Annotated in this window: 42 protein-coding genes and 2 pseudogenes (1 of these 44 cut by a window edge); 24 read left to right on the top strand and 20 right to left on the bottom strand. The window is 62.4% G+C overall.

The genetic code is table 11. The annotated features are described in order from the left end of the window. A protein-coding gene (locus F3H96_RS24920; RefSeq protein ID WP_244620140.1) for a transporter substrate-binding domain-containing protein crosses the window boundary here: on the bottom strand, positions 1-104 show its 5' portion. 670 nt of this gene lie to the left of the window's left edge; only the first 104 of its 774 coding nucleotides appear in the window; the start codon lies at positions 102-104; its stop codon lies beyond the left edge, outside the window. Between the two features lie 89 nt (positions 105-193). Then, positions 194-1,003: an amino acid ABC transporter ATP-binding protein gene (locus F3H96_RS24915; RefSeq protein WP_149804352.1), complete on the bottom strand. Its 810-nt coding sequence runs from the start codon at positions 1,001-1,003 to the stop codon at positions 194-196. Positions 1,004-1,475: 472 nt separating this feature from the next. Between F3H96_RS24915 and F3H96_RS24910 the strand changes: the two genes are divergently transcribed. Both F3H96_RS24910 and F3H96_RS24905 read left to right on the top strand, forming a co-directional pair. Further along, positions 1,476-1,820, top strand: a complete 345-nt coding sequence (locus tag F3H96_RS24910; RefSeq protein ID WP_149804337.1) for a hypothetical protein — start codon at positions 1,476-1,478, stop codon at positions 1,818-1,820. A 403-nt stretch (positions 1,821-2,223) separates the two neighbouring features. Continuing rightward, positions 2,224-3,987: an adenylate/guanylate cyclase domain-containing protein gene (locus F3H96_RS24905; RefSeq protein WP_149804336.1), complete on the top strand. Its 1,764-nt coding sequence runs from the start codon at positions 2,224-2,226 to the stop codon at positions 3,985-3,987. Between the two features lie 327 nt (positions 3,988-4,314). Here the strand turns inward: F3H96_RS24905 and F3H96_RS24900 are convergent, their stop codons facing one another. Both F3H96_RS24900 and F3H96_RS24895 read right to left on the bottom strand, forming a co-directional pair. After that, positions 4,315-7,683, bottom strand: coding sequence for an adenylate/guanylate cyclase domain-containing protein (locus tag F3H96_RS24900; RefSeq protein WP_280177792.1), 3,369 nt, complete (start codon positions 7,681-7,683; stop codon positions 4,315-4,317). A 771-nt stretch (positions 7,684-8,454) separates the two neighbouring features. Continuing rightward, positions 8,455-9,312 carry a GNAT family N-acetyltransferase gene (locus F3H96_RS24895; RefSeq protein ID WP_149804334.1) on the bottom strand — a complete coding sequence of 286 codons (858 nt, stop codon included), beginning with the start codon at positions 9,310-9,312 and terminating at the stop codon, positions 8,455-8,457. 275 nt (positions 9,313-9,587) lie between these two features. Between F3H96_RS24895 and argE the strand changes: the two genes are divergently transcribed. From argE to F3H96_RS24865, 6 genes are all read left to right on the top strand, one after another. Continuing rightward, positions 9,588-10,712 (top strand): acetylornithine deacetylase, encoded by a 1,125-nt coding sequence (argE, locus tag F3H96_RS24890; protein WP_149804333.1) that lies wholly within the window; start codon positions 9,588-9,590, stop codon positions 10,710-10,712. Positions 10,713-10,725: 13 nt separating this feature from the next. Then, positions 10,726-11,649 (top strand): glyoxylate/hydroxypyruvate reductase A, encoded by a 924-nt coding sequence (locus tag F3H96_RS24885; RefSeq protein ID WP_149804332.1) that lies wholly within the window; start codon positions 10,726-10,728, stop codon positions 11,647-11,649. A gap of 23 nt (positions 11,650-11,672) precedes the next feature. After that, positions 11,673-12,026 carry a cupin domain-containing protein gene (locus F3H96_RS24880; protein ID WP_149804331.1) on the top strand — a complete coding sequence of 118 codons (354 nt, stop codon included), beginning with the start codon at positions 11,673-11,675 and terminating at the stop codon, positions 12,024-12,026. Positions 12,027-12,175: 149 nt separating this feature from the next. Further along, on the top strand, positions 12,176-13,639 hold the full coding sequence (locus tag F3H96_RS24875) for an aldehyde dehydrogenase (RefSeq protein WP_149804330.1): 1,464 nt from the start codon (positions 12,176-12,178) through the stop codon (positions 13,637-13,639). Between the two features lie 10 nt (positions 13,640-13,649). After that, positions 13,650-14,693 (top strand): tartrate dehydrogenase, encoded by a 1,044-nt coding sequence (locus tag F3H96_RS24870; RefSeq protein WP_149804329.1) that lies wholly within the window; start codon positions 13,650-13,652, stop codon positions 14,691-14,693. A 17-nt stretch (positions 14,694-14,710) separates the two neighbouring features. Beyond that, positions 14,711-16,168: an NAD-dependent succinate-semialdehyde dehydrogenase gene (locus F3H96_RS24865; RefSeq protein WP_149804328.1), complete on the top strand. Its 1,458-nt coding sequence runs from the start codon at positions 14,711-14,713 to the stop codon at positions 16,166-16,168. Between the two features lie 21 nt (positions 16,169-16,189). On the opposite strand, the gene F3H96_RS24860 is transcribed toward F3H96_RS24865, so the two are convergent. Both F3H96_RS24860 and F3H96_RS24855 read right to left on the bottom strand, forming a co-directional pair. After that, entirely contained in the window at positions 16,190-17,464 is a 1,275-nt protein-coding gene (locus F3H96_RS24860) for an FAD-binding oxidoreductase (RefSeq protein ID WP_149804327.1), read from the bottom strand. Positions 17,465-17,479: 15 nt separating this feature from the next. Next, on the bottom strand, positions 17,480-18,148 hold the full coding sequence (locus F3H96_RS24855; RefSeq protein WP_149804326.1) for a haloacid dehalogenase type II: 669 nt from the start codon (positions 18,146-18,148) through the stop codon (positions 17,480-17,482). 319 nt (positions 18,149-18,467) lie between these two features. Between F3H96_RS24855 and F3H96_RS24850 the strand changes: the two genes are divergently transcribed. The 7 genes from F3H96_RS24850 to F3H96_RS24820 all read left to right on the top strand — a co-directional run bounded on the left by F3H96_RS24850 (position 18,468) and on the right by F3H96_RS24820 (position 26,856). Beyond that, complete coding sequence (locus F3H96_RS24850; RefSeq protein WP_149804325.1) at positions 18,468-19,307, top strand: GNAT family N-acetyltransferase; 840 nt, start codon at positions 18,468-18,470, stop codon at positions 19,305-19,307. A gap of 14 nt (positions 19,308-19,321) precedes the next feature. Then, positions 19,322-20,695, top strand: a complete 1,374-nt coding sequence (locus F3H96_RS24845; protein WP_149804324.1) for an aspartate aminotransferase family protein — start codon at positions 19,322-19,324, stop codon at positions 20,693-20,695. 230 nt (positions 20,696-20,925) lie between these two features. Further along, positions 20,926-21,648 carry an HAD-IA family hydrolase gene (locus tag F3H96_RS24840; protein ID WP_149804323.1) on the top strand — a complete coding sequence of 241 codons (723 nt, stop codon included), beginning with the start codon at positions 20,926-20,928 and terminating at the stop codon, positions 21,646-21,648. Between the two features lie 63 nt (positions 21,649-21,711). Beyond that, the gene (locus F3H96_RS24835; RefSeq protein ID WP_149804322.1) at positions 21,712-23,322 is read left to right on the top strand and encodes an ABC transporter substrate-binding protein; all 1,611 of its coding nucleotides are present in this window, start codon (positions 21,712-21,714) and stop codon (positions 23,320-23,322) included. 86 nt (positions 23,323-23,408) lie between these two features. Beyond that, positions 23,409-24,359, top strand: a complete 951-nt coding sequence (locus F3H96_RS24830) for an ABC transporter permease (protein ID WP_149804321.1) — start codon at positions 23,409-23,411, stop codon at positions 24,357-24,359. Next, a complete protein-coding gene (locus F3H96_RS24825) occupies positions 24,356-25,207 on the top strand; it encodes an ABC transporter permease (protein WP_149804320.1) in 852 nt (283 codons plus the stop codon). Before F3H96_RS24830 ends, F3H96_RS24825 begins: the two co-directional genes overlap by 4 nt. Beyond that, positions 25,204-26,856 (top strand): ABC transporter ATP-binding protein, encoded by a 1,653-nt coding sequence (locus F3H96_RS24820; RefSeq protein ID WP_149804319.1) that lies wholly within the window; start codon positions 25,204-25,206, stop codon positions 26,854-26,856. Before F3H96_RS24825 ends, F3H96_RS24820 begins: the two co-directional genes overlap by 4 nt. 82 nt (positions 26,857-26,938) lie before the next feature. Here the strand turns inward: F3H96_RS24820 and F3H96_RS24815 are convergent, their stop codons facing one another. Further along, the gene (locus F3H96_RS24815; RefSeq protein ID WP_126058824.1) at positions 26,939-27,415 is read right to left on the bottom strand and encodes an Lrp/AsnC family transcriptional regulator; all 477 of its coding nucleotides are present in this window, start codon (positions 27,413-27,415) and stop codon (positions 26,939-26,941) included. 221 nt (positions 27,416-27,636) lie between these two features. On the opposite strand from F3H96_RS24815, the gene F3H96_RS24810 reads away from it, so the two are divergent. Further along, complete coding sequence (locus tag F3H96_RS24810; RefSeq protein ID WP_149804318.1) at positions 27,637-28,962, top strand: FAD-binding oxidoreductase; 1,326 nt, start codon at positions 27,637-27,639, stop codon at positions 28,960-28,962. Positions 28,963-29,006: 44 nt separating this feature from the next. Here F3H96_RS24810 and F3H96_RS24805 read toward each other — a convergent pair whose 3' ends face one another. The 5 genes from F3H96_RS24805 to F3H96_RS24785 all read right to left on the bottom strand — a co-directional run bounded on the left by F3H96_RS24805 (position 29,007) and on the right by F3H96_RS24785 (position 35,737). Further along, complete coding sequence (locus tag F3H96_RS24805) at positions 29,007-30,374, bottom strand: FAD/NAD(P)-binding oxidoreductase (protein ID WP_149804317.1); 1,368 nt, start codon at positions 30,372-30,374, stop codon at positions 29,007-29,009. After that, positions 30,371-30,673, bottom strand: a complete 303-nt coding sequence (locus tag F3H96_RS24800; RefSeq protein ID WP_149804316.1) for a (2Fe-2S)-binding protein — start codon at positions 30,671-30,673, stop codon at positions 30,371-30,373. Before F3H96_RS24800 ends, F3H96_RS24805 begins: the two co-directional genes overlap by 4 nt. Continuing rightward, on the bottom strand, positions 30,670-32,655 hold the full coding sequence (locus F3H96_RS24795) for a hydantoinase B/oxoprolinase family protein (RefSeq protein WP_149804315.1): 1,986 nt from the start codon (positions 32,653-32,655) through the stop codon (positions 30,670-30,672). The genes F3H96_RS24800 and F3H96_RS24795 overlap by 4 nt, the downstream gene beginning before the upstream one ends. 5 nt (positions 32,656-32,660) lie before the next feature. Continuing rightward, a complete protein-coding gene (locus tag F3H96_RS24790; RefSeq protein ID WP_149804314.1) occupies positions 32,661-34,742 on the bottom strand; it encodes a hydantoinase/oxoprolinase family protein in 2,082 nt (693 codons plus the stop codon). Between the two features lie 89 nt (positions 34,743-34,831). Continuing rightward, on the bottom strand, positions 34,832-35,737 hold the full coding sequence (locus tag F3H96_RS24785; protein ID WP_149804313.1) for a LysR family transcriptional regulator: 906 nt from the start codon (positions 35,735-35,737) through the stop codon (positions 34,832-34,834). A gap of 115 nt (positions 35,738-35,852) precedes the next feature. On the opposite strand from F3H96_RS24785, the gene F3H96_RS24780 reads away from it, so the two are divergent. Further along, positions 35,853-36,971 carry an FAD-binding oxidoreductase gene (locus tag F3H96_RS24780; RefSeq protein WP_149804312.1) on the top strand — a complete coding sequence of 373 codons (1,119 nt, stop codon included), beginning with the start codon at positions 35,853-35,855 and terminating at the stop codon, positions 36,969-36,971. 1,188 nt (positions 36,972-38,159) lie between these two features. Here F3H96_RS24780 and F3H96_RS24775 read toward each other — a convergent pair. Together F3H96_RS24775 and F3H96_RS24770 are read right to left on the bottom strand one after the other, a co-directional pair. After that, positions 38,160-39,416, bottom strand: a complete 1,257-nt coding sequence (locus tag F3H96_RS24775) for an MFS transporter (RefSeq protein ID WP_149804311.1) — start codon at positions 39,414-39,416, stop codon at positions 38,160-38,162. Positions 39,417-39,609: 193 nt separating this feature from the next. Then, positions 39,610-40,413 carry a hypothetical protein gene (locus tag F3H96_RS24770; protein ID WP_149804310.1) on the bottom strand — a complete coding sequence of 268 codons (804 nt, stop codon included), beginning with the start codon at positions 40,411-40,413 and terminating at the stop codon, positions 39,610-39,612. Between the two features lie 798 nt (positions 40,414-41,211). Between F3H96_RS24770 and F3H96_RS24765 the strand changes: the two genes are divergently transcribed. Next, positions 41,212-44,208 (top strand): winged helix-turn-helix domain-containing protein, encoded by a 2,997-nt coding sequence (locus F3H96_RS24765; protein WP_149804309.1) that lies wholly within the window; start codon positions 41,212-41,214, stop codon positions 44,206-44,208. 59 nt (positions 44,209-44,267) lie between these two features. Continuing rightward, positions 44,268-45,503, top strand: a complete 1,236-nt coding sequence (locus tag F3H96_RS24760) for an MFS transporter (protein WP_149804308.1) — start codon at positions 44,268-44,270, stop codon at positions 45,501-45,503. 112 nt (positions 45,504-45,615) lie between these two features. On the opposite strand, the gene F3H96_RS24755 is transcribed toward F3H96_RS24760, so the two are convergent. Continuing rightward, the gene (locus tag F3H96_RS24755; protein ID WP_149804307.1) at positions 45,616-46,077 is read right to left on the bottom strand and encodes a DUF1348 family protein; all 462 of its coding nucleotides are present in this window, start codon (positions 46,075-46,077) and stop codon (positions 45,616-45,618) included. Positions 46,078-46,592: 515 nt separating this feature from the next. Here F3H96_RS24755 and F3H96_RS24750 point away from each other — a divergent pair. Together F3H96_RS24750 and F3H96_RS24745 are read left to right on the top strand one after the other, a co-directional pair. After that, positions 46,593-46,820: a DUF680 domain-containing protein gene (locus F3H96_RS24750; protein ID WP_149804306.1), complete on the top strand. Its 228-nt coding sequence runs from the start codon at positions 46,593-46,595 to the stop codon at positions 46,818-46,820. A 147-nt stretch (positions 46,821-46,967) separates the two neighbouring features. Further along, positions 46,968-48,263, top strand: a pseudogene (locus F3H96_RS24745) (epoxide hydrolase). 642 nt (positions 48,264-48,905) lie between these two features. On the opposite strand, the pseudogene poxB reads toward F3H96_RS24745, so the two are convergent. The 5 genes and pseudogenes from poxB to F3H96_RS24720 all read right to left on the bottom strand — a co-directional run bounded on the left by poxB (position 48,906) and on the right by F3H96_RS24720 (position 53,936). Beyond that, positions 48,906-50,657, bottom strand: a pseudogene (gene poxB / locus F3H96_RS24740) (ubiquinone-dependent pyruvate dehydrogenase). A 238-nt stretch (positions 50,658-50,895) separates the two neighbouring features. Next, positions 50,896-51,654: an alpha/beta hydrolase gene (locus F3H96_RS24735; protein ID WP_244620141.1), complete on the bottom strand. Its 759-nt coding sequence runs from the start codon at positions 51,652-51,654 to the stop codon at positions 50,896-50,898. Between the two features lie 193 nt (positions 51,655-51,847). After that, positions 51,848-52,360, bottom strand: coding sequence for a cytochrome P460 family protein (locus tag F3H96_RS24730; protein ID WP_149804304.1), 513 nt, complete (start codon positions 52,358-52,360; stop codon positions 51,848-51,850). A 23-nt stretch (positions 52,361-52,383) separates the two neighbouring features. Then, entirely contained in the window at positions 52,384-53,430 is a 1,047-nt protein-coding gene (locus F3H96_RS24725) for an alpha/beta hydrolase (protein ID WP_149804351.1), read from the bottom strand. 89 nt (positions 53,431-53,519) lie between these two features. Beyond that, entirely contained in the window at positions 53,520-53,936 is a 417-nt protein-coding gene (locus F3H96_RS24720) for an organic hydroperoxide resistance protein (protein ID WP_149804303.1), read from the bottom strand. A 522-nt stretch (positions 53,937-54,458) separates the two neighbouring features. Between F3H96_RS24720 and F3H96_RS31650 the strand changes: the two genes are divergently transcribed. From F3H96_RS31650 to F3H96_RS30670, 3 genes are all read left to right on the top strand, one after another. Next, positions 54,459-54,617 carry a hypothetical protein gene (locus tag F3H96_RS31650; RefSeq protein WP_348530085.1) on the top strand — a complete coding sequence of 53 codons (159 nt, stop codon included), beginning with the start codon at positions 54,459-54,461 and terminating at the stop codon, positions 54,615-54,617. A 97-nt stretch (positions 54,618-54,714) separates the two neighbouring features. Beyond that, positions 54,715-55,017 (top strand): gamma-glutamyltransferase, encoded by a 303-nt coding sequence (locus tag F3H96_RS24710; RefSeq protein WP_244620139.1) that lies wholly within the window; start codon positions 54,715-54,717, stop codon positions 55,015-55,017. Positions 55,018-56,131: 1,114 nt separating this feature from the next. Beyond that, a partial coding sequence (locus F3H96_RS30670; RefSeq protein WP_244620138.1) for a DUF5801 repeats-in-toxin domain-containing protein occupies positions 56,132-57,671 on the top strand: 1,540 nt, incomplete at its 3' end.

The raw sequence follows: 57,671 nt of genomic DNA, 5'->3' as shown, positions 1-57,671 counted from the left end.
TTTCCGTTTGCGTCGGCCATGCTGAACAACGGCGCGTCGCCTTCCGTGCCGACGCGTAGGACGCCTTCCTCGGCGCGCACGGCACCGGCTGCGGCGGCGAGCATGAAACCTGATACGAGAATCGAACGAAACATTTGAACTGAAAGCACGAGTGTTACCCCTTTTTTCTTTGTTCTAGTGAAGATAACCGCGTTCACGCGGCGGCTGGCATGACACTGGAGAGAAACCGTTTCACCGCCTCCGAGGCGGGGTTGCGAAACAACTCTTCCGGCGCATCGTCCTGCTCAAGGATACCTTCGCGCAGGAATATCATTCGGTTCGACACGTCGCGCGCAAACCGCATTTCATGGGTGACGAGAAGGATGGTCGCACCCTCCTCAGCAAGCGTGCGGATCACCTTCAGCACCTCGCCTACGAGTTCCGGATCGAGCGCGGAGGTGGGCTCGTCAAAAAGCATGATCTTTGGTCGCATCGCCAGCACCCGCGCGATCGCCACGCGCTGCTGTTGACCGCCTGAAAGCTGACTGGGATAGCGATCGCGAAACTCGGCCATCCCCACCTTGGAAAGCGCCAAAAGCGCCATATCTTCGGCCTCCCGCTTTGCCTTCCCGAGCACGTAGGCGAGCGCCTCCGTCACGTTGCCGATCACAGTGCGGTGCGGCCAGAGATTGAAGTTCTGGAACACCATGCCAGTTCGCTTGCGAAAGAGAGGGATCTTCGCGGCGTTGGTGATTTCGCTCTTGCCCGGTCGATTGGAGGTGATGGAGATCGCGTCGCCCATCACCTCGATCCTCCCTGAGGTCGGTGTCTCCAGAAAGTTTATGCAGCGCAAGAGCGTGCTCTTTCCCGAGCCGGACGCGCCAACAAGGGAGACGACCTCGCCCTCCGCCATCTGGAAAGTGACGTCGTTGAGGATCCTGACTGCGCCGAAAGCCTTGCTGAGTTCATGGACCTCGAGAACCGGGGGCGTGTCATGGCGTGCTCGGTCCCATTCAGCTTGCATCTTCTCAACGCCGGGCTGGGCCCTGTTGTCCGACGTTTGCGCGAGTTCGTTAATTGCTGCTTGGCGGATGTGACTATCGCTGCCGCTGCCGTCGGTGACGCCGCCGTCCGCAACGCATCTCCTCGAAACGATTCTATATCCCTTGCTGTCAGTCACACTCATTGGCTCGCTGCCTCCAGCAATTACGCGCAACCAATCTCTGCGTTGCTAAAACCAATATGAAATTGGTATTGCAACCGGTGTCAAGGCAGATCAAATTGGTTGCGGAAAAATCTGCTCACTTTTGCGCAACTGGCCGTATGAGCGACCGGCTGCCCCTTGAGCGCGATCTCATGGTCGAGATCGGTTTGCCTCGCACCGACCCGCGGCCACATGTTCGCCGAGACGGAGCAAGAGAACCTTCTTCGTCATGCGGGGGCGACACTTTCGTCGCCGAGTGCGGCGCGACCGCACGCTCTCCGCATCTGAAGGAATGTGGACTTATCGTGTTCAGGTCTTCGAAGCGCGATTGATCATCGGGCCGAAGGTGGCCGCGCTGCGAAAGCCAACTTTAAGTGGTGCACAAGCTGACTTCAACAGCCGACGGCGGCGCAAAACTGCCATTCCGCAGAAGACAAAAGGGATGGACGAGTGGCTGGATCGGCTTCTCGAATCGACTTCGGCGAACTGCTTCGTAACCTATTGGCGAATAAGGATTATGTTAGTCGTCGAGGGACAGATTTTAGCACAGAAAATCAATGCGTTAGTTGCTGGTTCGCCAAACCCATATCCTTCGTATGATCTCGTATGGTCTGGCGAACCTAAAGACAATGAGTGAAGCGATCATCGGTTCAGAGACTTATCTAGCACTGCCGTCTCGAGCGCGCGCCGCAGGCTCGTGGAATGACCAAAATGGGCTGAGAGCAGACCGGTAGCTTCGGTTTGCGAATCTTCAGGAGCGGACATTCAGGGCTAGGCGTGGGCAGCGTCCTGACGTGACCTTAGCCGGTCATTCGGTGCGGCACTCTCCATCGGCTCGAGCAGGCGCCTTCTGGGCAAGTTTCCGATGACAAAGGCGAAGGTTGGCTACCGGTTGCATGAAGCCCGAACAGTGAACAGTAAGCAACGTCTTTGATTGCCGTGACCTCCGCGGGCCAGCGAATCTGGCGTCCCGCTGCCAGACGGGCTAGATGGAATGTACGAGTTGACGAATTGCTGATCGTGACTCGAAAGGAAGTTGAATGGCCGAAGGCCGTGCACATCGTCGCCTCGCCGCTATCCTCGCGGCGGACGTGGTCGGCTATTCGCGCCTCATGGAGACCGACGAGGCAGGAACGCTCGCGCGGCTGAAGACGCTGCGCCAGAACATCATTGACCCCTCTATCGCCTCGCATTCAGGCCGGATCGTCAAGCTGATGGGCGACGGCGCCCTCGTCGAGTTCGCCAGCGCGGTCGAGGCGGTGACCAGCGCGGTCGAAATCCAGAACAAGATGCGCGAGCACAACGCCGACGCTGGAGACAACGCGATCTGGTTCCGCATCGGCATCAATGTCGGCGACATCATTGTCGAGGGTGACGACATCTATGGCGACGGCGTCAACATCGCCGCCCGGCTGGAAGCGTTAGCCGAGCCCGGCGGTGTGTTCATCTCCCGCACCGCTGCGGACCAGGTGCGCGATAAGGTGCCAATCAATATCGAGGACCGCGGCGACTTCGCGGTCAAGAACATTGCGCGCCCCATCCAGGTGTTCTGTGTCGTGGTCGACGACCGGCTCGCCAAGGCTGCCCAACGGGGCGAAGCGGCATCTTCCAAGCCGCCCAGAACTCCGTCGATTGCGGTTCTTCCGTTCGTCAATATCAGCGGCGATGCTGAGCAGGAGTACTTTGCCGACGGCATCAGCGAGGACATCATCACGGATCTGTCGAAGGTCGCCGGGCTGCTCGTCATCGCCCGCAATTCGAGCTTCACTTACAAGGGCAAGAGCATCGATATCCGCATCGTGGGGCGCGAGCTCGGCGTGACCTCGGTGCTGGAAGGCTCGATCCGGCGAGCCGGCAACCGGGTGCGGATCACCGCGCAGCTCATCGACGCCACGGCCGGTACACACCTTTGGGCGGACCGCTACGACCGTGACCTCACCGACATCTTCATGGTTCAGGACGAGGTAACGCGCCAGATCGTCGAGGCGCTGAAAGTCACGCTTACGCCAGCGGAGTCGGCGCGTATCTCGCGTACGCCAACGAGAAACATCGAGGCGCACGATCTCTTCCTGCGCGGGCGGGAGGCGTTGTTCGGTCCTGAAAAGACAAAGGAGTCTTTCGAGCGCGAAGTCGCGCTGTTCACCCAGGCGATCGAGCTCGACCCCGACTATGCCGAACCATATGTTGGTCTGGCCCACGCTTACAACCACGACTTCCAGAACCACTGGAGCGGGCGCACCGACAGCCAACAACTATCGGGCCACTACAGCAGGCTGGCGCTCGAGAAGGACCCCACCCTGCCCTATGCGCACTCTGTAGCCGCGATCGTGAAGTTCTGGGAGAAGGATCTGGCCGGACATCGCGAAGAAGTGGAGAAGGCGCTGGCGCTCAACCCCAACTTCGCGTTGGCCCTCCGCATGCGCGGGGTGGGCAACATCTACAACGGCGCGCCGCTCGAGGCGATTCCGGATCTGGAGCACGCGCTGCGCCTCGATCCGCTGGTGGGGCACTTGACCTGGCAGTTCATCGGCTCCGCCTATCTCATCGCCGGCCAATACCAGAAGGCAGTCGAGGCCTTCCGTGAGCGGATTCGCCTCTCGCCCAAGACCGACCTGTCGCGCGGGTTTCTCATTGCCGCCCTTGGTCACCTCGGCGAAGTCGACGAGGCGCGGCGTGTTTGGGCGGAACTGAAAGAGATAAATCCGAACTATCGCATCTCGGAGCATGTCGGGCGGCTACCATTCCGGGATCCCGCTGATGCCGAACGCATCCGGGTCGGCTTCGCCATGGCGGTATCCGAATAAGCGGTTGCGCTGCCCTCTTTTGCGGGCGCGACCGCGACCTCCAGCGTGGTCGCCGGTAATGTCTGGTTTCGGGCAAGGGAACGCTGACCTTTTCGGCCGATAAGCGGCACGAGAACAGACCGGCAGCTTCGGTCTGCGAATCTTCAGGAGCGGACATTCAGGTTGGGCGTGGGCATCGTCGTGACGTGACCAGAAGCGCACCCTGCTAGGCCGATTTCGTTGCTCGAAATGCGGACCTTCGCTGCAAGACCTTTTTGACCCAGACCGATCCAAGCAATCGTAAATCACCCGCCTGAGCCGCCCTTCATGGGCAGCATAACGACTGCTTCAAGATGGGCAGCCGGCCTTCTCCAAATCCTCCAAAAGCAGTTTCGCCTCCATCAGATCGGGCGTTTCGAAACCTTCGCTGAACCAGTGGTAGACCGGCGCCAAGAGATCCCGGGCTGCATGGCAGCGACCCTGCTCCAGCCAGAAGCGGGCTAGGCTGCTTGCCGCTCGTAGTTCGAAGGACTTGGCGCTCTGGCTGCGTGCAATTGAAAGAGTTCGCTCGAAACATGCCTCGGTTTCAGCCGGCGAGGCACCTTGTAGCCTCCGTAACTCCCCCTCAAGCCGCTGAAGTTCTGCGGCCCACATGTGTTCGCTGTTTTGTGCGATCAGGTCATGCGCTCGGGCAATGACATGCAATCCTTCTTCAGCCTGTCCTAGCTGTGCATGGGCTGCCGCCAGCATGCAGAGATAGCGGGCCTGATACCAGTTCACCCCAAAAGCTGCGCGGTCGGCAATGCTTTGGCGCATAAGCGCAATCCCGGCTTCTGCGGCACCCTCTTGCACCCTCGCCCAGCCCTGAAGGATCAGGGCGTTTAACCGCCAATAATGCAGGCTGTGGCGCTCGGCCAGCTCAACTATGGCCTCGGCATGCGCACGGACACCGGCGACATTGCCGAGGAGTTCATCGAGTCCTGCGCCCGCGTAATTGTGGACATAGGCTGTGAGGTTCGCCTGGTTCAACTCCGCAGCGCAGGCGAACGCCGCGTTGCTGAAGCGGCGTGCCTGGTCGGGAAAGCCCAGGATCCAGAGCACCAGTGTAAGATAGGTGAGAGCGTAGACCATGGGGTCGTGCACATAGTGGACCGGCTGTCCTCGATGCTGGCTGGGGTCGAACAGCGCGAGGATTGCTTCGAACTCCAAGCGAGCGTCAGCAAAGGCACCATCGTGCGTGGCGGTAATCCCGGCGAGACGATAACTGGCGAGCCGAACCAACGGGTTCGGCGAGCGCTCAGAGATCTGCCGCGCCTCCTGCACCAGCCGTTGCATCATAGGATGGTCGCCACGTAGCAAGTGAAAGGCAAATTCCCCACTGAGCGTCGCGACGAGCGGCTCCGGCTCGCCCAGCCGTTCGCAAAGTATCCGGGCGCGGCTGTACGCAGCGCCTGTTTGCGGAGCGGAATAACCGTAGACTGCGGTCAAGGGCGTGCCGATCGCGACTTGAAACGCCAGTTCCCGCCTATCTCGCTCGACGCTTTCGGGGAGTGTCTGAAGCGCCTCCAGCCCGCGCGTCAAGTGCCGGATTGCCTCGACATTGGCTGAACGCTCGACCGCCCGCGCGCCAGCCTGCAGTATGTAGTCGAGGGCACGTTCAATCTGGCGGGCCTCGGCGAAGTGATGGGCCAACAGCTCCGGCTCGCGCTTGCACCGGTCGGGAAAGCGCAGCTCCACGGCCTCGGCGATGCGGGCGTGCAACCGCTGCCGATCAGCCCGCAGGAGCGTGGTATAAGCCGCTTCCTGAACCAAGGCATGTTTGAAGGTGTAGATCGTGTCCGGCCGCGTGCCACGTTCGAACACCAGTTCAGCGGCAACGAGCCGGCTTAGCTGTTCGTCCAGTACTTCGTCGCTCATCTTTGCGACGGCGCGGATGAACTCATATGAGAAATCCCGACCGAGTGCCGCGCCGACCTGCGCAGCCTCTTTTGCCGCCGCACCCAGCCGGTCAAGGCGCGCCATCAGAGATGCGTGCAAGGTCGCAGGGATCCCGGACAGGGCCGATATTGGACGCCCCATATTTGTTGACGTGTCAACTGCGCCGGCTTCCAGCACGGCCTTCGTCAGCTCCTCCAGGAACAGAGGAATGCCGTCTGTACGATCAACAATCTCATCGACCAGCTGGTTAGCGAGCGACGATCTCGTGCTCTGTACAATGCGCCGAACGAGGGCAGCCGCCTCGCTCGGACCGAGCCGGTTCAGAGGACGGGGCGTGACGTGCGGACAACTCACCCAGGGTGGCTGGAACTCAGGCCGGCAAGTTATCACCGCCAGCAGGGGCAAACGCGCTGCATGGATGACGATGTCGTCGAGGAGCTCGCGCGAGGTCGGGTCAGCCCAGTGAGCATCTTCGAAGACCATGAGCACAGGCGCATTTCCTGCCAGGACCTCAAGCTGATGCCTGAGAGCGGCAAAGATCCACTCCTTCTTCTTTTGCGGCGCGAGCTCGAGCTGAGCCGCATTCGCTTCCGGTGAGGACACGGACAGCAATTCGGCCAAGAGCGCGAGGTCCGTCTCAGTCGCTGCCGTAGGCTTAAACAGGGTCGCCAGCTTGTCGAGCTTTGCTACCGGGGTGTCGTCGCGCTCGAACCCCGCTGCTCGTTCGAGTTGACGGATAATCGGATAGAGTGGGCTGTCTTGGTGGTGTGGTGAGCAGAAATGCCGCAGCCGTGCGTGCCGTTCACCGCGGAGCTGTTCCAGCAGAGCGGTGATTGTGCGCGACTTGCCGATCCCCGGCTCGCCCGAGAGCACTACTACCTGGCCCTCGCCGTCCTTCGCTTGCGCCCATCGCTGCAGGAGCAGCGCAATTTCCTCTTCACGCCCGACGAGAGGCGTCAACACTGACGCGTGGAAAGCTTCGAAACGGCTCTCGATAGCGCTTGGTCGCAAGACCTGCGCTACCCCTACGTGCCCGACAAAGCCCCGGATAGCAATCTTACCGAAGTCCTTGTACTCGAAGAGGTTCCCAAGGAGACGGCGTGTTGTTGGACAGATCATAACGCTGTCGGGTTCAGCGAGTGTCTGGAGGCGCGCGGCCAGATTCGGCGTCTCGCCAACGATATCGCGCTCGTGAGCGCCCCCTGAACCAACGAGGTCGCCGACGACGACCACGCCTGTGGCGATTCCGACGCGCACCTGCAACGGTTCCGGGGCTGGGAGCTGCCCGACTGCGTCAACAAGATCAAGGCCGGTGCTTACGGCTCGCTCGGCGTCATCCTCGTGCGCCTCAGGGTAGCCGAAGTAGGCGAGCACACCATCGCCCATGTAATGTGCCACGAAGCCCTCGTGCTGTCCTACAACGTCCGCTACGCGGGCGTGATAAGCGCCAATCACGCCGCGAAGATCCTCAGGATCGAGACGCGCCGAAAGCGTTGTCGAGCCCACCAGGTCGCACAACATGACGGTGATCTGGCGGCGCTCCGCTCCGGAAGAGATAGTGTCGGGCGACGATGGAAGGGAAGGATATTCGGCTCGCGCTGCTCTGCTTACCTCGTGTGAGCCCGGGCTGGTCAGGTGGGAACCGCAATCGCCGCAGAACTTCTTGCCCGCTTGGCTCTCGGCCCCGCATGCCGGACACCGCTGCGGCAGCGGCGTGCCGCACACGTCACAGAAAATCTTGCCGTCCTGCATGGCGGCTTGGCATTGCGGGCACTGCACGGTTGGTCCCGCCTCGATAACTGATCCAGTATACTGTCACTTCCGGATCGCCACCAAGGCACGAACTCGGGTATTGCGACCGCGGTTGGTTAGGAATCGACGCTGGCCATTACGCAAAGTGTCCGCTTCGGGGAAACGGCCGGAACCGGCTCCTGGCCCGACCGCAACCTCCAGCGTGGTCGCCGGTAATGTCCGCTATAGCGCGGTGGCAAGCCTGACTTCAACGGCCGACATGGGGCGCATAGCGGTCGTTTAGCACGTGAACTATCGGACGTTTGCGCTGACGTTCACGACCGGGTGAGCGCGCGCGCCAGAAAGTTGAAGTACCCTCAAATTCTTCCCAAAGCCGACTCTAGTGTCCCAATTTGCGCCAAAAGCAAACGCAATTCGGGCTGAGGCGCGACCCAGAAAGTGCGAAAAGCTTCCAGGAACCGCAGTCGATCGCGAATTGTAGAACAAATCTATCGACCGTTTCGGGGCCGCAAGCAGTGTGTCGCTTCGCAGATGACCGGGTCGGATAACAGACCCGTGCGCCGCGCAGCGACAACCGCCCACACAAAGGATGGGCTGCCGCTTTGTTGTCTGACTCGACCTAGTCAGTAATCGCAAGTACGGCTGTGGAGAAGATAGTGCACACCAAGAAGCTCCATTGGCGTAGCCGAAGTACTTCCTTCCAGATGAAAGCAAAAAGGGCAGACCTAAACGCGGGGATCGCCTTGTGTGCCGACCGGCTTCGGGGGAGAAGGGTTTCGGCAAGCAATGCCAAGGCAACTACCCGAGGGTTTGGCTTGCCAGGGCAAAGGTCTTCGGCCTAGCCGAGCGGTCGTCGGAAAAATCGGCGAGGCGTTTGCCTAGCGACATGGTAAGCACCGTGTCGAAGACCGGCATCCCGGCGTGCGACAGGAAGGCCGCGAACTCGCCATTTTCGATATGGGTGTCGACCCTGAGGAAAGACCCCGAGTGGTTGGCTATGTGCGGCCGGACGATCGCCACGGCGTCAGTGTCGCCGTGGGCTACGACCGGCCCCACGACATGGCCACGGCCGAACGGCCGGCACAACGCGAAAGCGGTCAGCTTTTTCCCGTCGAAGAGGCCGTAGCCGGCCGAATGCGCGAACAGCTTTTCAATGAGCGCCGTCCGTCTCACGCCAAACCCCGCCGCGTCGAGCGCGATCACTGCCGCAACATCGCCTGTTTCCAAAGTCCGGATATCGCCGCGGCTCCCCGCCGGCACGTCCCTCGTCGGCACGCGGGCGACGCCCTGGCATTGGTAGACGGTCTTCTCCGGCTGGAAATCGAGCGAGAGGTAGAGCCGCCGCGCTGCGCGGGTGGCGTTGAGACGCAGATCGCGCCCGGGGATCCTGTCGAAGATCCTCTTCATCAGCCATTGCCCTGTCCCCAGGGTCTGTAGTCGGGGCGAGGTGATGACCATTCCGACCGTCGCGAAATCGGCGCCATGCGGAAACCACATGGCCGAGCCCAGAACCCGGCCGATCTCATCGAGCGCCACGAAGCCTTGCCCCGATTCACGCAGGAATTGCCAGTCCTCGGCCCGATGCGGCCATCCCACCGACAACGAGAGCGCGTGCAATCGGTCCAGGTCGACATTTTGGACGTCGGCGATCTGCATTGAGAAGGCATCGATTTTCAAGCTTTCGGACGGCTTCAATTCCTTGCCTCTGAAAGATTACGTAACGGGTGACATACAACGCCCCTGCCCTGCCAACGCTATACAACCGGGCCGATACGATTTGCTCGAATGCCGGATGCCAACGCAAGATTCAACTGAAACACTTCCGCTTTCGGCACGCAATCGCGATGGAATGCGCAGATGTTCTGTCGCAATTGTGCGGTTATGGCCGGCGGCGCCACACCGGCAACCCTGAAAATGCCATGAGGGCTCGAATGGACGTCTTCGACATTCTGGACCGTCTCGTCGCCTTTGCGTCGGTCGCCGGCGAGCCGAACGGCGACATTGCCGGCTGGATTGCGAGCTACCTCAAAGAACGTGGAGCAAAGGTCATCCTGCTGCCCGGGCCGGAAGGCGACCGTTCCAATCTTTTCGCCACGATCGGTCCGGCTGATGTCCCCGGCTACATCCTGTCCGGCCACATGGACGTCGTTCCCGCCGGCGAGCCGCAATGGACCTCGGATCCTTTCACGCTGCGCCGGCAGGACGAGCGGCTATACGGACGCGGCACCACGGATATGAAGGGATTTCTGGCCGCTGCGCTCGCGGCAGTGCCTGCGCTGACGAAACTACGCCTTGCCAGGCCAATCCACCTTGCCTTCTCCTATGACGAGGAGGTGGGATGCCGAGGCGTACCGCACCTGATCGCCCGCCTTCCCGAACTTTGCGCCAAGCCGCTCGGCGTCATCGTCGGTGAGCCGAGCGGCATGCGCGCCGTGCGTGGCCACAAGGGCAAGGCGGCCGCTCGCCTGACGATCCACGGGCGCCCTGGTCATTCCTCGCGGCCCGATCTCGGCCTCAACGCCATCCACGCCATGGCCAGTGCGCTGAGCGCGGCGGTGAGCGAAGCGGAGCAGCTGGCGCAGGGTCCGTTCGACCCGATCTTCGAACCAGCCTATTCCTCGCTGCAGGCCGGCGTGATCGCCGGCGGGCAGTCGGTCAACATCATCCCCGATATCTGCACGCTAGATCTGGAGGCGCGCGCGATACCGGGTGTCGACCCGGCCAGCCTCCTTGCGCCCGTAAAGGCGAGGGCCGAGGCCCTTGTACCCCAGGGCTACGTTGTGGGGTGGACGCCGATCAGCGCCTATCCGGCACTGTCACTGCCACGAGACGCAGCACTGGCAGCACTGCTCTGCGAATTGACCGGCGAAGCACCGCTTGCCGCCGTCAGCTACGGCACCGAGGCCGGACTTTATCAAGCAGCCGGGATCGATGCGATCATTTGCGGACCGGGCGATATCGGCCGCGCCCACAAGCCGGACGAATACATCCTCGCTGACGAGCTCGCCGCCTGCCAGCGGATGATCGAGGTGCTGGGCGCACGTTGCGCGGCCTGAAGGAGCAACCGGAATGACGTTCTTGTTCAACTCCGATGCCCGGCGCGGCGCGATTTTCGCCGAAGCCTTCGCGAAAGAGTTGCCCGACCTCCCCTTCGCCATGGATGCCGCGACGGTCCATCCGGACGCAGTGCGCTATCTCATCACCTGGACAGTGCCGGAAAACCTCGCATGCTACAGGAATCTGGAGGTCCTGTTTTCCATCGGTGCCGGTGTCGACCAGTTCCACTTCGACGCGGTGCCCGCGGCGGTGAAGGTTGTGCGCATGGTCGAGGAAGGCATCATGCGTATGATGCAGGAGTATGTCGCGCTGGCCGTGCTCGCGCTCCACCGCAACCTGCCCGCCTATCTGGCGCAGCAGCGTGCCGGCGAATGGCGCGACATACCGCAGTTCCAGGCCGGGTCACGCCGGATCGGCGTGCTCGGCCTCGGGACGCTCGGTCAGGCCGTCCTTGAGCGGCTGGAGCCTTTCGGCTTCCCGCTCGCGGGCTGGAGCCGCTCGCCGCGACGGATCGAGGGCGTGACCTGTTATCATGGCAAGCCCGGATTGAAGAAGATGCTTGTGACCAGCGACATACTGGTCTGCCTGCTGCCGCTGACCGAGGAAACGCGCGGTTTCCTCAATGCCGAGCTTTTCGCGAAACTGCCCGAAGGCGCGTCGCTCGTCCATACCGGCCGGGGGCCGCAGCTCGACCATGAGGCGCTCATCGCCGCGCTGGACAGCGGCCACCTTTGCGCGGCGATGATCGACGTCACCGATCCCGAACCGTTGCCAGCGGCCCATCCGTTCTGGTCGCATCCGAAGATCATCCTGACTCCGCATGTCGCGAGCATCACGCAGCCCGCAACCGCGGCACGCGCCGTCATCGAAAACATCCGACGCCACCGCGCCGGGCTCGATCCCATCGGGCTCGTCGACCGGTCGCGCGGCTATTGAAGTCCAACCTGAAAGGCTATCCCTTGTCCCTGCTCAAGACCGTCGACACCAGCCCTGCCTTCTCGCCACGCGAATCCAAGGCGCTGCCCGGACGGCTCATTGCCGGCGACCCCGCCTTCAAGACCTGGGCGCAGGATGCGGCCAAGGATGACCTGGTGCATACCGGTGTATGGGAAGCGACGCCCGGAGAGACGCGCTCGGTCAAGGGAGAGACTTTCGAGTTTTGCCACATCCTTTCGGGCGTGATCGAGATCACGCCCGACGCCGGCGAGACGGTGACCTACCGCGCCGGCGACAGCTTCGTGATGAAGCCCGGCTTCACAGGTGTCTGGAAGACCATCGAGACGGTGCGCAAGGTTTACGTGACCGTAGGGTAGTGGAGTCTGCGCGGGCCGGCGCCTCCGCAACAGATTTTGCCGTCCCTCATCGCCAGCGCGCAACAATCATCCGCGACTGATTGCCGAACGGTGCATGCTGCGCTGCTGCTCGCGCTAGGTTCCTCCAGAACAGCTGAGAGTGGGCGCCCATGGGCCTGAGCTTTGACCCGGATAACGTCTCCCCTCCCGTCGGCCACTTTATCGGCGGGAAGCTCATCGCGGCCGAGGGTGCGATCGAGATGCGCCGCCCATCGGACGGCAAGGCATACGCAGCCTGTCCGGTGGCTGGCATCGACATAGTCGACCGCGCGGTGGAAACCGCTAGGGCAGCGCTGAAGGCCAGCAACTGGGGCGGCGTCCGGCCGCGCGAGCGCACCAGGGTGCTCCAGGCCTGGGCCGATTTGATCGAGGCCGAAGCGGCAACGCTGGCCAGGATCGAAGCGCTGTCCTCCACCCGGCCCGTCGGTCAGCTCGTCGCCGGCGATATCGCCGTGACAGCCGAGCAGATCCGTTTCTTTGCCGAATTCGCCGATAAGGAAGGCACCGAATTGGTGCCGACCGACGACGCCAGCCTCGGCATGGTCATGAGCGAGCCCTATGGCGTGGTCGGCGCCATCACGCCCTGGAATTTTCCTATTTCGATGGCCGGCTGGAAGCTCGGTCCGGCACTGGCCGCGGGCAATGCCGTGGTGTTGAAGCCGTCGGAAATGACGCCCTTCTCGGCCATCCATATGGCGCAGCTCGCCGTCAGGGCTGGCCTGCCGTCCGGTTTGATCAACGTGGTGCTCGGCGACGGCCCGACGACCGGCACGGCGCTGACCGGCCATCCCGAGATCGCCAAGGTCAGCTTCACCGGCTCGACCCGCGCCGGTTCGGCGATCATGGAGAACGTCGCCCGCACCGGCGTCAAGCCGATGACGCTGGAACTCGGCGGCAAGAGTCCGCAGATCGTCTTTTCCGACGCAGATCTCGACAAGGCGGCAGCGGCGATTGCCGGCAGCGTCACCTTCAACGCCGGCCAGGCCTGCGTGGCCGGCACGCGGCTGATCGTCGAGAGGAGCGTGGCCGACAGACTGACCGCCGCCATCGTGGCGAAGATGAAGGCGGTGCGGCCCGGTCCGACCTGGGACGAGGCGACGCAGTATTCGCCGATCATCTCGGAACGGCAGCGGACGCGTGTCGACGGCATCGTGCGGGCCGCCCTCGAAGCCGGCGGCGAATGCCTTACCGGCAGCGGCGTCATGGACAACCCCGGCTATTTCTACGAACCGACGCTGGTCGCCAATGTCGACCAGGCCAATCCGGCGATCGTCGAGGAGATATTCGGGCCGGTCCTGACCGTCCAGACCTTCGAAACCGAGGAAGAGGCGCTGGCCTTGTCCAGCCATCCGACCTACGGACTGGCTTCCGGCCTGTTCACTTCCGACCTGTCCCGCACGATCCGTTTCGCGCGCAAGCTCGAAGCAGGCACTGTCTGGGTCAATCGCTACAGCCGCTCGCGTGACCATATCCTGCCGACCGGCGGCTATAAGCACTCCGGCATCGGCAAGGACCTGGGCCGTGAGGCCTATCTCGCCAACCGCAGGACCAAGAGCGTCCTGATCAGCCTGTGAAGAGGTGCCGATGAAGTCCTACTCGATCGCCCTGATCCCCGGTGACGGCATCGGCCGCGACGTGACCGCCGCCGCCTGGTCTGTGCTGCAGACCGCCGCCAAACACGCGGGCTTTGCCCTGACGGGAACCGAATTCCCCTGGTCTTGCCGCTTCTTCAAGGAAACCGGCCGCATGATGCCCGAGGACGGCATCGAGACCTTGCGCAGCTTCGACGCCATCCTTCTCGGCGCCGTGGGCTGGCCGGCGGAGGTGCCGGATTTCGTCTCGCTTCACGGCTTGTTGCTGCCCATCCGCAAGGCATTCGTGCAATACGCCAATATCCGGCCGCATCGCCTGCTGCCGGGCGTGACCGGCCCGCTGCGGGCCGAGAATTTCGACATCCTGTGCATCCGTGAGAACACTGAAGGCGAATATTCCGGCGCCGGCGGGCGTGTGCATCAAGGCACTGCGGACGAGGTCGCGGTGGAGACCTCGATCTTCACCCGCGCCGGGGTGGAGCGCATCCTGCGTTTCGGCTTCGAGCAGGCGCGAGCGCGGCGTGGCAAGCTAGCCTCCGTCACAAAGTCCAACGCGCAGAAATACTCGATGGTCTTCTGGGACGAGATCACACGAAAGCTGGCGGCGGATTATCCGGATGTCGCGGTGACCAGCTATCACGTCGACGCGCTCGCCGCGCGAATGATCATGGCGCCGGAGAGCCTTGACGTAGTCGTCGCCTCCAACCTGTTCGGCGACATCCTGACCGACATCGGCGCGGCGATCCAGGGCGGGCTCGGCTATGCCGCCTCCGCCAACATCAATCCCGACCGCTCGGCTCCGTCGATGTTCGAGCCTGTGCACGGCTCCGCGCCCGACATCGCCCATCTCGGCATCGCCAATCCGATCGCCACCATCTGGTCCGGCGCCATGATGCTCGATCATCTCGGCGAAAAGGCTGCGGCCGAGCGCGTCATGAAGGCCCTCGACGCGACGACCGCTCGAGGCATTGGAACCATCACTGGCAAGGACAGCACGGACGCCATCACCGCCGCCGTCGACGCGGCGCTCAACTGATTGCAAGGTCGTTTTCGATGAAAAGCTTGAAAGACCAGACTCTCTTCCGTGAAGCCGGCTTGATCGACGGCAAATGGGTCGCGGCCGGTTCCGGCAAGACGGTCGATGTTATCGATCCCGCGACACAAGTCGCGATCGGCACGGCGCCCGACATGGCCGGTCCGGAGACCCGCGCGGCCATAGACGCCGCGGCTTCCGCCTCTCAGGGTTGGAAGAAGAAGACCAACGCCGAACGCGCAGCCCTGCTGGAGGCCTGGCATGGTCTGATCCTCACGCATCAGGACGACCTCGCGCTGATCCTGACCACGGAACAGGGCAAGCCGCTGGACGAGGCCAAGGGCGAGATCCGTTACGGCGCTTCCTTCGTCAAATGGTTCGCGGAGGAGGCGCGCCGCATCAACGGCCACACCATCCCCTCGCCCACCACAGATCGCCGCATCATCGTGCTGAGGGAGCCGGTCGGCGTGTGCGGCATCATCACGCCGTGGAATTTTCCCAACGCGATGATCACCCGCAAGGTCGCGCCGGCGCTGGCCGCCGGCTGCACGGTGGTCATCAAGCCGTCCGAGTTCACGCCCTATTCGGCGCTGGCGCTCGGCGTGCTGGCGGAACGTGCTGGCATCCCTGCCGGCGTCATCAACATCGTCACCGGCATGCCGGCCGAGATCGGCAACGAGATCATGGCGAACGAGACAGTGCGCAAGATCTCCTTCACCGGCTCGACCCGGGTCGGCTCGCTGCTGATGCGCGGCGCGGCCGATAGTGTAAAGCGGCTCAGCCTCGAGTTGGGCGGCAACGCGCCCTTCATCGTCTTCGATGACGCCGATCTCGATCTCGCCGTCGAGGGCGCACTTGTCTCGAAGTTCCGCAACGGCGGGCAGACATGCGTGTGCGCCAACCGCATCCTCGTCCAGGCCGGGGTCTATGATGCCTTCGCCGCGAAGCTCAGCGCCCGCGTCAACGCCATGACCGTCGGGCCCGGCACGCAGCCCGGCGTCGCCATCGGGCCGATGATCAATAAGGCGGCGGTCGAGAAGATAAACCGCCACGTCGAGGACGCGCTCGCCAAAGGCGCTGCGATCATCACCGACGGGTCCGCCTTGCCCGATGGTCCTCAATACGTTGCGCCGCTGGTTCTGACCGGCGCCACGAAAGACATGCAACTCGCCAGCGAGGAAACGTTTGGCCCGGTCGCACCGCTTTTCCGTTTCGATACCGAAGAGGAAGCTATCACGCTGGCAAACAGCACGCCCTGCGGACTTGCCTCCTATTTCTACACCGAGAATCTAAAACGCGCCTGGCGCGTCGGCGAGGCACTGGAGTTCGGCATGGTGGGCTTGAACACCGGTTCGGTCTCGATGGAAGTGGCCCCCTTCGGCGGCGTCAAGCAGTCCGGCCTCGGGCGCGAAGGCGCGCAGGCCGGCATCGAGGAGTATCTCGAGATGAAGAGTTTTCATATGGGCGGGCTGGGCTAAACCAGGCCACCGAATCGGGGATCACTGAATGCGGTCGAGCGCCTTGTAGTAGAGGCCGACCATCGGCAAGAACCACGGTTTTCCCGAATAGCCTGGAATGGCAGGCCACTCGAGGCCCTTCAGCGGATTGCGATCCTCACGGCCGAGCATGGCGTCGGCCAGGATCGTGCCGAGATGGGTGGAGAGTTGCGCGCCGTGGCCTGAATAGCCCATCGCATACCAGACCCCGTCATGGTAGCCGGCCCGGGGAAAACGGTCCTTGGTCATGTCGACCAGCCCGCCCCAGCAATAGTCGATCTCGACCTTGGCGAGTTGCGGGAAGATTGCGGCCAGGCTCGCCCGCAATATCTGTCCGCTCCTGGCATCGGAGCGCTGGTCCGAGGTTGCCGAGAAGCGCGCACGACCGCCAAAGATCAGGCGCCTGTCCGGCGAAAGCCGGAAGTAGTTGCCGATGTTCATCGAGGTCACGCATGTCCGATTGCCGGGCATGGTCGCGGCGATCTCGGCGTCGCTCAACGGGCGCGTGGCGATGATGAAGCTGCCGACGGAAATGATCCTGCGGCGGAAGTAACTGAAATTCGGCGTCGTGTAGGCGCCGGTCGCCACCAACACATTGTCGGCGCTGATCCGGCCGCGCGAGGTGGTCAGTTCATGCCTGTTGCCAGCCTGCTTGCGATCGGTCACCGCCGCGTTCTCGTGGATCACTGCGCCCTGGCGAGCGGCCGCCGTGGCAAGACCCGCCACATAGCGGCCCATATGCATCATGGCGCTCTTCTTCGACAGCATCGCGCCGTGGAAGGGCGAGCCGATCTCGGACTTGAGGTCGGCTGCAGACAGCAGCGCCGTGTCCGGATCCACTTCAGCGTGAACGGCTTCGAAGTTGCGAGCGATCGCTTCGAAATGCTGCGGCTTGGAGGCGAGCTTCAGCTTGCCGGCGCGGCGGAAATTGCAGTCGATGCCTTCCTCCGCGACCAGCGCCTCGATGGCGTCGACCGAGTCGTCAAGCGCCCGGTAGAGCGCGATTGCCCTTTCCTTGCCAAGCTCCGCCTTGGCCGAGAGGTAGCTATGGGCAAGGCCGTTGTTCAGGTGCCCGCCATTGCGCCCGGACGCGCCCCAGCCCACTCGCTGCGCCTCAAGCACGGCCACCTTGGCGCCAGCCTTCGCCAGTTGGCGCGCGGCAGCAAGGCCAGTGAAACCGCCGCCAATGACTGCGGCATCGTAGTGCCCCTCGACCGGGCCTTGCGCCCCGGCGGTAAAGACGGGAGCTGTGTCATGCCAGTAGGAGACGAACTTCATCGGCCACCCGCCTATTCAGAGACCGACCACGCCAGGAAGACCCGAAATGTCGGCGATCTCGACATAGCCGTAGTACGGGTTGGCCGGTTCGTGGCCGCGATTGACCCAAACCTTGTTCTTGACGCCGAGATCGTGGGCCGACATCAGGTCGTAGCGGAACGACGACGAACAGTGAAGAATGTCCTCCGGGCCGCAGCCCAGCATGTCGAACATGTATTCGAAGGCCTGGAAGCGGGGCTTGTAGGCCTGCGCCTGCTCTGCCGTGTAGACGGCATGGAACGGCGCGCCGAGCTTTTCGACATTGGACATGATCTGCGCGTTCATGGCGTTGGAGAGGATAACCAGCGGGATTTCCTTGGCGACCTTGGCGAGGCCCGCCGGGACGTCCGCGTGAGGCCCCCAGCTCGGGACACGCTCATAGACCATCCTGGCGTCGTCGGCATTGAAGGCGACGCCGTTGCGCTTGCAGGCGCGCTCGAGCGCGTTATGGATGACCTCGGCATAGGGCTTCCAGTCACCTAGGATCTCGTCCAGCCGATAGGCGGCGAAGTTCTTGATGAACTCCTGCATGCGTGGCTCGTCAAGCCGGCTGCCATAGAGGTCGCGCGCTGCTTCCGCCATCTGGAAAAAAGTCAACGTGCCATAGCAGTCGAAGGTGATGTATTTGAGCCTGAAAGAAGCCATGTCCGTCGATCTCCGGTGGAAGCACATCCGCGTTGGGATGTATTCCATCATAGGACGGCAGGAGGCGACCCACCTGACCGAAATCGCTCTCCCGAAAGCAGAAAGTTCCGTATCCGCCATCCGGTTTGGCACGCTGTAGCATCTTGCCGGTCGATGGCGCCGCCGCGCACGGCGTGACGTGCCTCCGTCGCGGAGGGTGCCAGCACAAGATGCGGCACACCCCTGGCGCTACGGCGAAAGATACCGCCGAAGCCGAAGCCTTCAGACGATTAGCGACGCGCCAATGGTCGAGACTTGAGGGCAGACGGAAGGATGCCCCATGCAGCAAGGCGATATCGAAATTCAGGACTTCGGGCAGGACCATATCGAGGGAGCGGTGGCGCTTTCTCGCCAGGAGAATTGGCCGCATCGCCCGCAGGACTGGCAGATGGCGCTGCAGCTCTCGAGCGGCGCGGTCGCGCTGGACGACCAAGGCCGTGTTACCGGAACCATCCTGGTGACGCCCTATGGCGCGGATTGCGCCATGATCAACATGGTGATCGTTGACAGGAACGTGCGAGGCAAGGGGCTCGGGCGTCGGCTCATGGAACAAGCGTTCGCCCTTGCCGGGCAGCGTCCGCTGCGGCTCGTCGCGACGGCGGACGGGATGCCTCTCTATCAGAAACTGGGCTTTGTAGCCTCTGGCGCGATCCTGCAGCATCAGGGCAAGGTTGCAGCGTTCGGCTTGCCCGAAGGCGTGGAAGCCGCGAGCGCCGACGATCTGGCGGACATCAAGGCGCTGGATCGCGACGCTTACGGCGCCGACCGTGAAGCTCTGATCGATGCGCTGACCGAGCGCGGCGAATTCGCGGTCATCCGCCGCAACGGCGCCATCGAAGCCTATGCCGCCATCCGCCCGTTCGGACGCGGCGAGGTGATCGGTCCGGTCATCGCGGGAAGCGCCGGCGACGCCAAGGCCTTGATCGGCTTCTTCGCCGCGTCGCGTCCCGGGGCCTTCCTGCGCGTGGATACCGACAGCAGGACGGGCATAGCCGGCTGGCTCGCGGAAATCGGCCTCACCCATGTCGGTGGCGGCGTGGCCATGGACCGTCCAGCCAAGAACGGCGCCGAACAGGCCAGGCCAAAAGTTTACGCCCTCGCCAACCAGGCGCTCGGCTAGTCCGGAGGATAACAATGCTCGCCAATTCGCTGATCGAACTCGACCGCGCTCACCTCATCCATCCGGTCTCATCCTATCGCGGCCATGAGGCGCTCGGCGTGCGCGTGCTGAAATCGGCGAAGGGAGCGACCGTGACCGATGCGTCCGGCCGGCAGCTTATCGACGGTTTCGCAGGGCTGTGGTGCGTCAATGCCGGCTACGGCCACGACAGCATCGTCGAGGCGGCAGCCCGGCAGATGCGCGAGCTTCCCTACGCCACCGCCTATTTCGACCTCGGCTCGGAGCCGGCCATCCGCCTCGCCTCGGAACTGGCCGAGCGTGCGCCCGGCGATCTCAATCACGTCTATTTCACGCTGGGCGGGTCTGACGCCGTCGACAGCACGATCCGTTTCGTCCGCTACTATTGGAATGCCAGGGGCGAGCCGAAGCGCGACCAGTTCATCTCCATCGAGCAGGGTTATCACGGATCGTCGGTGGTCGGCGCGGGCCTGACCGCCCTACCCGCCTTTCACGCCGGTTTCGGCATTCCCTTCGAATGGCAGCACAAGATCCCCTCGCCATATCCCTATCGCAACCCGGTGGGCGAGGACGACAACGCGATCATCGCTGCATCGCTTGCTGCGTTGAAAGCCAAGATCGAGGCGATCGGGCCAGAGCGGGTCGCTGCCTTCTATGCCGAACCGATCCAGGGCTCGGGCGGGGTCATCGTGCCGCCGAAAGGGTGGATCAAGGCGATCCGCGAGCTCTGCCGGGAATACGAGATCCTGTTCATTGCCGACGAGGTCATCACCGGCTTCGGTCGCACGGGCCCCCTGTTCGCCTGCACGGAGGAGGACATCGTTCCCGACTTCATGACGACCGCGAAGGGGCTGACCTCGGGCTATGTTCCAATGGGCGCCGTGTTCATGGCCGATCATGTCTACAATGTCATCGCCGATGGCGCTGGCGCCTCGGCGGTCGGCCACGGCTACACTTATTCCGCCCATCCGGTCAGCGCCGCCGTCGCGCTCGAGGTGTTGAAGCTCTATGAAGACGGCTTGCTGGAGAATGGCATCAAGGCCGGTGCCCGTCTGATGGCAGGACTGGCAAGCCTGAGGGACCACCCGCTCGTCGGCGATGTGCGTGGTCGCGGCATGCTAGCCGCGATCGAGCTGGTGGTCGACAAGGAGAAGAAGACACCGCTCCCGGCGTCGGCCATGCCGGCGCGGCGCGTCTTCGACAGGGCCTGGGACAACGGCCTCATCATCCGCGCTTTTGCGCACGGGGTTCTGGGTTATGCGCCCCCGCTCTGCTGCACGGACAGCGACGTCGATGCAATCATCGAACGCACGCGCCGAACGCTCGACCAGACGCTGGACGATCCTGATGTACGCCAGGCCCTCGCGTGAGGGCGCGACGAATACCTTGCATTTTCGAAATAGCGCCGGGGCAGACGATTTCGCAATTTTGTGCCGCAGCCTTGCGCCTTTTCGGCAAATCCAGCGCGGGGGAAGTGCCAGACTGCTCCTACGACAAGGCCAGAAGACGCGAATTTTCGAACTTTTGAAAGGTCGACGCCCACGGAATTTTGTTCTGTTCAGCAGCATGCAATTCGGCCGCGCGCAGAGGAGAGCCAGTCTTGGCCAGGGGCTTTAGCGAGTTCAAATACATAACCTTCGATGTTGTCGGCACGCTGATCGACTTCGAGGGAGGCATCACGACCTGCCTGGCCGGGATTGCCGCCGACGCTGGCGTTTCCGTCGATGGCGAAGCCGCGCTGGCCCTGTACCGGCAGGCCCGCTACATGCCCGATGCTGGCCTGTTTCCCGACGACCTCGTGCGCGTCTACATGGTCATCGCGCCGCAACTCGGCCTACCGGCCGAGGAGAAATACGGCGTCCGGCTGCGGGACTCCGCCAGCACCTGGCAAGGCTTTCCCGACAGCGCGGCGGCGTTGGCCGAGCTTGCGAAATCCCACAAGCTGATTGCCATGACCAATGCCCGGCGCTGGGCGCTCAATTATTTCGAGAAGCAGTTGGGATCGCCCTTCTTCGCCACCTTCACCGCCGACGATACGGGAACGGAAAAGCCGGACCCCGCCTTCTTCCAGAAGGTCTTCGATTTCGTCGCCTCCCGGGGTGACAGCAAGGACGACATCCTGCACGTCGCCCAAAGCCAGTATCACGACATCGGCATATCCCGCACACTTGGCCTGACCAACTGCTGGATCGAACGCCGGCACGCCCAGAAGGGCTATGGCGGCACGATCGAGCCGGAGCGCTTCACCGCGCCGGACTACCACTTCACCTCGATGGCCGCATTGGCGGCGGCCGTGCGGGAAAGCCTGAAGGAACGAACCTGAGCCCAAGCCGGAAAGCCGCAACAAGACGAGCATCCCGACCAAACAAACAGAAAGGGGAATAACATGACCGACAAGATCACGAACTGGACCAGCGCAGACGATGCCATGGTCGAAAACGCCATTCGGCGGGGCGCGAGCCGCCGCGAACTTCTCAAGATGCTGTTGGCCGGCGGCGCCGCGGTTGCGGCCGGCAGCGTGGTGCTTGGCCGCGCCAGCGAGGCCGTTGCTGCCACGCCAGTTTCCGGAGGAAATTTCAAGGCGGCCGGCTGGTCGTCCTCGACCGCCGATACGCTCGATCCGGCAAAGGCGTCGCTCTCCACCGACTATGTCCGCTGCTGCTCGCTCTACAACCGCCTGACGTTCCTCGACAAGGATGGCGTCACGCAGATGGAGTTGGCCGAGAGCTTCGACAGCAAGGACGCCAAGACCTGGACCGTGAAGCTGCGCAAGGGCGTCACCTTCCACGACGGCAAGGACCTCACTGCCGACGACGTCGTGTTCTCGCTGAAGCGCCATCTCGACAAATCGGTCGGCTCCAAGGTCGCCAAGATCGCCGCGCAGATGACCGGCTTCGAGGCGGTCGACAAGTCGACCGTGGAAATCAAACTCGCCGACCCGAATGCCGACCTGCCGACCATCCTGGCGCTGCACCATTTCATGATCGTCCAAGACGGCACCACCGACTTCTCCAAGGGCAATGGCACCGGTGCCTTCGTGCTCCAGACGTTCGAACCGGGGGTGCGGTCGGTCGTCACCAAGAACAAGAACTATTGGAAGTCGGGCAAGCCCTATCTGGACTCCTTCGAGTTCATAGCCATCAGCGACGACAGCGCCCGCGTCAACGCCCTGCTTTCCGGCGACATTAATTTTGCGGCCGCGATCAATCCGCGCGCAATGAAGCTCATCAGCGGCCAGCAGGGCTTCGAATTGTCGAAGACGACTTCGGGCAACTACACCGACCTCAACATCCGGCTCGACATGGATCCAGGCAGCAAGGCCGACTTCGTTGCCGGCATGAAATATCTCGTCAACCGCGAGCAGATCGTCAAATCGGCATTGCGCGGCCTCGGCGAGATCGGCAACGACCAGCCCGTCTCGCCGGCCAATATCTTCCACAATCCCGACGTCAAGCCGAAGGCTTTCGACCCGGACAAGGCGAAGTTCCATTTCCAGAAGGCAGGCCTCCTCGGCCAGTCCATCCCGGTGATCGCTTCCGACGCCGCAACCTCGTCGATCGACATGGCGGTGATCATCCAGGCCGCCGGCGCGGATATCGGCATGAAGCTGGACGTCCAGCGTGTCCCATCCGACGGCTACTGGGACAATTACTGGCTCAAGGCGCCAATCCATTTCGGCAACATCAATCCGCGCCCGACGCCGGACATCCTGTTCTCGCTCCTCTACGCTTCCAACGCGCCGTGGAACGAAAGCCAGTACAAGTCCGAGAAGTTCGACAAGATGCTCATCGAGGCGCGCGGCCTGCTCGACCTGGCCAAGCGCAAGGAGATCTATGGCCAGATGCAGGCTATGGTCTCCGAGGAGGCCGGCACTATCATCCCGGCCTACATTTCCAACGTGGATGCCCTCTCCAGCAAGGTGAAGGGTTTGGAGGCGAACCCGCTCGGTGGCATGATGGGCTACGCAATGGCGGAATATCTCTGGCTCGAAGCCTGAGGGAAGCCAGCCGGCGGCCGGTCAGTCGGCCTCCGGCACTTCATTGCGCAAGGTCGCGTGGCCGAACAACCGCAGGGAGCGCTTCCATGAAGTCTGGGGTTCTCAACCTCGTGCTGAAACGGCTGGGGATCGCGGCCGTTACGCTTTTGATCGTGCTGTTCGCCGTGTTCTTCGCCACCAGCATGCTGCCCGGCGACACCGCATCGATCCTGCTCGGCCAGGCGGCGACTCCCGAGGCCGTCGCCGGCCTGCGCGAGGCCATGCATCTCAACGACCCGGCGATCCTGCGCTTTCTGCTCTGGCTGGTCGGCCTGGTCCACGGCGACCTCGGCACATCCTATGCCAACGAGATGCCGGTCGCGGCGTTGATCGGCGGGCGCCTGGTCAACACCATGAAGCTCGCCGGCATCACCACGCTGCTCTCGGTGCCACTGGCGCTGACGCTCGGCATCACCGCCGCCATGCTGCGCGGCTCTGTCTATGACCGCACCGTCACCATTCTTTCGATCGGCATCATTTCCGTGCCGGAATTCATGGTCGCGACGCTGGCGGTCCTGCTCTTCGCCGTTTATCTCAAATGGCTGCCGGCGCTGTCCTCGGTTAACGAGGCGCATTCGCTGACCGACCTCGTACGCATCTATGCGATGCCGGTTATCACGCTCACTTTCGTCATCTCCGCGCAGATGATCCGCATGACCCGCGCCGCGGTGATCGAGACGCTCTCCACGCCTTATGTCGAGATGGCGCTTCTGAAAGGCGCTTCGCGCGGCCGCATGGTCCTGAGGCACGCGCTCCCCAATGCGCTCGGGCCGATCGTCAATGCGGTCGCGCTCTCGCTGTCCTATCTGGTTGGCGGCGTCATCATCGTCGAGACCATCTTCAACTATCCTGGCATTGCCAAACTGATGGTCGATGCGGTCGCGACACGCGACCTGCCGCTGATCCAGAGCTGCGCGATGATCTTCTGCCTCGGCTATCTCTTCCTCATCACCGCCGCCGACGTCGTCGCTATCATGTCCAATCCGAGGCTCAGATGACGATAGCGCACGCGACAACCTCCCGACGATCCTTCCTGGGCCACAGCTACAGCGTCGTAGGCGTCGTGGCCGCGCTGGTCATCCTGGCGTGGACGCTCGTCGCGATCCTCGCGCCCTACCTCATTCCCCATTCGATCGGCGACATCGTCGACGACGACTATTTCGGCCCGATGCGCCAGGGGTTGTGGCTCGGCTCGGATTATCTGGGGCGCGATATGCTCTCGCGGGTACTGATGGGCGCACGCTACACCGTCGGCATATCGCTCGCCGCCGTCTCCATCGCCTGCTTTTCAGGTGTCGTGCTGGGGATGATCGCGGCGGTCACCGGCGGCTGGCTCGACACCTGCCTCAGCCGTTTCCTGGACGCGATGAACTCCATCCCCAGCAAGCTGTTCGGGCTCGTGGTCGTCGCCGCGGTCGGCTCGTCGATCCCGGTGCTGATCCTGACGCTGGCCGTCATCTACATCCCCGGCGCCTACCGCTTCGCGCGCGCGCTCGCCGTCAACATCAACACCATGGACTTCATCACCGTCGCCCGTGTCCGTGGCGAGAGCACCGCCTACCTCATCGGGTCCGAGATTCTGCCCAACATCATCCGCCCGGTGCTGGCCGACTTCGGCCTGCGCTTCGTCTTCATCGTGCTTTTGCTCTCCGGCCTGTCTTTCCTCGGGCTCGGCCTGCAGCCGCCGCTCGCCGACTGGGGCGCGCTGGTACGTGAGAACATCGGCGGCCTGCCCTTCGTGGCCCCCGCCGTCATCGTGCCGTCGCTGGCGATCGCATGCCTCACCATCAGCGTCAACCTGCTGATCGACAACCTGCCGCAGAAGATCAGGGACCGCGACGCATGAGCAATCTCGTCGAGGTCCGGAACCTACGGATAGAGGCCAAGACCGACGCCGGACGGCTTGTCGAAATCATCAAGGGCGTCAGCCTTGACATTGCCGACGGCGAGATCGTCGCGCTGATCGGCGAAAGCGGCTCCGGCAAGACGACGGTGGCGCTCTCACTGATGGGCTATGCGCGGCCCGGCTGCCGGATTACCGGCGGCGAGATCAACGTCAACGGCAAGAACATGGCCGCCCTTTCCGAAAAGGAACGCGCCAGGCTGCGCGGCACCGACATTGCCTATGTTCCGCAAAGTGCCGCCGCCTCCTTCAACCCCTCGTCCACCATCATGGAGCAGGTCATCGAGGTCACGCGCATTCACAAGCTAATGTCGCCCGAACAAGCGCGCCAGCGCGCGGTCGAGCTGTTCAGGGCCTTGTCGCTGCCGGATCCAGAAGGGATCGGCGCGCGCTATCCGCACCAGGTTTCGGGCGGGCAATTGCAGCGTCTGTCGGCGGCCATGGCGCTGATTGGCGATCCCAAGCTGGTGATCTTCGACGAGCCGACGACCGCACTCGACGTGACGACCCAGATCGACGTGCTGAAGGCATTCAAATCGGCCATGCGGGCGGGCGGGATAGCAGGTGTCTATGTCTCCCATGACCTTGCGGTCGTCGCGCAGATCGCCGACCGCATCGTGGTGCTGAAGGCCGGCGAGGTGCAGGAGACCGGCTCCACAGCGGCAATCCTTTCGGCTGCCCACCATCCCTACACGCGTGAGCTGCTTGCCGCCTTCGAACCGAAGCCTCGGCAAGCGCATGCGGATGCGGATGCCGGGACGAAGCAGCTGTTGCGTATCGACAATGTAACGGCCGGCTACGGCGCGGTGCGGGATGGACTACCGCTCATCCGCGCAGTCGATTCCGTTAGCCTGGTCGTGGAGAAGGGGCGTAATCTCGGCATCATCGGCGAATCGGGCTGCGGAAAATCGACGCTGGCGCGCGTCATCGCCGGCATCCATCCGGCGGCCGCCGGCGCCATCGTCTTCGACGGCAAGGAGCTGCAGCGCGCCGCCAGGAAACGCAGCCATGACCAGCTGCGCGAGATGCAGATCGTGTTCCAGTACGCCGACACCGCGCTCAATCCGGCCAAGCCGGTGGAGGACATCATCTCCCGTCCGCTGGCCTTCTATCACCGGCTCGACAGGCAGGCGCGCTCGAAGCGCGTCGACGAACTGCTCGATATGGTGCGCCTGCCGAGAGGCTTGCGCTACCGGCACCCGTCGGAGCTTTCGGGCGGCCAGAAGCAGCGGGTGAACTTTGCACGCGCGCTGGCGGCCAACCCCAAGCTGATCATCTGCGACGAAATCACCTCGGCCCTCGACACGGTGGTGGCGGCGGCCGTGATCGAGTTGCTCAAGGAGCTGCAGCGCGAACTGGGACTTTCCTACATCTTCATCAGCCACGACCTCTCCGTCGTCGAGGCCATCTGCGACGAGATCATGGTCATGTACAACGGGGAACGGGTGGAGCAGATCACGCCCGACAAGCTGACGGCGCCAACCCACCCCTATTCCAAGCTACTGTTCTCATCAGTGCCGAAGCTCGACCCGACCTGGCTCGACGGCCTCGTCCGCGACCCCGAGCTCGTCAACCAGTACGGCCACCGCTAAGAGCAGCTCCAGGAAAGGCCAGTGGCGCTTTTCGCTCAGGAATTGTTTTGAACGGATCTACAGCACGACGAAGCGCGGAGTCCTACATCGGAAACAGGCTGGGCAGCGGCATGTGCGCCTTGACGATAGGGGACTTCAGCACCACGAAGCTGAAATACTTGTCAATGCCGATGTCCATGTCGGTCAGCCGCTCCATAATGGTCTGGTACTCGCCGATGCCAGCGGTGACGAATTTCATCAAATAGTCGTAGCCGCCCGACACGAGGTGGCATTCGATGACCTGGTCAATCTTCTCCACCACGGCGAGAAAGCGGGCGAAGTCCACCTGACGATGGTTCTTCAAGGTGATCTCGGTGAATACGGTCAGCGTCTGGCCAAGCTTGCCGATGTTGACCTGCGCGGAATAGCCTTCGATGTAGCCTTCCGACTGGAGCTTCTTGACCCGCATCAGGCATGGGCTTGGCGACAGATGCACCAGATCGGCAAGTTCCACATTGGTGATGCGGCCGTTCTTCTGCAATTCGTAGAGAATCTTGATGTCGATCCGATCCAGTTTCATGACCGTCTCCGAAGAACGGATGCCACAGCACAAAATGCTGCCGTACTATTTCCATCGACACTACCACAGCCTGCCGACCTGTCCATCCGAATGGATCCGCGTTGAAACACCGGCGCTTCCGATTTCAACCGCGCTTTCGAAATAAAATTCTGCTTCGGCCTCAACTGCAGCAGCGGCTGCCTGCGCAACGCGTTAGATTGGCCCGTCAAGGCAGAGAGACCATGCGCGCACCGTTGCAGCAAATCGACACATCTGGCGAACTGCCGCAATCCGCGGACGCGGTGGTGATCGGTGGCGGCATCGTCGGTGTCTTCGCGGCCTATTATCTTGCCAGGCGCGGGATGAAGATCGCGCTTGTCGAAAAGGGACGCATCGGCGCCGAACAATCCTCCAGGAACTGGGGATGGTGCCGCCAGCAGAACCGCGACGCCCGCGAGCTGCCGATGGCGACGCGAAGCCTCGATCTGTGGGAGCGCTTTGCGGCCGAAAGCGGCGAGGACACCGGCTTTCGCCGCTGCGGCCTGCTCTATCTCAGCAATGACGAAGCGGAACTGGCCGGCTGGGCGCGCTGGCGCGACTTTGCCAGAACGGCCGGCGTCATCACGCATATGCTCGACAGTGCCGAGGCCGGGGAAAGAGGCCGCGCCACAGGACGGAGCTGGAAGGGCGGCGTCTTCTCGCCGACCGACGGCACCGCCGACCCGTCGCGGGCCGCGCCCGCGGTCGCCCGCGCCATCCTGAGGCTCGGCGGCTCTGTACACCAGGATTGCGCTGCGCGTGGTATCGAAACCGAAGCCGGCCGCCTGAGCGGCGTGGTCACCGAAAGCGGAACGATCAGGACAAAGCTGGCGGTCCTGGCCGGCGGCGCCTGGGCCTCCTCCTTTTGCCGGCAGTTCGGCTTCCGCTTTCCGCAGGCGTCGATCCGCTCCTCGATCCTGTCGGTCTCGCCTGGCGCCGAAGGCCTGCCGGATGCGCTGCACACCGCACGGATCTCGGCCACACGTCGCGGCGACGGCGGCTACACGCTCGCCATAAGCGGACGCGGCCGCGTGGACGTGACGCCGCAGCAGCTGCGTTTCTCCTCGCAATTCGTCCCGATGTTTCTGAAGCGCTGGCGCAGCCTCGCGCCCGGCGGTCTGCAGGGCGTGCGCTCGGGCCACGAAACGCTTAGACGCTGGCGGCTCGACCAGCCGACGCCGATGGAGCGGATGCGCATCCTCGATCCGGCCCCGGACCAGGCAACGATCCGGCTGACGCATGCCCGCGCGCTCGAACTCCTGCCCGACCTCAGAAAGACCAGGATAAGCGCGGCCTGGGCCGGCTATATCGACAGCACGCCGGATGGCGTGCCGGCCATCGGCGAGATCCATTCCGTTCCAGGCTTTTTCCTTGCCGCCGGGTTTTCGGGGCATGGCTTCGGCATCGGACCTGGCGCCGGTCACCTCGTCGCCGATCTGGTGACCGGAGCGGAGCCCATCGTCGATGCGACATCCTACGACCCGCGGCGCTTCGATACTTCGGCCTGGGGAAAGGTCGCCGACTTCTAGGATGTGCGCTATGCCTTCATCCGGGCGCGGACCAAGCGATCGCATCAGCCCTCCCCGAGCAAAGCGCCGATAGGCGCTGGCCGCACAGGCGCCTGCCCGCGAAACCGGCCGACGGCGTCGGGCGTGCAGCCAGCTTGCGCCGCGACGAGCTCGACGGCAGCCAACTGGCAGTAGCGCGCCTGGCATCGCCCCATGCCCACGCGCGACAGCGATTTCACCCTGTTGGCCTCGCCGCCGCCGCGTTCCACACTCTCGCGCACGGCTCCGGCGATCACGTTTTCGCAGCGGCAGACGATCGCGTCGTCGGGGAGTGCCCGCACCGTCTCGGCCGGCCAGGGAAAGGCGCAAGCCAGGCCGCGGGAAAAGCGCTCGAGCCGTGCAAGCTTGCGCAGACCGGCCCTCAACGAGGGCGTCGGAAGTCCCAAATCGGAAAGGCATGCCACCGCCGCAAGCCGCCCCGCGATCTCCGCGCCGTCAGCGCCGAGGAGACGAGCCCCATCGCCTGCAAGGTAGATGCCGTTGCCGGCCCTACCCATCTCGTCGATCTTCGGCAGCCATTGCCGCCACTGCTCGTCATAATCGAAGGCGCATCCGGTCAGGTCGGCCAGATGCGTCTCCGCCAGCAAGTGCCAGCCCATGCCGATCATGTCGCAAAGAGTGAGGCGATACCGGCCGCCGGCGTCGCGCCAGCGCATCGCCGTGGCACCCCTCCCGTCGGCCTCGATGCGCTCGAGCGTCACGCCGGCATGGTAGCGGCTGCCGAGCCTCGCCCGCAGGACCAGGCCGCGCAGCGCGACCATTGGCCGAGCTGCAAGTCCCCAGAGCCCCCGCAACTGTTGGCGCCAAGGCGAGGTGTCCAACACCGCCGCCACATCCGCTCCACCCTTGACGAGCTGCGCGCCGACCAGCGTCAGCAAAGGCCCTGATCCGATCAGGACAATCCGCCGCCCGAGGGCCACGCCCTGCGCCTTCAGCGCGATCTGCGCCGCGCCAAGGCTGTAGACGCCGGCGCACTGCCAGCCGGGAACCGGAGCGACGCGATCGGATGCGCCTGTGGCAAGGATCAAGCGGTCATAGAAGACCACCTGCATGCCGTCTTCCCCCAGCACGTGCAGTCGTCCGTCCTGAGCGGCAATTACCGAGCTCGCCGCGCAATGGGAGAGCCGCCCGTCTTTGGCCAGCCGGTCGAACAGCGCATGCAACGTGCATGCCTTCGCGGCCTCCGACCCATAGAGTTGCTTCGCGGTGCGGGTGAACCCTGCCGGCGGGCGCCGATATATCTGCCCGCCCGCGCGCTGCCCTTCGTCGATCACCACAGGATGGAGCCCGGCCTCGACCAAAGTAGCCGCCGCCCTTATGCCGGCCGGGCCGGCGCCCACGATCACGACGCGAGGCGGCGCGGTCTCGCTCACGGCCAGCTCTCCGGCGGCGTCGTGCGCAACCGTATACCTTCCGTGACAAGGGTCGAGCACGCCCGCAGGCGCGGGCCCTCGTCCTGCCACACCCAGCAATCCTGGCAGGCGCCCATCAGGCAGAATCCGGCGCGCGGCTCGGGTCCGAATTCGGACTTTCGCAATGCCTGCCCCGACGCCAACATGGCGGTCAGCACGGTGTCGCCCGCGAGCGCGCCGCGCATCTCCCCATCGATGAAGAAATGCACGACCGACCGGTCGCGCTCGGCCAACCGAACGATGCGGCCGGCCGTGATCATTCCGCGGCCTCTCGGGCCGAGTGAGGACGGGGCAGTTCGGGAAATCGCTCGCAGACCGCATCGAAAGCCGCCTGGACGCCTTCCGGCCCCGAGCGCCCTTTCATGCGACGGAAGATCTCCGTCTTGGCGAAGAACCGCCAGTGGATCGGCAAGTCCCTCAGTACGGCCGTAAGCCGGTCATAGGCGGCCGGCGTCCACTGCGCCTCGAAGCCTTCGCGCTCCGGACCGAAGTGAAAATGGCCGGCGGCCGACCCCTGCCCTGCCCGCAGGCTTTCCGTTGCCTGCTCGTCGACCTCGCCGTCGCGGATGACGACGCCATAGTCGTGCTCAGCCGCTATCGCCGAAACATAGCCGCGCCGCACATCCTGCTCGACTCGCCAGGGCTCGCGTTGATGCGGATCGCCGCGCCCGCCGCCTCCGGCGGAACGGATGTCGAGCACGTCACCGGGCTGCAGTATCGTCGTGTCGATGTTGCCCAGCCGCCGCTCGTGCTCGGTCCCTGGATTGACGACCATACCCGACAGGCCGGCCGCCTTGCCGCCCAGCACACCCCAGGGACGAAAGAAACTGCGATCCCGGTTGCGCGCCGTGATCCTGGAATCGGGGGCGAAGACGCGGAAGGCCATCTCGGTCGCCAGCCCGCCGCGCCAACGGCCCGCGCCGCCACTGTCCCTGGCGAGACCGTATTTCACGAACTCGACCGGGGTCTCGGTCTCGGTGATTTCGATCGGCGTGTTCTTGAGATAGGCGGCATCGGCGCCCGACCCATTGGTCCCATCGCGATGCGGCATCGCGCCGCCGCCGCCCACCACCGGGTTCACCGCGGCGATGACGGTCCGGCTGGTTCGCTCGTCGGTTGTCATGACGTTGACGATGCAATTGTTACCGGCCGGCGCCGCAGGCAGGCGCTCGGGAACGGCTTGCGAGAAGGCGCCGAAGATGACCGACCGCAGCCGGGCGCAGGTGAGCGAGCGCATACCCACCGCGGCGGGGTGGACTGGGTTGAGCACCGAGCCCCTTGGCGTGATGCAGGTGAAGGGCCTGGTGAGGCCCGTGTTGAGCAGGATCTTCGGGTTGAGCGTGTAGAGCACGTAATAGACGCCCACCAGCAGCATGGTGTGTCGCGGATCGCCGCCTGAAGGCACGTTGAGCGAGGAGCCGAGCTGCGGATCGGAACCGGTGAAGTCGAGCACCGCCTCATCGCCCTTGATCGTCAATGTCAGCTTCAGCCGGCAGGGATTGGCCTCGACCGAATCCTCGTCGGCATAGTCAGCGAACTCCCATGTTCCGTCGGGCATCGAGCGCAGCACGTCGCGCGCCTGCGCCTCCGCATGGTCGAGAAGCGCGGCAACGCCTTCGATGAATCCGGCCTTGCCGAACTTCTTCACCATCGCCTGGATCTTGCGCTCGCCGGTGTTGAGCGCGCCGACCAGCGCCTTGATGTCGCCGATGTTGAGGTCGGGCTTACGCACATTGGTGCTCATGATCCGCAGGATGGTCTCATCGAAGACACCCTTGTTGACCAGCTTCATCGGAGGAAAGCGAATGCCTTCCTGATGGATTTCGGTCAGCGCCCGGCTGAGTGAAGCCGGCACTGCGCCGCCCATGTCGGTGTTGTGGATATGGCCACCGGTCCAGGCAACGATCTCGCCGTCGACGAAGACCGGCTTCCACAGATGCGTGTCGGGGGCATGCGTGGCGACATGACCGGAATAAGGATCGTTGGTGAAGGCGACGTCGCCGGGCCGGTAGTCGTCGACCATCACGATCGCGCGGTTATAGGAAAGCCCCGGATACCAGGTCGCGCCGAGTTCCTTCGGCACGGCGAAGGTCTCGCCTGAACGGTCCATCAGCATCACCGTGAAGTCCTGCGTCTCCTTGACGAAGGCCGAGTGCGCGGTGCGGTGCAGCGTGTGTGCCATGTTCTCGGCCGCCGCGCGGGCATGATTCGCCAGAACCTGGAGGTTGGTGCGGTCGAACAATGGCGTTACTCCGCGAAGGTCAGAAGAAGGTTGAGATGGCGATCGACGCGTGCCTGCGTGCCGGCGGGGATCGCGAAGGTCGTGTCTTCCTGCACCACCACGGCGGGCCCGAGGAACGTGCTGCCCGGCACGAGGACTTGCCGGTCGTGGAGGTCGATGGTCTCGACGCCGACGCCCGTGTAGACCGGCAGCCGGCGTGCCGGGCTGGCCGGGACTTCGATCTCGTCGACCTCCGGGAAGGAGAGTTTCGGCCCCGCGCCTACGGCGGATAGTCGGACATTGACAAGTTCGATCTCGCCGTCCGGGTCGTGGAAATCGTAGAGCTGCTCATGGGTGAGGTGGAAGGCCTGCGCGATGGCGGCCGCATTACCGTCCGTCAGCCATTCCGGTTGAAGGATGACCTCGATCTCATAACTCTGCCCGACATAGCGCATGTCGCAGGAGAAGCTGAGCTCCGCCTCCCCGTCATGTCCTTGTGCCGCAAGCCAGTCACGGCCCTCACCCGCCAGGGCCTCGAAGGCCTCGCGAATTCCGGCAAGCGACATGCCCGACAGCGGGCTGAAGATCGTGCGGATGAAGTCGCCGCGCAGATCCGCCACCAGCCCGCCCAGCGCCGACACGACGCCCGGCCGGCGGGGCGCTATGACACGCTTCATCCCGAGTTCGCGGGCAAGGAAAGCGCCGAGCATCGGGCCGCCGCCGCCGAAAGGCATCAGCGTGAAATCGCGCAGGTCGACGCCGGCGCGCGAGGCGAGTTTCTCGACCTCGACGAACATCTCCGACACCGCGATGTCGAGGATCGCCTGCGCGGTCTGCTCCACCGGGCGGCCGAGTCGGGCGGCAAGGTCGCCGACCACGCGATGGGCCAGCCCGGTATCGATCCTGAGCTGGCCATAGGCCATCTCGCTGTGGCCGAGCCATCCGCACACGACCATGGCATCCGTCACCGTCGCCCGCTCGCCGCCGTGGCCGTAGCAGGCGGGTCCCGGCGTCGAGCCGGCCGACTCCGGCCCGACCCGCAGCACCCCTTGAGCGTCGACGCTGGCGATCGAGCCGCCGCCGACGCCGATCGAGCTCACCGACACGGAAGGAATATGCAGCGGAAATTCGCCGATCAGCTCGCCGGTGCCGAACTGCGCCTCGCAGTCGATGATGAGCGCGAAGTCGGCCGAGGTCCCGCCGATGTCGAGGGTAAGAACCTTGTCTTCGCCTGCCTGACGCGCCAGCCACGAGGCACCGATGACGCCGGAAGCGGTTCCCGACAAAAGCATGTTGACGCAGGCGCGCTTGCCTTCGGCTGCGTTCATCAGCCCGCCGTTCGATTTCGTCAGCATGGGGCGGGCGGGCACGCCGCGGTCCTTCAGCCGCTCTTCAAGAGCCGTCAGATAGGACGAGACGCGCGGATGGACATACCCATTGAGGATGGCGGTCGAGCTGCGCTCGTATTCGCGGATGACCGGCCACACCTCGGCCGAGGAGAAGACGAAGAGGTCGGGAGCAAGACGCCCGATCGTCGCCTTGACGGCGGCTTCCTGCCCGGCGTTGCGCCAGGAATGAAGGAAGGACACGATGATCCCCTGCGCCCCGTTCGCCTTCGCCGCTGCCACCGCGCTCACCACCGCCGCCATGTCCGGAGCCTGGGATTCGCTTCCATCGGCACGCATGCGGACCGGGATGCCGAACACCATATCGCGCGAGATCAGCGGGTCCGGCCGCGAGCAGAACAGCGAATACATGTCCGGCATCCGCAGTCGCGCAAGTTCGATCACGTCCTCGAAGCCGGCATTCGTGAACAGCGCGAGCGGCGCGCCTTTGCGCTGGATGATGGTGTTGATGCCGACCGTCGTGCCGTGCACGAAGCGGGTCATATGCGCAGCGTCAAAACCTTCGCGTTCCGACAAGAGGGTGAGGCCAGTCATCAGCTCGGCACCCGGATCTTCCGGCGTCGTCAGCACTTTCAGCGAGGCGACGCGGCCGGAGCGGGCTTCAAGCGCGCAGAAATCGATGAATGTCCCGCCGATATCGACTCCGACCTTCCAATCGGCTTCATTCTGCACATCCTCCGCGCAAGCGATGGCACCGTCCATGACACATCCCTTCTTGTCTGCGGCCCAAAAGCTGGCATGGCTGGGAGTCCCGGTCCAAGACGTATGATGAGCAAGGATATAAGTTTTGCTTATGCCCTTGCGTTGTCGTCCCCCAGGACGGTGGAACAGGCCTCGCGGATCTCGTCGCGCATCATCTCATCGGCGCGCGAAAGGGCTCGGGCGCGCGAAGTCAGCAGCGCGATCGGAAAAGCCGGTCCCGCCGCGAGCGACTTGACGACAAGCCCGGCAAATTGCTGCCATGGCAGCAGCGCATCGACGAGGGCAATTCCGAGACCGGCCTGGACGAAGCCGACTGCGGAGATCGATGCATCGATCTCGATCGCCGGCGAAAACGGTACACCCTGCGCGCGGGCCGCGTTGGCCAGTTCGTCGGCGGGACGGGTGTTTCCACGATAGGATATCAACTCCTCGCCGGTGAGGTCGCTGAGCGTCAGCTCGGTTTTCCTGGCCAACGCATGGCCGGTGGGCAGCAGGCATGAAAAGCCGACATTGCCGATCACTTCGGCCTCTATATCGGGAGGCAGACGATCATCCATGGCGACGCCGAGGCTAGCGTCGCCCGCGCGCAGCATATCGACGATCGCGGCGATCGGGGCGCTATGGGAACGTAGCAATATCCTGGGATGTTGCGCCCGAAACCTGGTAAACGCGCGCGGCAGGATCGCCATCGCCGGTGGCGGAGACGCAGCAACTCGCACCAGCCCGGCGCGCCCCAGGCGCAGGTCCGTGGTCTTGCGGCGCAGGCCGTCGAGCCCCGCCGACAACCTCTCGGCATCGGGGAAGATCTCGAGCGCGTCCGGGGTCGGCCGCAGTCTGCCCTTCACACGTTCGAAAAGCGGGAAGCCGAGTTCGTCCTCGGTATGGAGCAGGATCTGGCTGAGCGCAGGCTGGGAGATGCTCAGCATGCGTGCCGCGGCGGTCACAGTGCCGGCGCGCATCACGGCGATGAACACTTCAAGCTGCCGGGCACGCATAGCAACTCCATAGGCCGCGCTTATGGTTTTCGTCCAAACCCATCTTTGACGCAATGCCGCGGCGCGAACAAGATGGGCGCGAAAAGGGTCAGCCGCTCTGCGCGAAGGAACGACTATGGATGTGATCGTGCTAGGCGGCGGACTAATGGGAACGGCTTCGGCCTATTTCCTTGCCAGGCGCGGCGCTCGCGTAACGCTGATCGAGCGCAACCGGGTCGGCACCGGGGCGACGGTCGCCTCCTTCGGCAACATCCGGCGCACGGGGCGCCACCAGTCTCAGCTTCCACTGGCTCACCGGTCACTCAGGCTGTGGGGCGAGGCCGAGAAGATGCTTGGCCGCGACGTGGAATTCCGCGCCACCGGTCACATCCGGCTGATCTTCGATGCAGGCAGTCTCTGCGACATGCAAGCTTATGCTCAAGCCGCGCGGCCTTGGGGCCTCGCTCTGGAGGAACTCGGCCCGCGCGAGATACGCGCTCGTTTTCCCGGCCTCGGTCCCGACGCGATCGCGGCGTCGTTCTCGCCGCATGACGGCAGCGGAAATCCGCGTCTGATCGCGCCGGCATTCGCCGAGGCTGCCCGCAAACTGGGCGCGGAGATCATCGAGGAAGCCCGGGTCGAGAAGGTCGCCCGCACAGGATCTGGTTTCCTTGTCGCCAGTTCGAAAGGCGTGTTGGCTGCCGAATGCCTGCTTAACACTGCCGGCGCCTGGGGCGCGCGCATCGCCGCCGCGTTCGGCGAAGAGGTGCCACTCGAGGCCCGCGGCCCGCAAATGGGCGTGACTGAACCGCTGCCGCATCGGGTTCTGCCGGTGGTCGGCATCTGGACGCGGGACAAGGATTATGGCGCCTACCTGCGACAGGTCGAGCGCGGCAACATCGTCTTCGGAGGCGCGGCCGAAAGAGTGACCGTGGACCTCGAGCCCGGCCACGCGTGTGCCGATCCGATGCGGCTGCCGATGCAATTACGCGCCGTGGCGCGACTGCTGCCGGCGATCGCAAAGGTCGCGGTCATCCGTACATGGTCAGGCTGCGAAGGCTATGTTCGGGACATGCTGCCGGTGATGGGGCGCTCGGCGACAACGCCAGGCCTGTTCCATGCCTTCGGGTTTAGTGGACATGGTTTCCAGCTTGGTCCGGGTGTGGGCGACGCGATGGCCCAACTCATTACGACCGGCCGTTCCGAAACACCGCTGGACGATTTCAGGATTGATCGCTTCTGCATTGGAGCCTGACGAAGCGGTAGATCACTGGGCGCCATGCGCCCTTGGACGAAAGCAAGATTCCATCTGTTCGAATGACCGCTATTGGACAACTTGTTTCTGACGGTTAACGTCCACTTGCGGGCGCAAAGCTGCCGTTCAAAAGTAAGTTCATGCTGACGCGCTATCTGGCGCACGTGACAGAAGTCGATGCCTTCGAAGCTATCCAAAAACCCAATCTAATGTCCCACTTTGTCCATAAGCAACCGCAATTGGGGCTGAGGCTCGACCCAGAAAGTTCGAAAAGCTTCCAAGAACCCCAGTCGATCTCACATTGTAGAACCGTTCAATAACCGCTTTGGGGCCGGGAGCGGAAGGTCTGCTTTCGGCAGAATACGCGAAGAACTGCCGTATTCTTCGCGATTCATTGAGAACACGTCATCGCGTCGCGGCCTCGTGCGCAGCGCTTCCACGACCTTGTATCTATCGGGCTGCTATCCTGGGCAAGCAGGACGCGCCGGCTCAGCGCAATCTTCCATCACATCAGGTGCTGGCTGAAGGTGATGCTGGTCGGTTCGAACAGCATCACGACCTTCTTACACGTAGGGAATACCGACAGGTTTCCGAAACCCGTCTTCACTTTTGGGAGCGAGATATCGTCGACCGTACGGCCGAGACGAGGCCCAAAGTCGCCGAATTGGTCCCTTCCGTGGGCCTTCAGATTTACGCACCGCAGTAACTTCCGGCAGTTCGTCCATGCTGACATTGACGCTAATTGAACGACGGAGTGAGAGCCGGAACGCAAAATGAGGCGTCGAATTGGCGCAACCTCGACTGGAACGCGCTGGCTTATGGGGTCGTGTCCCAGCCGGCGAGTTCTCGCTCACGATCTTGAGCGCGCCCCATGCGCGTGTCGCCGACGATTTCATCGACAGTGAGGCTAGGCTCTAGTGCGCGGCCTTCCCTGACGCGGAACAGAGCCCTCGTGGCGTCGCCGGCGAGAGCGTGGCATGTTGCCAGCCGTGCCCATTGCCACGCGCTCTTGCGCCGAGGAGGAATCTCCATTCTGCTGGGAGAAAGCCGAGAAGAATATCTAGCCCGCAGGATGAGTGGCACCAGACGCGGGTCGGAAACGGCAGAGTCCTTCTCGAGGATAGACGATAGGCTGCTGGCCTCGAGATCCGCCGAATTCTAAGCGAATGGCGCGCTGCGGATCATGCCTTAAGGAGATCGTGTCAGTTTGCGACTGTCTTCCGCGGAGCGGCTGGTGGCGCTGCGGGGCACCGTTGTAACAAACACGTAGAAGAGTGCGCCGAGTGCGAGCGTGCATCCGTACCACAGGGTCGTCGCGGTGCCGATGCCGATTGCATGGCTGCCGATGGCGGTGCCGATCGAAATGCCGAGGTAGATCCCCGACGAATTGAACGCGACAACGAGCGCTGCATCCTGTGGGGCACTTGCAATCAAACGGTGCTGTTGCGCCGGTGTCTGTGACCAGCTGCTTGCGCCCCAGCATGCCATGAGTACCGCCACGCCAGTGTACATGCCTACGGAGGGAACGTCGCTGAGCCACGCCAGCCCGCCGAGTGTGCCCGCCATCAGGAAATAGACCGTGATGAGCACTGCAATTGGGCCGAGACGGTCTGCCGCCCAGCCGGAGGCATAACTGCCCACCACTGCGCCAGAACCGTAGCACAGAAGCATCAGCATTATCGAAGTGGGTGGGATCAGCAGCGAATCGAGTATTTGGACGGTGAAGGCATAGGGCAAGTAACACGCCGCCATGCCGATCACGGTCAGCGGTAGAACGACCATTACGCCGGGACGTGCGAGTACGGCAAGGCGCCGGCGCAACGTCACTGGCGCGTTGCCGGGAAGCTTCGGCATGACGGCAAGGACGCCAAGCGCGGCGATAAAAGACACGACACCGACGAGTGCGAGCGACGCGCGCCAGTTCATCGCGGTGCTTGCGATGCGCCCGAGCGGAACGCCGAGCGCGGTAGCCGACGCGAGCCCCCCGATGATAATTGCAAGCGCTCGGGCGCGAAGATGCGGACGCACGATCGCCGCTGCGACAGCGCCGGCGCTTGGCGTATAGGCGGCGGCTGACGCCGCCGCCGCGATCCGGGTCGCTATAAGGATTCCAAGCGTCGGAGCCAGGGCTGATGCGATGTTCGCAAGGCTCAGGAAACTCAGTGCCAAAACCAGGAGCTTTCTGCGCGGCATGATCGCGGTGAGGCTCGTGACAACGGGGGCGAGCAATGCATAGGCAAGCGCAAATGCTGTGACCGACTGGCTGGCCACAGCCGGTGCGACGGAGAGGCCATCCGCCATTGCGGGAAGGAAGGCTGACACGATGAATGCGTCAGTGCCAACCGCGAACGTTCCCGCCGCCAGGACGAAAGTAGAACTGAGACCATACGTTGCGGGGATGATGACGGAAGTTTCGTCGCCTTGTGAATCTGGAACATTTTTCAATTCGAGCCGCCCTCTTGAGACGTCGGAGCGAGTTTTCGGTGTGCTGCCGCAGCATTCGGCGCCCTGCAGGCAAGACAGCGGGTGATGAGCACAATTCCGGGGTAGATCGCTGATGATCGCGGGAAACCGTCCGTGTCCGGGCGTTGAAGGGCAGTTGCGGTGCGAGGTTTGCGCGATGCGATCAGAGCCGCAATCAGATTACAGAAACGGATTCACGAGACGGCAACGCGTTCAATTGGCGACAGGGACTTCCTGCCGTGCTCTCATGCATCAACTGGATCCGTTGGAGTCGCATCACGACACACTGTGTTGCGCCGAGTGCTTCGCTCTCGATCACACGGTGGCGGCAAAGCACGAAATCGAGCGCGACAGCGATCCCAGGTCCGCCGTCGCGCGCTACGTCCATCAGTGAGAGCAGTTCGGCGAAGGCCCGCCTCGCGTCCAGGCAAGCACGCCTATCGCCATTTCCTGCGCGGCGAAAATCCCGGGTGATCTCCTGATGGAGCTCCCGACAGCAATCATCATTTCTTTCGACATTCACCATGAACCGCCCGCCTTGCGCCAATGCAACCTGCACATTGGCGACAAGGGCCAGGAACGCCGATTTGAATTCATTTCTTCCGTAAACGGCTGCGGACAGGTCTTTCCCGATCTCCAGCTCGAACGGAATATCGCGCCCCCAACGTGAAATGCGTTCGGTCGACGTCAATATCGCAGCAACGTTGATGACCCTCGATGTGGAGATATCAGGTTGTGCAAAGCCATCGAGGATGGCTGCGCCTTTGCCCGCAAGGTGCCTTGACGGTCGACCATTCGGGTCAGCGGGCTTATAGCTGCTGCAAGGTCTAGCTAGATCGTCCTGAAGCATGTGGATGGCGCTTGCCGCGATCCCGACAACGGCACCAACGTCGAATCGGGCCTCCTGCCCAAAAAGTCCCAGAGCCAAAAGTCTGACTGGTTCTTCGTTGTTGGTGGCCGTGTCGGATATCGGTTTCATGTTGCCTCCGAGATGTCTGCGTGTTGGATCGTCGGCGCGACGATCGAGCCCGCAAAGTGCGGTTGGTTGCGCCACTGTGACTGTTGGTGATGGGAAGATCGAGTTCGGCGGTGTGAGGCGGCGTTATCCCTCGCAAGCCAATAACGACCGCCCAACGGGATCGTTGTTCAGGGCCCATTTTTCCGATCGGCATCGATTGAACGTCGTTGCGCAGGCTGGTGAATGCGAATGCTGCCTGCTGGATCGACAATCAGCCGCAAAAGCCGCGCCGGGCATCGCGGCAGACGGGCAAGGCGGACCGATTGATGGCCAGGTCAGGACTTGCAAACACCTATGAGCCCTAATAATCCATCATAACGCATAACGGGCTTACCGCGCGATGTCTGGCTATGAGTTCAAGCAGCAACGCCGTACTGCCAACCTAAGGAATTGGATCATGCTCGAGCAGTCGCTGCGGCTTACGCGCAACCTTGGCAGTATATGCCTATGAGATCGGGCGCCTTGCGACAATAGCGTTTCTGGCGATGTTCGGCGCGACACGGCCTTCGTCACGGTGGCGGCCACTCTATCATCAGCGCTGGTCTTCTTCGGGAGCCGGCTTTCGAACAAAGCAGACGGAAGAAACCGGATGTCGGCTGATCGCTGACATATGCGCAAGGATACGCAGCGACATCACCTCGCCGATGAACACCTTTTCAGCCGCCATCTATTTTGAAAAGTCGGGATATTCGGCACAACCCTTAAAGCTCAGGCAATCGAGCGGCTTGGATCGATCGAGCTCAAGAAAGGCGACGGGCCATGGATGACACTCCCTCCGCCACGTGGGTCGGCCGCATAGCGTTCGGCCCGTTTTGCCTCACGCCCGGCGAACGCTTGCTGACCAAGGAGGGGATTCCGGTCGATATCGGCGGGCGCTCACTCGACCTCCTCATCGCACTTGCGGAGCAGCCTGGTCGGGTCGTGTCCAAACGTGAGCTGCTCAAACGCATATGGCCAGATGTTGTCGTAGAGGACGGGAGCCTGCGCTTTCATATGGCGGGTCTGCGCAAGATCCTGGGCGACGGTGAGGACGGCGCCCGCTACATCGCCACCCAGGTCGGAGTGGGTTACGCCTTCGTCGCGCCGGTTCAGCCGCAACCGCTCAATGGATCGTTATCATTCGCGCCGCGCGACGGCTCGACGGAATACCGTCCAGGATATGAGCCTGGTCCTATCGGAAAGCTTCCGCCGCGGCTCTCGCGCGTGATCGGACGCGAACGTGACGTCCAGTTGCTGACGGATCGGATAGCAGATGCAAAGCTGTTCACAATTGTCGGCGCTGCGGGGGTGGGAAAGACAACGCTTGCGGTGGAGATCGGACATGCCCTGTTACCCCGCTATGCGAACAAGGTGAGCTTCGTCGACCTGGGGACGATTGAAGATCCAGCACTCGTATCTTCGGCGCTAGCCGGAGCGCTCGAAATTCTTGTGCAGGCTGAGGACGCGATGACAGTGATCCTGGGTCATATCCGCGCGCAAAAACTGCTGCTCATCCTGGACAATTGCGAGCATCTGATCAATGCGGTATCGGCCATTGTCGAACGTATAAGCGAAGCCGCCCCGAACGTTAATATCCTTGCGACCAGCCGGGAACCGCTCCGCGTTCGCGGAGAGCATGTGCACTGGCTGGGTTCTCTGGATTACCCAGCTGAGACGGCTGGCCTCTCCCTGGATCAGCTTCTTGCGTATCCGGCGGTGAAGTTGTTTGTCGAACGCGCGGCTGCGGGCAACAGTGCGCTTGTGATAGATGCCGATACCGCCCGATTGATCGCAGATGTGTGCCGCCGGCTGGACGGAATGGCGCTGCCAATCGAGCTGACGGCGGTCAGGGTGGCCGCCCACGGACTGGATGCGACAGCAAGACTATTGGGAGAACGGTTCAGTCTTGGCTGGACAGGGCGCCGCACCGCGCTGCCACGTCAGCAAACGCTACAGGCGACACTTGACTGGAGCTATGATCTTCTTCCTGACGCCGAGCGCCGGACGCTCGAACGGCTCTCGATTTTTCTGGGATCGTTCTCGATCGACGCTGCGTTGGATGTCGTTGCCGACGAGACCGTCAACGCCGATGCGGCTGTCGCAGCGCTGGATGAACTTACAGCCAAATCCCTGATTTCACCAAACCGTTCGGGAGGCGCAAGCTCCTATCGACTGCTGGAGATGACGCGGGCCTATGCCAGAGAGAAACTTCTCGCCCGAGGCGGGGAGGAGTTCAGCACCGTAGCGCGGCGGCATGCGACGTTCTTTCTTAAAGAGCTCGACGAGGCGGGACGCTCGGAACAAAAATTTCACGATGGCGCAGCGAGGTTCTCCCAACAATTGGCGAACATCCGCAGCGCCCTGGACTGGAGTTTTGGCACCGGCGGCGATCTTTCCATCGGAGTGCCTCTGGCTGCCGCTAGCGCGCCGGTATTTCTGACCCTCTCGCTTCTCGTTGAGTGCAGGACCTGGTGCGCGCGGGCGATTGCGCATCTTGCGGATCAGGATCGTTATCAGGGTGCCTCTGTCGAGCTTGAATTGCAGGCCGCCCTCGGTCTTTCGCTTATGTTCGCGCGGGGGAACAGTGAAGCAGCCGAAGCCGCGCTGCGTCGCGGCCTCGACATTGCGATTGCCTTGGCCGATCGGTGGAGCCAACTGAGGCTGCTCGGCCGCCTGCATATTTTTCATGAGCGAATCGGCGACTTCAAGACCGCCCTCGACTGGGCCGAGATGGCTGTGAAGATTGCCAATGAGATCGGCGAACCGGAGGCAATCGCGGTCGCTGCCTCGCTCGCTGGCATTTCTCACCAATTGGCAGGAGATCAACCGCTTGCCCGCAGCGAACTGGAGCTGTCGTTGCAACAGAGCACCCCTTCCGATCGCGGCCGCACGATCTACTACGGATTCGATCACCGAAACCGATCCGGCATTGCGCTCGCCCGCACGCTGTGGCTGCAAGGATATGCAGATCAGGCGCGGCGCATTGCCGGGCAGACAGTGCAAGAGGCTGCCAGCCTGGAGCATCCCGTCACCCATTGCATTGCGCTTATCTGGACGCTTTCGGTCTACATCTGGACCGGCGACCACGAGAAGGCGGAAGCAAGCCTCAGGGCGTTTGCCGGTTCTGCCGAAGTGAATGCACTTGGGCCCTATATCGCCGCATCCGGCGGATTCAGGGGAGAACTGGCCGTTCAGCAGGAAAGGCCGCAGGAAGCATTGGGCTGGATCGAGGAAAGCATTGCTCGGTTGCGCTCCGCCCGATACGAGCTGTTGACGACAAGCTTTTCGACCGCGCTGACGCAAGGTCTTATGCTGGAAGGCCGATTTGGGGAAGCGCTTGAACTGGTGAACGCAACAATCGACCGTTGCAACAGAAATGGCGAGCTGTTGGCGATGCCCGAACTGCTCCGGATCAAGGCGAAAGTCTTGCAGTCCGCTGCCGGGAACAGCACGAGCGAAATCGAGACATTGCTTCTCGACTCGCTTGCATGGGGCCGGCGCCAGGGAGCCCGTTCCTGGGAATTGAGAAGCGCCATCGACCTGGCACGCCTGTGGATGGATCATCGCCGGGCCGAGGCGCTTGCTCTGCTGACGCCCCTACGCGAGGCCTTTTCCGAAGGTTTCGATACCGCTGACTTGCGCGCGTCAGATTTGCTTCTGAAGGCGCTGCTTGATTCAGATCAGGCAGGTATCGAGAACAGCTCCGACGGAAGCTCTCGCTCGAACTCGCCAAGCGTTGACCCGGCGCCAGCGGCGCCTCCAGAAAATTCGGTTTGAGAGGCCATCGCGGGCATGCCGGTCGAGCGATGGAGATCGGGCGACGGAGCCAACACGACATGAAGGCGCAATGGTACCAGATGTTGGACGGGAATGCTCGGCGAGCATTTTGGACTTCGTTCGCGGGCTTCAGTCTGGATGCGATGGATGTTCAGCTCTACGCGTTCGTGTTGCCCGTGCTCCTGACAGCATGGGGTCTTAGCCATACCGAAGCCGGACTCCTTGCCTCCGCAACCCTGGTCTCTTCCGCGGCAGGCGGATGGATCACCGGGCTGCTTGCGGACAAGATTGGCCGTATCCGCATACTGAAAATTACAATCCTTTGGCTCGCGATCTCAACATGCCTTTGCGGCCTTGCCGACAACTTCGGTCAACTGCTGGTCGCACGCTTGCTTCAGGGGCTCGGCTTCGGAGGGGAGTGGGCCGCCAGCGTCGTGTTCGTTGCGGAGGTCGTTGCCCCGCAGATTCGGGGCAGAGCGGTGGGAATGGTCCAGAGCGCCTGGGCGGTGGGATGGGGCATGGCTGCGGCAACATCGGCCGTCGTGCTTGCCCTCGCCCCACCCGATTTCGGATGGCGGATCACATTTATTGTCGGGTTCGTGCCGGCAATACTCGTCTATGTCTACCGAACCAGGCTCAAGGAATCGGAAGCTTTCTTGAAAGCAGGACCGCGATCGTCCTGGCACGCGATTTTCTCGCGATCGATGGCAGCGGCGACCATCAAGGGAAGCCTTCTCGCGACAGGGATGCATAGCGGCTATTGGGCGATCGCGACTTGGTGGCCAGTGATGCTTCGTTCCGAGTACGGACTTTCGACGACAGCGACCAGTGCATATCTGGCGACCGTCGCAATCGCTTCGTTCTTTGGATATGTGTCCAGCGCCTGGCTTGGCGACCGCATGGGGCGAAAGGCGACATTGGCTAGTTTCGCGCTGGGCGGCACGCTTGCGGTACTTGCCTGCACCGAACTTCACCCGTCAAATTTCGGATTGCTGCTTTTGAGCTTCCCTCTCGGATTTTTCGCGTTGGGAATGTTCAGCGCGATCGGCCCGGTCCTGACAGAACTTTATCCGACTGAAATCCGGGGGTCCGGATTGGGTTTTTGCTACAATTTTGGACGAGCCATGGCCGGCGCGACACCTTTGCTGATCGGTAGCAGTGCCGCCAGTATCAGCGTCGGCCACGCGATAGGAATATACGCAACCTACGCATATGGCCTTGTCCTGTTGGTGACGATCTTCCTGCCTGAGACGCGTGGGCAGGATTTAACGAGCATGTCCGAAGTGACATCGTGAACCGATCAGCAATCGGAATCCACCCAAAGCGCGTCGCGATCTTCCAAATTCGCTCCGCGCGCTCCGGGTTCTTGATTTTCCGAAACAGGTTCCCCCTTCCGAGAGAGAGGCTTCAAAGGCCCAACTCAGCCAGCGAGGGATAGTCGGCCGGCCGAGCGCCAAGCGGCCACCGAAGCGCGCGCTCGTGTTCATGGATAGGATGTTCGTTGGCGCCCGTGAAGCGTCGGCTCACCAAACCAGTGTCGTCGTACTCCCAGTTTTCATTTCCGTAGACACGAAACCATGTCCCGCTGTCGTCGCGAAACTCGCATGAGAAGCGGATCGCAACACGCCGGCTGCTCCACGCCCAGAGTTCGTTGATCACCCGGTGCTCGATTTCGCGCCGCCATTTCCGGCTGAGAAATGTCCGAATCTGTTCGCGGCCCCAGATGAAATCAACTCGGTTTCGCCATTGGCAATCAAAGGTGTTGCTCAACACCACCGCATCGAGATCGCCGGTGTTGCGGGCGTTCTCGGCAGCACGCACCCTTTTTACGCACAGCGCTTCCGAAGGCAGCAGTTCATTCTTGTTCATGACGCGTCTCTGATCTCACCGAGCTTTACCGCAAGTCATTGTGGTGGATCACGCTGATCATCAGCGGCCACCCAGTTCCTTGATTCACCCGAGAGTGACAGGTCCAGCGTTCACCGCCAGTTAGGCGGCGTTAGCCACCATGATATGAGACAGGCACGCGCGATGTTCATGACGCACTTCCTGCCTGGCGCCAAACGACTCCGCCTGATCGTACTGGTCATATAGAGGCGCACGCTTTGCTTGCCAGACGATAGTGTCGTCGTGATGATCCAAGAGCACGATGCGAGATCGTGTAAGATTATACCGACGCAATACCATTAATCAATAGTTCTAACTCGGCATACCACCTTTTCATCATCTCAATAACGATCGACATTTATCGATGTTAGTGGGCGTTAGACATTGTTTCTGTCTCTGGAAATGGCCGCACGGGCTTCCCAAATCGCAACTGTCCGAACGACGTATCCTCCCAAGCACGTCGCCTGACGGACCCTATCTGGAACAGGAGAACTGAAATGAAGACCATCGCATTTGCCGCAGTGGCATTCATCGTTGTTACCGGCAACGCTTTCGCGGGAAGCGATCACTATGGCTCGAGCTACTGGCAGCCTACCGTCGGCTCGATAGACAGGTCGTACCCGGCTTCCATCAAGCGGACCGCGAAGAACGCGATCCAGAAAACGCCGGAGAGCTCGCCCTATAACCCTGCGGACAGCTACGGCCAGGGCATCTGGGGAATGTAAGCGTCCTGACAAGCGGATGATCGGATTAACGGTGCCAGGATCGCCCGTTCATCACGTATCGAACATTCGCACCCTCCCCCCTTCTCTCCGAAGGGGGGGGGACAACTATTCCCCCTCGATTATTTAACAAATTCAATAGGATGCCTCATGTCAGGACGTAACTGTGAAACCAACCGACGTGCGTTTCTTGCCAATTCAGCCTCTGTGCTGTTCGCCGCCTCGGCGATAGGGAGCCCGATCACCCTCTCATCTGCCCTGGCTGAGACTGCTGCGGCACAAGCGGTCCGGCCGTTCCGGTCAACATCCCGCAAGAGGTAATCGTCGATCTTCGCCGGCGCCTGGCCGCAACCCGTTGGCCGCATCGGGAGACGGTCGCGGATCAATCCCAAGGCGTGCAGCTGGCAAAGCTGCAGGAACTCGTTCGCTACTGGATGACCGATTACGACTGGCGAAAGGTCGAGACGCGGCTGAACGATCTGCCTATGTTCGTCACCGAGATCGATGGCCTCGACATCCAATTCATCCACATTCGTTCGCCTCACGACAACGCAATGCCGATGATCATGACGCACGGCTGGCCCGGCTCGATCCTGGAATTCATGAAGGTCATCGGCCCACTCGCCGAATCCAACCGCACATGGCGGGGTTGCCGAGGACGCCTTCCATGTCGTCGTGCCCTCGATCCCCGGCTTCGGGTTTTCCGGGAAACCGTCGAAGACGGGCTGGGGCTCCAACCAGATCGGCCGGGCCTGGGCCGTGCTGATGCAGCGGCTGGGATACGACCGATACGTGTCGCAGGGCGGAGACTGCGGTTCGGTGATCTCTCAGCGCATGGCGCTTCAAAATGTGCCCGGACTGATTGGTATCCACGTCAATATGCCGGCGACCGTTCCGAAGGAAATTGCGTCCATCCTCGCCGCCGGTGGACCAGCCCCGAGCGACCTGTCCGAAGACGAAAGTGCGGCCTTCGACGCACTCGACACCTTCTACAAGGATAGCTCCGCCTACGCTAGCATGATGGTCACGCGACCGCAGACCATCGGCTATTCGCTGGTGGATTCTCCTGTCGGCCTCGCCGCATGGATCTACGAGAAGTTCGCTCAATGGACCTATAGCGGCGGCAAACCGGAGCGGGTCTTGACGAGGGACGAGATGCTCGATGACATTTCGCTCTATTGGCTCACGGCGTCCGGAACCTCCGCCGCGCAGATTTATTGGGAGGACCATTCCAACAATTTCAATGCCGTCGACATCGCGAAGATGCCCGTGGCGGTGACCGTCTTCCCCGGCGAGATCTATTGCGCGCCGCGCAGTTGGGCCGAGCGCTGTTATCACAACCTCGTCTACTTCAGCAAAGCCGAAAACGGCGGACATTTCGCGGCATGGGAGCAGCCGGAAATCTTCACCCGGGAAGTCCGGGCGGCTTTCCGATCGTTGCGCTGATCGAGCAGCCGCTTCATAGGGAACACACTCCATGGCCGCATGCTTCAGCGAGGACCTGCATCCTGTGCTTCGGCCATGGTGACTTTGCCGGTGAGCAGATGGTTGACGCGATCGCCGAAAGTGTAGACGCCCGTTCCATTGCATCTAGCCGTTGCTGATCGCGGAGCCTTGAACTTCAACTCCCCTCGCCTGCCCGGTCGGATTGTCCGAAGGAAGGATCAATTTCATGCCGGGACCTTGCGGTACCGAGGGCTGGCAGGTTCGCCGGGTCAGGCCAAGAGTGGGTTGTCATTCGCTCCGGTTTTGTCGTGCTGTAACGAGAGATGCCATCTGATATGCGGTCCATCAAGTAGGAACCTACGCGTCCCGTCGTTTCGGCGAACGCAGGCAGGACCCAAATGCATTACTCAGAACATGCTGACCAACCAGCCTGATGAGCTGGAGGCCGACGGGCTGATATCTCCTACAGTCTTTGCGGTAGTCCACCCAGGGTCGATTACGCCCTCACACCTGGGCGTTTGCCCTTGGTCCAGTGGTGCATGCCTCGTCGCGTCGTGGGGTGAAAGGTCGTCGGCCACGCCTCAATCAAAGGAGATAAGAAGTCGCTCAGACCGGGCCGGGTCATCGGCGCCTGAGGGGCGGTCAGGTCTGGAATAGCTGCCGCAGCAGTCCGGCATTGGTCTTGCCTAGTTCTATCACTTCGTCTCCGCGCCCGCTGATAATGGCTTTGGCCATGTAGAGGCTGAACCCCTTCATCTGCTCGAGCGTGAGTTTCGGCGGCATGGAGAGTTCGGTCCGAGCGGTCACGGCGTCCAGCAGAGCCGGCCCTGGATGGGCGAGCACTTCGCGCATTCCAGCCTCCACATCCCGGGGATCGGTGACGCGAACCCCATATAAGACCGATCGCCCTCGCCATTGCGGCGAAGTCGGGGTTGTCGAGTGCCACGCCAGTTTCGATAAGGCCAGCGGCCTTCATCTCCAACTCCACGAATCCGAGCGTTCCATTGTTGAACACGACAATCTTGACCGGTAGTTTCAGTTGCCGCAGCGACAGCAATTCGCCCATCAACATAGCCAGGCCACCATCGCCCGACAGTGTCACGGCCTGACGCAGCGGGTAGGCAGCCTGCGCGCCGATCGCTTGCGGCAGCGCGTTCGCCATCGATCCATGATTGAACGAGCCAAGCAGGCGTCGGCGACCATTCATCTTGAGATAGCGTACCGCCCAGGCGGTCGGCGTACCGACGTCCCAGGTGAAAACGGCGTCGTCGCTCGCAAGCTCGCTGATGACCCGGGCGACATGCTGGGGATGGATCACGCCGCTACCGGCTTTCCCCTGCGCCAGCTCATCCAGCCCCTTGCGCATTGGCATAGTCCTCCAGCGCGGTCTTCAGGAACTTGCCATCTTGAGCGGGCTTCAGAAGCGGCAGCAAAGCCTCGATGGTGGCGCCGACGTCACCGACGAGACCGAGATCGATCCCGGTACGGCGACCGAGATTTTCTGGGCGCAGATCGATCTGCGCGACTTTCGCGTTCGTCGGAAAAAACTGGCGATAGGGAAAGTCCGTGCCGAGCAGGAGCAGCGTGTCGCATCCCATCATCGCGTCGTAGCCCGAGGAGAAACCGATGAGGCCGGTCATTCCGACGTCATAGGGATTGTCATATTCGACAAACTCCTTGCCGCCGAGCGCGTGGACGATCGGCGCCTTTAGCGCTTCTGCGATCTTCAGCAACTGGGGATGGGCGGTTTTGCACCCGGCCGGCCAGGGTCGTCACGCGGCCGGCGTCGTTCAGCAAGGTCGCAAGTTGTGCCAGACTCTCGACATCCGGTTCGACCGACGTCGCCGACGGAAGAAGAGCTCCGACCGAGCGCGCACGCAGTCCTGTCGCCGTACGCAGCGCCACGTCGCCGGAAATGGCGACGACTGACACGCCTCTATGCCCGACTGCCGCGCGGATCGCCGTGTCCAGCGTTCGTGGCATCTGGTCCGCGTTGCTGATCGTCTCGCAGTAAACGCTGCATTCCCGGAACAGCGCCTCGGGCCGGGTCTCCTGGAAATAGTTGGAACCGATCTCGCCGCTTGGCACCTGCGCCGCGATCGCCAACACAGGCACGCGGGTGCGGTTGCAGTCGTAGAGCCCGTTGATCAGATGCATGTTGCCGGGTCCGCACGATCCGGCACAGGCCGCGAGCCTGCCGGTAAGCTGCGCCTCGGCGCCGGCGGCGAAGGCCGCCGCCTCCTCATCGCGGACATGGACCCATTCGATCTGCCCGCGACGGCGCAGGCTGTCGGTGATGCCGTTGAGGCTGTCGCCGACGACCCCATAGATGCGTTCCACGCCGGCAAGATGAAGCGTATCCGCAAAAAGATCGGCAATCGTGGTCTTCGGCACTTCAACAACTCCTGATCTGCTATGTGAGAGCGCCCAGTTCGGCTGACATAGAGTTTAGCTGGCAATGGAATCGGCACGAAAGTAGCCCGAGCCACGGGGGATCATTCACGCCCGTGGCCATGAAGTTCACCCCAGCCGATGCCACTTCAACCAGAGCGTCTCCCGGACTTGGCATTGGCTCGAACGCATCCTTGGACTCGATGACGTCCGGTCCGCCATCGGTTCATCACGGCACCTTTCATCGCAATGCCTCCGTAGCGGCCTTTTCGATCAGCCGCGCGACAGGTTCAGGATTCGACACCATCACCACATGTGAGGCGCCCTTGATTACAACGGTTTCCCGCGAGTGAGCCCGCTCGGCCATGAAGGCCGAAGCTTCCGGCGGGATGTTCTTGTCCCTGCCGCCATAGATGAACCAGCTCGGAATCTTCTTCCAAGCCGCCGCGGTCTGGGCTTCGTTCAGGGCCGCTTCCGTGATGGGTCGCTGCGTGGCGGCCATCAGCTTTGCCTCGGCGCCGGAAACGTCTGCCGCGAACTGGTCGTGGAACTTCTCCTGCTGGATGTAGAGATCCTTCCCTCCGCCTGAAAGCGGAACTGGCGGAGCAAGAGTGGGTGCAAGCGTGCTGCCTGGAAACTTGCCTGAAAGCCCGGCGGCCGTCTCGCCGACGTCCGGTGCAAACGCAGCAACATAGACTAACGCCTTGACGTTGGCGTGGCGGTCAGCGGTTTCGCTGATGACCGAGCCGCCATAGGAATGGCCGACCAGGACGACAGGCGATGCAATGCCGGAGACAATATCGGCCACGTATTGCGCGTCACTGGCGACACCCCGCAAGGGATTGGCAGCAGCCACAACGGGATAGCCATCCTTCTCGAGGATTTTGACGACGCCGTTCCAGCTCGAAGCGTCGGCGAACGCGCCGTGAACCAGAACGATAACGGGCATAACGGCGGCGGTCTTTGCCGGCTGCGCGTAAGCGCTGCCGAATGCGGCCATGGCGATTGTAAATCCTGCCAGCAGTTTTTTCATCTCGTGTTTCCTTTCGATTTGATCGGTGCTGTCTCATTGCGATGGGAGAAAGGCTAAAAACGGAGATATTTCAGTGGTTACTTGGCTGAACCTGCGGCGGGCCGATGAATGCTTAGCCCGCGGCATCTCTCGAGTTCTTCCAGCTTCCCGAGATCGGCCGCTAGGGCGCATACCGCGTGAAGACGTAGTCATGTCCCTGGACGCGCGCCTGATGACAGGCGAAGCAGGTTTCATGCTGGGCTTCGTCAGCCGGTATGCCGTCGACGAATCTGCCGAATCCCCATCCGCCGGTGGTGGCGTATTTCTTCGAATCCTTGACCATGATCTGTACGGTCGTGGCGGCGCCGGGAATGGAGGCGGATTCGAACTCGGGCGATTGGATATGTTTCCAGGCAAGCTTTGCGAGGATAGTCCCGTCAGGGAACGGCAACGTTGCGTCGCGGTATGCCTTCATCGCCACGTCGTTGCCGAGGACCGCTCTAAGCTCGTTCAGGGGCTCTGCTTCCTGGGCCGGAGCGACCAGTTCCCATTGCCGATATCCATCGGGGATCGTTACGCCATAGATCGGCGATGCCGCCTTCGGCTTGGCATCGTCGTTTGCCACGGCCACCGCTGCTAGGCCTGACAACGCAAGGACCGCACCCGCGCACGATAGAAGGTAGGTAAGTTTCATCGGAGAACTCCGCTGACAGGACGTCACAACTTGTCGACGTCGATGACCGCCCGCGCAAAGGCCTGCGGGGCCTCCTGCGGCAGGTTGTGGCCAATGCCGCCCGAGATCAGCCTGTGTTCGTATTTGCCGGAGAATTTCTTGGCGTAGGTCGCCGGATCGGGATGCGGCGCGCCGTTTGCGTCGCCTTCCATCGTAATCGTCGGCACACCGATCTCCGGAAATGTCGCCAGCTTCTTTTCCAAGTCATCATATTTTGCCTCGCCCGATGCCAGACCGAGCCGCCAGCGATAGTTGTGGATCGAGATAGCGACGTGGTCGGGGTTGCCGAACGCGGCAGCGGAGCGTTCGAAGGTGGCGTCGTCGAAAGCCCATTTCGGGGAGGCAAGCTCCCAGATGAGGCGGGCGAAATCCCGGGTGTATTTCTCGTAGCCGGCTCGTCCCCGCTCGGTGGCGAAGTAATATTGATACCACCATTGCAATTCGGCCTTCGGCGGCAGCGGCGCCCGGTTCGCCGCCTGACTGCCGATGAGATAGCCGCTGACGGACACCATGGCCTTGCAGCGCTGAGGCCAGAGCGCGGCGATGATGTTGGCCGTCCTCGCGCCCCAGTCATAGCCCGCGATGACCGCTTTCTGGATCTTCAGCGCATCCATCAGGTCAACGATGTCACACGCGAGCGCCGCCTGCTGACCATTCCTGGGCGTTGCGTCCGACAAGAACCGCGTCGAGCCGTAACCGCGCAGATATGGCACGATGACCCTGTATCCTGCGTCTGCCAGCAGCGGCGCGACACCGACGTAGCTGTAGATGTCGTAGGGCCATCCGTGCAGGAGGACGACCGGGGGGCCGTCCGCAGGACCGCTCTCGGCATATCCGACGCTCAGCGGACCCGCGTCGGTCTGCTTCATCGAGGAGAACGAGACGTGTGACTTCAGCGTGCGGGAAGCGGTCCTTTCCGCCCCGCCGCCCTGCGCTCTCGCGATTCCGATCGCGCCGAACTGCGCTGCCGCGACCGTCGCGGCAGCGACGCCGAAGAGGTGACGACGCTGATGGTCGATTCTTTCTGGGATTCTCACTGCGTTCATTGGTGCACCGCCTTTTTTGTAAATGACATTCTGCCGGGAGTGGTCCCGCTTGATTGATCAATGCGATCGGCTGGCTAGACCAGGTTGATTGCGACTTCGATGTTGCCGCGCGCAGCCTTCGAGTAGGGGCAGGTCTGATGCGCTGCGTCCACAAGGGTCCGAGCAACGTCGCGCTCGAGCCCGGGGAGGCTGACATTGAGGCGTGCGCTGAGGAAGAACCCGCCGTCGGCAACGTTCAGATCCACTTCCGCATCGATGGCGGGACCGGCCGGCAACATGATGTTCATCTTGCGGGCGGCGATTGCGATCGCACCTTCGAAACAGGCCGACCAGCCGGCTGCGAACAGCTGTTCCGGATTGGTGCCGCCGCCGGGGCCGCCAGGCGTCGAAAGCCTGATGTCAAGTCGACCGTCGGAACTGCGCGACGCGCCGTCCCTGCCGCCCGTGGTGCGGACCTTGGCTGTGTACAGTAGTTTTGTAGATTGGGTCATGCGGGCTGTGTTCCTTGCAAAAGATACCGGGAAAATCGGGCGCGGCGTCGCTGTCGGCGGGGCGCAAGCTGGCTGAAAGGCCTGTGGCCAAGCAGGCTTCACCGCATGAGCGATGATGACAATGCAGGCATGATCATTCTCCCCGAGCGTCAGCAGAAGTTCTTGCTGCTTCGAAACATAGAGGAGGGTCGCCTGGAGTGCCCGTTATGCACTATGATGGGGTGTTAGCGCTCGCCAGCAGCCGCACATCTTGGAAACGGGCCGCTATCACATCCTGCCTCAAGGTCGTCGCTCGGAACGACGAAATCGAACTCTCAGCGACATAGACCTTGGATTTCGAACCAATGTCTGTCCCAGCCATCAGACAGGATGCGATGAAGACTGACGCCGTGATTTCGCCAGCCGCGGAGACGAGCGACAGGATATCGTTTGGCCCCTTTACGCTCGTGACGGGCGAGAGGCTCCTGCTGCGACAAGGCCGCCTGTTGGTCTCGGCACACGCTCTTTCGATATCTGGCAGCCTTGGCCGCGCGTCCCAACGAGATCGTCAGCAAGAAGGACCTGCCGGCTTATGTCTGGCCCGACGCTAGCGTCGAAGAAGGCAGTTTGCGGTTTCACGTCGCCGGCTTCGTCGTCGGCGTGATTTGCGGCCTCGTCAAGTGGGGCGGGTGCGTCCGCTGACCTATTTCGTGGACGGCTACACGACGCTGGTTCGCAGCGTGCCGGAACTGCTCATCATCTATATGTTGTTCTTCGGCTCGGTCCAGTTCGTGACGTGATGGGCGGCTACTATCTGGCGCTCGGTCATGCCCATTTGATCTCCAAGGTCCTCGACTACGGAATGGACCTCCAGGAAGCGATCGATCTCCCGCGTGTAATGCCGACATCCAACGAGACGAGAGTCGAGGCAGAGCACACGATCGACGGCTCGACCAAGGCCGAGCTCGAACGGCGAGGCTTCACCTTTACTCCGGCGGAAGAGCCGATCGGCGGCGCTCAAGCGATCCGCATCGACTGGGAGAACGGCACTCTGACCGGCGCGTCGGAGCCGAGGAAAGATGGGATCGCTCTGGGAATCTAGAGCCCCGGGCACGGAGCATAATCTGAGCACTCTGCGTTTGCAGATGAAGAACGAGAAGCTCGTTGAACAGCAAACCGGTCGGTGAACTCGGGCGGTTTCGGGTGAAACCAGAGCTTGCCTTCGTGACCGGATTGAGGCGCATAGCGGTCGTTTAGCACGTGAACTATCGGACGTTTGCGCTGACGTTCACGACCGGGTGAGCGCGGGCGCCAGAAGGTTGAAGTCTCCTCAAATTCCTCCCAAAGCCGACTCTAGTGTCCCAATTTGCGCTATAAGCACACGCAATTCGGGCTGAGGCGCGACCCAGAAAGTTCGAAAAGCTTCCAGGAACCCCAGGGGAATTGGAGGCCGCATCAGACATTACGTCCCACGGATATTGCAGCGAACGTCCGCGATGAAGCGACCAATATCGTCGGCAAAAGAGCGTCCAAATAGGACTGTCGGCGGCTCTGTCGTGGGAACGAAAAAAGAAGGGAAGCAGAACTTTCGTGTGCGATTTTTGCACACCACATCCGGCAACTATCTGATAATACTCATCTATCTGTCCCATCCATCATTGGTGCTATGGCAATCGTCGTCTGCATAGGCCTATTCATTCATTGCCGCAGGTCTCACGGCCCAAATCCACTGGCACGATCTATATTATTTTCTTTTATTTTCAAGCAGTTCGAATGGCGAGGGGACAAAAGTCCCAACCTTAGAGGGACCATTTCCGATCTACACTTTATGTTAAAAAGCAAAGTCCGATTTGAACTTTCCACAAATAAGCGTAAACTTTTCGTGCTCATGTTGTGAGCGGGAGGCGTACAGGCAGTCAATGCCTGTTGGAAGAGGGGCGGGGTTGAGTATGCCCTCATCATTGATCCTTGGTGCCCGCCGTTGGTGCGTCACCGATGCGCTTAGGACGCATCCCCCCAGAAATGCCTGACGGGGCATGGAGCGGGGGCGCGGCGGCCCTCTCAACACCCTCTACCCCCTAAAGCCAAAGCATCACTCCAGTTTCCTTTAACGATGGCGCTCAGCGCTGGCTCGTCCAGTGCATGCGCGCCCATGCGACCGGCTGCCAGCGTTGGGGCTGATTACGCGCCTGTCGCACCTTTGAGAGGAACAGGCAATGGCACTGACCATCAATGTTTTCGGAAGCACGAAAATCGACGAAACGACTGGCTTGCAGGATAATGACGTTGCGCTGGCCGACGTGCCGTCGAATGTCTCGACCGCGTTCAGCAACGCGGGAGTCAACCTCGCGAGCGCAATTCAAATCGCAGGCGGCGGGACCGATGATCTCACCGTCACGCCTGACTCGGGTTTCACCGTCAATGGCCTCGGCTTCGTCGACGAGACCAACGGTGCGCTCGACGGGGATGCCAGCGGGCTTCTCACCCTCGAGGGCAGGCAGATCTTCCTCTACGCCGACCCCAATAACGACAACGTCGTCCTCGGCAGGGAGGGCACCGTCGGGGGGCTGGCGGATCCGAGCGGCGCCATAGTGTTTGCGGTCTATCTCGAAGAGACCACGACCAATTCATTGATCACCGGCGGCAAGTTCTGGACCGTGCTCTTCGAGCCGCTGAAGCACACGGACGCCAACCTTTACGATTTCACTGTCAATCTCGACAACCACCTCAAGGTCGCGGCGATCCAGTCAACGACCTTCTCCTTCGACAATGCGCCATCGGGCGCCAACGAGTTCATGATGTTCGGCAACAACCCCGCGGGCGTCAGCACCAGCGGCATCGTGGTGACCGGGCGCTCCCCCGACCCGAACACCGAGGACAGTGACCATTCAGGCGACACGGTCAGCAGCAGCCAGGCCGGCCCCCACGCGACGATTGGCGTGAACGGCCAGCATCTCGCGCCGGGCAATGGCATGAATTTCACTTTCGTGGATAATCCGGCTGAAGATTTCACGGTAGCCCCAAACCCCGATCCGCACTTGCCCGAAGGTCTCAGCGCAACGGAGGCCGACCACGAAGGCAATATCCAGTTCACCGGCTATACCACAGGTGTCACCTCGGCCTCGTTCACGGTCGCCCAAGTCAATCCGACCGGTAACGTCGTCACAGTCAAGATTTCCGCCTTCAATGATCCAGACGGCGCTACGGGTGAAACAGGTACAGGTTTCGTCGACGGATTTGGTGATGACGCTCCGGTCAACATCACAGAGGTCAAGATCAATGGCGTTGTAGTCAATAATGCAGACCTCAACGGCGATACGGCGGTCATCTCGGGTGTCAAGAACGGGGATGTTGTCAGCTACACCACCACCAGCGCGCACACTCGGGTGCTGATCGAAAACGTCCAACCCGTGAAGGGAGCGGGTTCGAACATCACCCTCGACATCGGCGGGTTCACGATCTTGAGCAGCCAGGCCGCGAGCGCGTTTGCCGGCACGCAGATCCAGTTCGACGATGACGGGCCGACGATCACGGCAAGTGCGACTAATGCGCCGACCTTAACCGTCGACGAGACCACGCTGGCGACCGACGCGACGGGGAGCTTTGCCGCCCAGTTCACGCCGACTTTTGGAGCGGATGGGCAAGGCGCCACGCCGGTCAGCTACGCGCTTTCGACCCCTGGCGGGGCCTCGGGCCTGACCGACACGGCGACCGGCGAGTCGGTGGTTCTGTCGCTCGTCGGCGGTCAGATCCTCG

Source organism: Mesorhizobium sp. NFR06 (genome assembly GCF_900115245.1).
Lineage (GTDB): Bacteria > Pseudomonadota > Alphaproteobacteria > Rhizobiales > Rhizobiaceae > Mesorhizobium.
This window is presented reverse-complemented; position numbering and strand designations above follow the sequence as displayed.

Coding starts and splice junctions, on each gene's coding strand:
- F3H96_RS24735 (WP_244620141.1), bottom strand. CDS start 51,654: ATGGCCGCATTCGGCAGCGCTTACGCGCAGCCGGCAAAGACCGCCGCC.
- F3H96_RS24895 (WP_149804334.1), bottom strand. CDS start 9,312: ATGCAGATCGCCGACGTCCAAAATGTCGACCTGGACCGATTGCACGCG.
- F3H96_RS24790 (WP_149804314.1), bottom strand. CDS start 34,742: ATGGACGGTGCCATCGCTTGCGCGGAGGATGTGCAGAATGAAGCCGAT.
- F3H96_RS24905 (WP_149804336.1), top strand. CDS start 2,224: ATGGCCGAAGGCCGTGCACATCGTCGCCTCGCCGCTATCCTCGCGGCG.
- F3H96_RS24825 (WP_149804320.1), top strand. CDS start 24,356: ATGACGATAGCGCACGCGACAACCTCCCGACGATCCTTCCTGGGCCAC.
- F3H96_RS24885 (WP_149804332.1), top strand. CDS start 10,726: ATGACGTTCTTGTTCAACTCCGATGCCCGGCGCGGCGCGATTTTCGCC.
- F3H96_RS24910 (WP_149804337.1), top strand. CDS start 1,476: ATGTGGACTTATCGTGTTCAGGTCTTCGAAGCGCGATTGATCATCGGG.
- F3H96_RS24850 (WP_149804325.1), top strand. CDS start 18,468: ATGCAGCAAGGCGATATCGAAATTCAGGACTTCGGGCAGGACCATATC.
- F3H96_RS24875 (WP_149804330.1), top strand. CDS start 12,176: ATGGGCCTGAGCTTTGACCCGGATAACGTCTCCCCTCCCGTCGGCCAC.
- F3H96_RS24720 (WP_149804303.1), bottom strand. CDS start 53,936: ATGACCCAATCTACAAAACTACTGTACACAGCCAAGGTCCGCACCACG.
- F3H96_RS24810 (WP_149804318.1), top strand. CDS start 27,637: ATGCGCGCACCGTTGCAGCAAATCGACACATCTGGCGAACTGCCGCAA.
- F3H96_RS24860 (WP_149804327.1), bottom strand. CDS start 17,464: ATGAAGTTCGTCTCCTACTGGCATGACACAGCTCCCGTCTTTACCGCC.
- F3H96_RS24785 (WP_149804313.1), bottom strand. CDS start 35,737: ATGCGTGCCCGGCAGCTTGAAGTGTTCATCGCCGTGATGCGCGCCGGC.
- F3H96_RS24765 (WP_149804309.1), top strand. CDS start 41,212: ATGGATGACACTCCCTCCGCCACGTGGGTCGGCCGCATAGCGTTCGGC.
- F3H96_RS24865 (WP_149804328.1), top strand. CDS start 14,711: ATGAAAAGCTTGAAAGACCAGACTCTCTTCCGTGAAGCCGGCTTGATC.
- argE (WP_149804333.1), top strand. CDS start 9,588: ATGGACGTCTTCGACATTCTGGACCGTCTCGTCGCCTTTGCGTCGGTC.
- F3H96_RS24915 (WP_149804352.1), bottom strand. CDS start 1,003: ATGCAAGCTGAATGGGACCGAGCACGCCATGACACGCCCCCGGTTCTC.
- F3H96_RS24710 (WP_244620139.1), top strand. CDS start 54,715: ATGGGCGGCTACTATCTGGCGCTCGGTCATGCCCATTTGATCTCCAAG.
- F3H96_RS24815 (WP_126058824.1), bottom strand. CDS start 27,415: ATGAAACTGGATCGGATCGACATCAAGATTCTCTACGAATTGCAGAAG.
- F3H96_RS24780 (WP_149804312.1), top strand. CDS start 35,853: ATGGATGTGATCGTGCTAGGCGGCGGACTAATGGGAACGGCTTCGGCC.
- F3H96_RS24770 (WP_149804310.1), bottom strand. CDS start 40,413: ATGAAACCGATATCCGACACGGCCACCAACAACGAAGAACCAGTCAGA.
- F3H96_RS24755 (WP_149804307.1), bottom strand. CDS start 46,077: ATGAACAAGAATGAACTGCTGCCTTCGGAAGCGCTGTGCGTAAAAAGG.
- F3H96_RS24870 (WP_149804329.1), top strand. CDS start 13,650: ATGAAGTCCTACTCGATCGCCCTGATCCCCGGTGACGGCATCGGCCGC.
- F3H96_RS24845 (WP_149804324.1), top strand. CDS start 19,322: ATGCTCGCCAATTCGCTGATCGAACTCGACCGCGCTCACCTCATCCAT.
- F3H96_RS24820 (WP_149804319.1), top strand. CDS start 25,204: ATGAGCAATCTCGTCGAGGTCCGGAACCTACGGATAGAGGCCAAGACC.
- F3H96_RS24835 (WP_149804322.1), top strand. CDS start 21,712: ATGACCGACAAGATCACGAACTGGACCAGCGCAGACGATGCCATGGTC.
- F3H96_RS24800 (WP_149804316.1), bottom strand. CDS start 30,673: ATGATCACGGCCGGCCGCATCGTTCGGTTGGCCGAGCGCGACCGGTCG.
- F3H96_RS24830 (WP_149804321.1), top strand. CDS start 23,409: ATGAAGTCTGGGGTTCTCAACCTCGTGCTGAAACGGCTGGGGATCGCG.
- F3H96_RS24760 (WP_149804308.1), top strand. CDS start 44,268: ATGAAGGCGCAATGGTACCAGATGTTGGACGGGAATGCTCGGCGAGCA.
- F3H96_RS24730 (WP_149804304.1), bottom strand. CDS start 52,360: ATGAAACTTACCTACCTTCTATCGTGCGCGGGTGCGGTCCTTGCGTTG.
- F3H96_RS24855 (WP_149804326.1), bottom strand. CDS start 18,148: ATGGCTTCTTTCAGGCTCAAATACATCACCTTCGACTGCTATGGCACG.
- F3H96_RS24750 (WP_149804306.1), top strand. CDS start 46,593: ATGAAGACCATCGCATTTGCCGCAGTGGCATTCATCGTTGTTACCGGC.